The organism is Streptomyces sp. LUP30, assembly GCF_001746365.1.
Classification (GTDB): domain Bacteria; phylum Actinomycetota; class Actinomycetes; order Streptomycetales; family Streptomycetaceae; genus Streptomyces.
In genome coordinates this window covers 57,672-114,593 of sequence record NZ_MJAJ01000023.1, presented here as the reverse complement: position 1 = coordinate 114,593, position 56,922 = coordinate 57,672, and the positions used below count along the sequence as shown (strand labels likewise).

General features: G+C 70.9%; 52 protein-coding genes, 1 pseudogene and 1 riboswitch (1 of these 54 cut by a window edge). Of the genes and pseudogenes, 36 read left to right on the top strand and 17 right to left on the bottom strand.

Annotation, left to right across the window (positions count from 1 at the left end; all coding sequences use genetic code 11):
* Positions 1-69: 69 nt before the first annotated feature.
* The 4 genes from BG482_RS20580 to BG482_RS20565 all read right to left on the bottom strand — a co-directional run bounded on the left by BG482_RS20580 (position 70) and on the right by BG482_RS20565 (position 2,945).
* Positions 70-870, bottom strand: a complete 801-nt coding sequence (locus BG482_RS20580) for a serine hydrolase (RefSeq protein ID WP_256096416.1) — start codon at positions 868-870, stop codon at positions 70-72.
* A 61-nt stretch (positions 871-931) separates the two neighbouring features.
* On the bottom strand, positions 932-1,936 hold the full coding sequence (locus tag BG482_RS20575; RefSeq protein WP_079141958.1) for an HTTM domain-containing protein: 1,005 nt from the start codon (positions 1,934-1,936) through the stop codon (positions 932-934).
* Entirely contained in the window at positions 1,933-2,592 is a 660-nt protein-coding gene (locus BG482_RS20570) for a DUF5819 family protein (protein WP_069770529.1), read from the bottom strand. Before BG482_RS20570 ends, BG482_RS20575 begins: the two co-directional genes overlap by 4 nt.
* The gene (locus BG482_RS20565) at positions 2,589-2,945 is read right to left on the bottom strand and encodes a hypothetical protein (RefSeq protein ID WP_141746645.1); all 357 of its coding nucleotides are present in this window, start codon (positions 2,943-2,945) and stop codon (positions 2,589-2,591) included. The genes BG482_RS20570 and BG482_RS20565 overlap by 4 nt, the downstream gene beginning before the upstream one ends.
* A 423-nt stretch (positions 2,946-3,368) precedes the next feature.
* Between BG482_RS20565 and BG482_RS20560 the strand changes: the two genes are divergently transcribed.
* Entirely contained in the window at positions 3,369-4,817 is a 1,449-nt protein-coding gene (locus tag BG482_RS20560; protein WP_069770546.1) for an NAD(P)/FAD-dependent oxidoreductase, read from the top strand.
* Between the two features lie 527 nt (positions 4,818-5,344).
* Here the strand turns inward: BG482_RS20560 and BG482_RS20555 are convergent.
* Positions 5,345-7,204, bottom strand: coding sequence for an ABC transporter ATP-binding protein (locus BG482_RS20555; RefSeq protein ID WP_069770527.1), 1,860 nt, complete (start codon positions 7,202-7,204; stop codon positions 5,345-5,347).
* On the bottom strand, positions 7,201-8,982 hold the full coding sequence (locus tag BG482_RS20550) for an ABC transporter ATP-binding protein (protein WP_069770545.1): 1,782 nt from the start codon (positions 8,980-8,982) through the stop codon (positions 7,201-7,203). The genes BG482_RS20555 and BG482_RS20550 overlap by 4 nt, the downstream gene beginning before the upstream one ends.
* 182 nt (positions 8,983-9,164) lie before the next feature.
* On the opposite strand from BG482_RS20550, the gene BG482_RS20545 reads away from it, so the two are divergent.
* Genes BG482_RS20545 through BG482_RS20530 form a run of 4 tightly spaced genes read left to right on the top strand, consistent with a single transcriptional unit; the run spans position 9,165 to position 12,738 of the window.
* The gene (locus BG482_RS20545) at positions 9,165-10,070 is read left to right on the top strand and encodes an ABC transporter ATP-binding protein (RefSeq protein ID WP_069770526.1); all 906 of its coding nucleotides are present in this window, start codon (positions 9,165-9,167) and stop codon (positions 10,068-10,070) included.
* Complete coding sequence (locus BG482_RS20540) at positions 10,067-10,801, top strand: ABC transporter permease (RefSeq protein ID WP_069770525.1); 735 nt, start codon at positions 10,067-10,069, stop codon at positions 10,799-10,801. The genes BG482_RS20545 and BG482_RS20540 overlap by 4 nt, the downstream gene beginning before the upstream one ends.
* A gap of 25 nt (positions 10,802-10,826) precedes the next feature.
* A complete protein-coding gene (locus BG482_RS20535) occupies positions 10,827-12,089 on the top strand; it encodes a sensor histidine kinase (RefSeq protein WP_069770524.1) in 1,263 nt (420 codons plus the stop codon).
* Complete coding sequence (locus BG482_RS20530; protein ID WP_069770523.1) at positions 12,082-12,738, top strand: response regulator transcription factor; 657 nt, start codon at positions 12,082-12,084, stop codon at positions 12,736-12,738. The genes BG482_RS20535 and BG482_RS20530 overlap by 8 nt, the downstream gene beginning before the upstream one ends.
* Positions 12,739-12,928: 190 nt before the next feature.
* Here the strand turns inward: BG482_RS20530 and glgX are convergent, their stop codons facing one another.
* A complete protein-coding gene (gene glgX, locus BG482_RS20525) occupies positions 12,929-15,163 on the bottom strand; it encodes a glycogen debranching protein GlgX (protein ID WP_069770522.1) in 2,235 nt (744 codons plus the stop codon).
* Between the two features lie 153 nt (positions 15,164-15,316).
* Between glgX and BG482_RS20520 the strand changes: the two genes are divergently transcribed.
* The 9 genes and pseudogenes from BG482_RS20520 to BG482_RS20475 all read left to right on the top strand — a co-directional run bounded on the left by BG482_RS20520 (position 15,317) and on the right by BG482_RS20475 (position 23,940).
* Positions 15,317-16,558 (top strand): Ig-like domain-containing protein, encoded by a 1,242-nt coding sequence (locus BG482_RS20520; protein WP_069770521.1) that lies wholly within the window; start codon positions 15,317-15,319, stop codon positions 16,556-16,558.
* Positions 16,559-16,740: 182 nt separating this feature from the next.
* Positions 16,741-17,994 (top strand): Ig-like domain-containing protein, encoded by a 1,254-nt coding sequence (locus BG482_RS20515; protein ID WP_069770520.1) that lies wholly within the window; start codon positions 16,741-16,743, stop codon positions 17,992-17,994.
* 100 nt (positions 17,995-18,094) lie between these two features.
* Positions 18,095-18,862 (top strand): enoyl-CoA hydratase/isomerase family protein, encoded by a 768-nt coding sequence (locus tag BG482_RS20510; protein WP_069770519.1) that lies wholly within the window; start codon positions 18,095-18,097, stop codon positions 18,860-18,862.
* A gap of 288 nt (positions 18,863-19,150) precedes the next feature.
* Positions 19,151-19,654, top strand: a complete 504-nt coding sequence (locus BG482_RS20505) for an ATP-binding protein (RefSeq protein WP_069770518.1) — start codon at positions 19,151-19,153, stop codon at positions 19,652-19,654.
* A gap of 82 nt (positions 19,655-19,736) precedes the next feature.
* Positions 19,737-20,559, top strand: a pseudogene (locus tag BG482_RS20500) (polysaccharide deacetylase family protein).
* Positions 20,559-21,743: a YncE family protein gene (locus tag BG482_RS20495; RefSeq protein WP_069770517.1), complete on the top strand. Its 1,185-nt coding sequence runs from the start codon at positions 20,559-20,561 to the stop codon at positions 21,741-21,743. The pseudogene BG482_RS20500 and the gene BG482_RS20495 overlap by 1 nt, the downstream one beginning before the upstream one ends.
* A 324-nt stretch (positions 21,744-22,067) precedes the next feature.
* Positions 22,068-22,280, top strand: coding sequence for an EF-hand domain-containing protein (locus BG482_RS20485; RefSeq protein WP_069770515.1), 213 nt, complete (start codon positions 22,068-22,070; stop codon positions 22,278-22,280).
* Between the two features lie 199 nt (positions 22,281-22,479).
* Complete coding sequence (locus BG482_RS20480) at positions 22,480-23,142, top strand: NADPH-dependent F420 reductase (RefSeq protein ID WP_069770514.1); 663 nt, start codon at positions 22,480-22,482, stop codon at positions 23,140-23,142.
* 195 nt (positions 23,143-23,337) lie between these two features.
* A complete protein-coding gene (locus BG482_RS20475; protein ID WP_069770513.1) occupies positions 23,338-23,940 on the top strand; it encodes a GNAT family N-acetyltransferase in 603 nt (200 codons plus the stop codon).
* Positions 23,941-23,967: 27 nt separating this feature from the next.
* Here BG482_RS20475 and BG482_RS20470 read toward each other — a convergent pair whose 3' ends face one another.
* From BG482_RS20470 to gcvT, 5 genes are all read right to left on the bottom strand, one after another.
* A complete protein-coding gene (locus tag BG482_RS20470; protein ID WP_069770544.1) occupies positions 23,968-24,570 on the bottom strand; it encodes a DUF4328 domain-containing protein in 603 nt (200 codons plus the stop codon).
* Positions 24,571-24,663: 93 nt separating this feature from the next.
* Complete coding sequence (locus BG482_RS20465; protein WP_069770512.1) at positions 24,664-26,031, bottom strand: L-serine ammonia-lyase; 1,368 nt, start codon at positions 26,029-26,031, stop codon at positions 24,664-24,666.
* Positions 26,032-26,192: 161 nt separating this feature from the next.
* The gene (glyA, locus tag BG482_RS20460; protein WP_069770511.1) at positions 26,193-27,476 is read right to left on the bottom strand and encodes a serine hydroxymethyltransferase; all 1,284 of its coding nucleotides are present in this window, start codon (positions 27,474-27,476) and stop codon (positions 26,193-26,195) included.
* Positions 27,477-27,490: 14 nt separating this feature from the next.
* A complete protein-coding gene (gene gcvH / locus BG482_RS20455) occupies positions 27,491-27,868 on the bottom strand; it encodes a glycine cleavage system protein GcvH (protein ID WP_069770510.1) in 378 nt (125 codons plus the stop codon).
* 177 nt (positions 27,869-28,045) lie between these two features.
* A complete protein-coding gene (gene gcvT, locus BG482_RS20450) occupies positions 28,046-29,173 on the bottom strand; it encodes a glycine cleavage system aminomethyltransferase GcvT (RefSeq protein ID WP_069770509.1) in 1,128 nt (375 codons plus the stop codon).
* A 179-nt stretch (positions 29,174-29,352) separates the two neighbouring features.
* Positions 29,353-29,452, bottom strand: a riboswitch (glycine riboswitch).
* Between the two features lie 177 nt (positions 29,453-29,629).
* On the opposite strand from gcvT, the gene BG482_RS20445 reads away from it, so the two are divergent.
* The 10 genes from BG482_RS20445 (at position 29,630) to BG482_RS20400 (ending at position 41,304) form a co-directional block, all read left to right on the top strand.
* On the top strand, positions 29,630-30,340 hold the full coding sequence (locus BG482_RS20445; RefSeq protein ID WP_107450651.1) for an AAA family ATPase: 711 nt from the start codon (positions 29,630-29,632) through the stop codon (positions 30,338-30,340).
* Between the two features lie 47 nt (positions 30,341-30,387).
* The gene (locus BG482_RS20440) at positions 30,388-31,182 is read left to right on the top strand and encodes an enhanced serine sensitivity protein SseB (RefSeq protein ID WP_069770507.1); all 795 of its coding nucleotides are present in this window, start codon (positions 30,388-30,390) and stop codon (positions 31,180-31,182) included.
* Positions 31,183-31,408: 226 nt separating this feature from the next.
* Positions 31,409-32,203, top strand: coding sequence for an enhanced serine sensitivity protein SseB C-terminal domain-containing protein (locus BG482_RS20435; RefSeq protein ID WP_069770506.1), 795 nt, complete (start codon positions 31,409-31,411; stop codon positions 32,201-32,203).
* A gap of 312 nt (positions 32,204-32,515) precedes the next feature.
* Complete coding sequence (locus BG482_RS20430; protein WP_069770505.1) at positions 32,516-33,523, top strand: ABC transporter permease; 1,008 nt, start codon at positions 32,516-32,518, stop codon at positions 33,521-33,523.
* A gap of 91 nt (positions 33,524-33,614) precedes the next feature.
* Entirely contained in the window at positions 33,615-35,411 is a 1,797-nt protein-coding gene (locus tag BG482_RS20425) for an ABC transporter substrate-binding protein (protein WP_069770504.1), read from the top strand.
* 142 nt (positions 35,412-35,553) lie between these two features.
* Entirely contained in the window at positions 35,554-36,552 is a 999-nt protein-coding gene (locus BG482_RS20420; RefSeq protein ID WP_069770503.1) for an ABC transporter permease, read from the top strand.
* On the top strand, positions 36,549-37,646 hold the full coding sequence (locus tag BG482_RS20415) for an ABC transporter ATP-binding protein (RefSeq protein WP_069770502.1): 1,098 nt from the start codon (positions 36,549-36,551) through the stop codon (positions 37,644-37,646). Before BG482_RS20420 ends, BG482_RS20415 begins: the two co-directional genes overlap by 4 nt.
* 17 nt (positions 37,647-37,663) lie before the next feature.
* Entirely contained in the window at positions 37,664-39,103 is a 1,440-nt protein-coding gene (locus BG482_RS20410) for a dipeptide ABC transporter ATP-binding protein (RefSeq protein WP_069770543.1), read from the top strand.
* Positions 39,104-39,199: 96 nt separating this feature from the next.
* Positions 39,200-40,591, top strand: coding sequence for a M1 family metallopeptidase (locus tag BG482_RS20405; RefSeq protein WP_069770501.1), 1,392 nt, complete (start codon positions 39,200-39,202; stop codon positions 40,589-40,591).
* Positions 40,592-40,647: 56 nt separating this feature from the next.
* Entirely contained in the window at positions 40,648-41,304 is a 657-nt protein-coding gene (locus BG482_RS20400) for a trimeric intracellular cation channel family protein (protein WP_069770500.1), read from the top strand.
* Here BG482_RS20400 and BG482_RS20395 read toward each other — a convergent pair.
* Positions 41,213-42,442, bottom strand: a complete 1,230-nt coding sequence (locus tag BG482_RS20395) for an esterase family protein (protein WP_069770499.1) — start codon at positions 42,440-42,442, stop codon at positions 41,213-41,215. The two genes, BG482_RS20400 and BG482_RS20395, sit on opposite strands and share 92 nt — an antisense overlap.
* A 141-nt stretch (positions 42,443-42,583) precedes the next feature.
* Between BG482_RS20395 and BG482_RS20390 the strand changes: the two genes are divergently transcribed.
* Positions 42,584-43,444: a thioesterase family protein gene (locus tag BG482_RS20390; protein WP_069770498.1), complete on the top strand. Its 861-nt coding sequence runs from the start codon at positions 42,584-42,586 to the stop codon at positions 43,442-43,444.
* A gap of 694 nt (positions 43,445-44,138) precedes the next feature.
* On the opposite strand, the gene BG482_RS20385 is transcribed toward BG482_RS20390, so the two are convergent.
* Entirely contained in the window at positions 44,139-44,765 is a 627-nt protein-coding gene (locus BG482_RS20385) for a TetR family transcriptional regulator (RefSeq protein WP_069770497.1), read from the bottom strand.
* A gap of 122 nt (positions 44,766-44,887) precedes the next feature.
* Here BG482_RS20385 and BG482_RS44035 point away from each other — a divergent pair, with 122 nt between their 5' ends.
* The 5 genes from BG482_RS44035 (at position 44,888) to BG482_RS20365 (ending at position 47,916) form a co-directional block, all read left to right on the top strand.
* Positions 44,888-45,052: a hypothetical protein gene (locus BG482_RS44035; protein ID WP_176741425.1), complete on the top strand. Its 165-nt coding sequence runs from the start codon at positions 44,888-44,890 to the stop codon at positions 45,050-45,052.
* A gap of 32 nt (positions 45,053-45,084) precedes the next feature.
* Positions 45,085-45,351, top strand: a complete 267-nt coding sequence (locus BG482_RS20380; RefSeq protein ID WP_069770496.1) for a DUF4190 domain-containing protein — start codon at positions 45,085-45,087, stop codon at positions 45,349-45,351.
* A gap of 59 nt (positions 45,352-45,410) precedes the next feature.
* Complete coding sequence (locus tag BG482_RS20375; protein ID WP_069770495.1) at positions 45,411-46,574, top strand: cysteine desulfurase family protein; 1,164 nt, start codon at positions 45,411-45,413, stop codon at positions 46,572-46,574.
* Between the two features lie 142 nt (positions 46,575-46,716).
* On the top strand, positions 46,717-47,376 hold the full coding sequence (locus BG482_RS20370) for a glyoxalase (protein ID WP_069770542.1): 660 nt from the start codon (positions 46,717-46,719) through the stop codon (positions 47,374-47,376).
* 54 nt (positions 47,377-47,430) lie between these two features.
* The gene (locus tag BG482_RS20365) at positions 47,431-47,916 is read left to right on the top strand and encodes an iron chaperone (RefSeq protein ID WP_069770494.1); all 486 of its coding nucleotides are present in this window, start codon (positions 47,431-47,433) and stop codon (positions 47,914-47,916) included.
* 47 nt (positions 47,917-47,963) lie between these two features.
* Here BG482_RS20365 and BG482_RS20360 read toward each other — a convergent pair whose 3' ends face one another.
* Positions 47,964-48,623, bottom strand: coding sequence for an N-acetylmuramoyl-L-alanine amidase (locus tag BG482_RS20360; RefSeq protein ID WP_069770493.1), 660 nt, complete (start codon positions 48,621-48,623; stop codon positions 47,964-47,966).
* Between the two features lie 83 nt (positions 48,624-48,706).
* Between BG482_RS20360 and mnmA the strand changes: the two genes are divergently transcribed.
* The gene (gene mnmA / locus BG482_RS20355) at positions 48,707-49,837 is read left to right on the top strand and encodes a tRNA 2-thiouridine(34) synthase MnmA (protein WP_069770492.1); all 1,131 of its coding nucleotides are present in this window, start codon (positions 48,707-48,709) and stop codon (positions 49,835-49,837) included.
* 3 nt (positions 49,838-49,840) lie between these two features.
* Here mnmA and BG482_RS20350 read toward each other — a convergent pair whose 3' ends face one another.
* Positions 49,841-50,626, bottom strand: a complete 786-nt coding sequence (locus tag BG482_RS20350; RefSeq protein WP_069770491.1) for an alpha/beta fold hydrolase — start codon at positions 50,624-50,626, stop codon at positions 49,841-49,843.
* A gap of 38 nt (positions 50,627-50,664) precedes the next feature.
* A complete protein-coding gene (locus BG482_RS20345) occupies positions 50,665-51,003 on the bottom strand; it encodes a DUF427 domain-containing protein (RefSeq protein ID WP_069770490.1) in 339 nt (112 codons plus the stop codon).
* A gap of 50 nt (positions 51,004-51,053) precedes the next feature.
* On the opposite strand from BG482_RS20345, the gene BG482_RS20340 reads away from it, so the two are divergent.
* The 5 genes from BG482_RS20340 to BG482_RS20320 form a co-directional block, all read left to right on the top strand.
* Positions 51,054-51,593 (top strand): TIGR00730 family Rossman fold protein, encoded by a 540-nt coding sequence (locus BG482_RS20340; protein ID WP_069770489.1) that lies wholly within the window; start codon positions 51,054-51,056, stop codon positions 51,591-51,593.
* A gap of 18 nt (positions 51,594-51,611) precedes the next feature.
* Entirely contained in the window at positions 51,612-52,310 is a 699-nt protein-coding gene (locus BG482_RS20335) for an SDR family oxidoreductase (RefSeq protein WP_079141950.1), read from the top strand.
* 69 nt (positions 52,311-52,379) lie between these two features.
* Positions 52,380-53,381: a methionine synthase gene (locus BG482_RS20330; protein WP_069770488.1), complete on the top strand. Its 1,002-nt coding sequence runs from the start codon at positions 52,380-52,382 to the stop codon at positions 53,379-53,381.
* Positions 53,382-53,395: 14 nt separating this feature from the next.
* Positions 53,396-55,588 carry an NAD-dependent DNA ligase LigA gene (gene ligA / locus BG482_RS20325; RefSeq protein WP_069770487.1) on the top strand — a complete coding sequence of 731 codons (2,193 nt, stop codon included), beginning with the start codon at positions 53,396-53,398 and terminating at the stop codon, positions 55,586-55,588.
* A gap of 270 nt (positions 55,589-55,858) precedes the next feature.
* Positions 55,859-56,922, top strand: the start of a protein-coding gene (locus tag BG482_RS20320; RefSeq protein ID WP_069770486.1) for a bifunctional diguanylate cyclase/phosphodiesterase. Its footprint extends 1,183 nt past the window's final position; 1,064 of the gene's 2,247 nt are visible here — the first part of the coding sequence; it begins with the start codon at positions 55,859-55,861; the stop codon falls past the right edge of the window.

Genomic DNA, 56,922 nt, shown 5'->3' with positions numbered 1-56,922 from the left:
GCCATCCGCCCACGCAGACCGCCCCGCGCACCGCAGCCGTTCGATCGCAGCATCGCGGAAGCCGCTGATTCATCCGCTTTCCTTGGCCGATGCGCGAAGTTCGTCGACTCCCGCTGCATCCGTGTCCTTGACGGATCCGGAGAGGCGATGAACGACCACCCAGCGGCCGTCGGGCAACGCTCCGGCGAAGACCCTCGACTTTCGGGTGGCACCGTTGTGGTAGGTCAGCGGCATATCTCCCACCCGGCGCCAGGTGAGCGCCGGCTCACCGAGGGTCTTGTCGACGAGCAGTCCGGTGAGCAGGCCGGCGGTCGTACGCGTGCTGGCCCACATGCCACCCGCGGGCAGGACGGCTCCGGTCAAGTCCCATGGCTTCACGGGGCGGCCGAACCAGCTCGACGCCAGCAGACGCCGGTCCGCGGGTGGTCTGGCGGTCACCGCCCCTGCGGGCAAGCCGAGAGGCGCGAGCACGTGATCGCCGACCAGTTCCTCGTAGCCCTGGCCGGCAGCCGACATGAGTGCGGCGCCGAGCACGGCGTACCCGAAGTTGGAATACTCCTCGCGCTCACCCGGGCTTGCGGTGACCAAACTGTCGAGACGACCCACGAGCTGTTCGAGCTGAGTCTGCGTGAAGTCCCTGTACGGGTTGAACAGGCCCGTGTCAGGGGGCAGCCGCGGAAGGCCGGAGGTGTGGTCGGCGAGGTGTCGAAGGGTGACGCCGGTACCTGCCGGCGCGCTCAGCCACCGTTCGACCGGGTCGTCGAGGGAAACGACGCGCTTCTCGGCAAGCACGGCAAGCACGGTTCCGGTCAGGACCTTGGTGAACGATCCCAGCTCCACGTACGCGTCGGGATCATGCCCGCCGGTCACACGAGGAGCATCGAGGTGACTGCCGATGACGCAGGTGGGAGGGCGTCGCACGGGGAGCCTTTCAGTCGGCGGAAGCGGCCGCTACCGGCTCGCGGTTGTGTGCCGCACTGCTTCCCGTCCCGTCCGCCGCTGCCTTCTCCTTGCGACGTGCGTTCAGCCTTCGCGCTGCCTGCAGTGCGCGGGACAGTTCCGGCGACAGGAAGACGAGATCACACGCGATCATCGTCAATGCGAATCCGGTGAGCCCCATGAAGAATCCGATGGAGACGTGGAAACCGATGGATGCGGCAGCCGCCCATGGGCGCAGGGACCTTACCAGGACACCCATGGGGAAATAGACGAGAAAGATGACGGTTGCATAGGTGCCGAGGTACACCAACAGGTCGTTGTTGTATGCGAACTGCGAAATTCCGGGGAGTTCGAATTCCGGTACCCGCATGATGTAGAAGAGCGCGGTGCCGTCCTGCCACGCCTGCCCCTGCACCTTGTAAAGCCCGCTGACCATGTAGACCAGGCATATCTGCACCGCGATGGCGGTGACACCCAGGTTGTGCAGTGGGGCACCGGCGGCTCGAAGGGCCTTGGGCATGCGCTGTATCACCCGTTGCCCCAAAGGAGAGCGCAAGGAGAAATGATCATAGCAGTGTGTGAGAAGCAGCATCGGGACCACGAGCTGCATGAGGTTGTCGCCGCCGTCCATCAGCGCCGACTGCCGCTGGTAGAGCGACCACAGAAATATGGCGTGCACCGCCAGGACGGGACGGCCCCCGATACCCAGCGTGACAGCCAAAGCAGCGATCAGTCCGAGGTGGAACAGCACTTCGAATACGACCGGCGAGCTGCTCCACGCGTAGACACTGAAACTCCCCGAGTCCTTCAACTCGTCAAGGAAGAGGTGGTAGGGCAGCAGTGTGTCGTTTCCGGGGCCGAAGAGGTAGCGCCGGTCCCCGTACTGGCTGACGTAGAACATGAGGCCGACGAACCCCAGTAACGCACGGGTTCCCGACACACCCAGGACCGCGACAGGACGGCTGGCCCAGGTGTCGATTTTGTCCAGTAGTTTCACTGCAGATCAGCAGCTTTCTTCCATGGAAAGTCGTAGGCGTCGACCTTGTCGTGTGCGCGGGGGTTGTCCCTCTGTGACCAAGGCGGGAGAGACCGGACGTACATCCGGACCTGCACCGCTTGGAGGCTGCGACCGTCCGTGCACGCCTGAGTCATCTGGGTCAGGGCATACCTGGAGAGGTAGTTCACCGCTTGATCGCGCGTACGCTTCTCGTAGGGCAGCAGCGGAATGGGGTTCTTTTCCGGCTTCTTCGCCTTCGTCTTTTCTTTCTGCTCGCGGAGGCGCCTCAGGAGGTCGTCGGTCGAGTTGTACTGCTGGATGCCGTTGCTGACCACCCGGGACATTCGCGAGGGAAAGAATCTGTCGTTCTGGACCCTCTCGATGGTCGGGCCTGTCACGTCGTAGTACTTCGTGACCTCACCGTCGCTGCAGCGGCCCCGCGCGATGACCCCCTGGTCGACCATCACCGGATCCGGGGCGAAAAGCATCCAGTTCTGCGCGAAGTACGGCTGGAGATAGGCGTTCAGGAGTGGCGCCAATTGCACCTTGGCAGGACTCAGCGGCGTCTGAGAGAAGGCCGCAATGGAGAAGTGGGCACCCAGGAGGGCGGCACCGGCAAGCAGTACCGCCCTCTGGACGCGACGAGTCGCCGTCACCTATCGAACGCGGTCGCGGTGCTGACACTGCCGGAGATCTTGGCCGGCGCGGCGAACACCCCGCCGAGACTCAGGTTGTCCGTCAGCGCTCCCACGGCGTGGCCCACGGAAGGGCAGGCGGCCCTGGCGTGCACGGCCGCCCGGGCGGCCGCCCGGCCGACCGCGCTTGCGACAGCCTTGGGCGCAGCGGCCTCACCCTTGCTGACGGTCGCCTTCTCGGTCACCGGCGCCACAGGCGTGGCCTGGGCCGAGCCCTGCATGGTCAGTGCAAGGCACGTACCCGCGACAGCGGCACCGATGACGGCACCGACAGTTCGCTTCTGCATCGTTCCCCATTTCGTTTTGTCGGTCATTGCCCACAGCCCTCACGGTTCCCGGATCCCGTCGGCGCCTCCGGATGAGAGCGCCACTGATCACCGGAGATTTCCCCCGCGTACAGGGCTGAAGTCAGCTGCGCAGCAACTGGTCGGAGCAAACAAATCCCAACATCTAGAAAGTCAGGACCTTTGGTCGTGTTCGCTCCTGACGGTTAACTTAGCGTGCCCATGATCACGGGACAAGTGATTTTTATGAGACCCCTGTGACTGAAAAGTGACGCAAGAATCGGCCGCTTCCGGATATCCGGGGCGAAAGGAGCAAACACGTCCGACATCGCACCTTGCCGGACACGATGGCGTTTCGTGTTTGCTTTGTTGCGTATTGAGTGAGCCGTCTGGTAGGTCTGCGTCGGTCGACCCTGGGGGCGGCGCTTGCCAACGGAAGGGAAACAGTCGGTGATGAAGGCGGACGTCGCGATCGTGGGGACGGGTCCGAACGGGCTGGCGGCCGCAGTCGTCATGGCTCGCGCTGGATTGCATGTGCAACTTTTCGAAGGTCACCGCGAGATCGGTGGCGGCCTGCGGACCACGTCACTGTTCGACGCTGACATCACGCACGACGTATGCGCGGCCGTTCACCCCATGGCAGCCGCGTCGCGGTTCTTCCGAGAGTTCGATCTGGCCTCGCGTGGGGTGCGACTACGTCTCCCTGAGATCAGTTACGCCCACCCGCTGCCCGACGGCACAGCCGCCCTGGCTCACCATGACCTGGAGGCGACCTGTGCTCGGCTGGGGGCGGACGGCGACTCCTGGCGGCGCATGATGACTCCCCTGCTGGGGCGCAGCTCCGACGTGGTCGACCTCGCCCTTTCCCACCAGCGCGCCATTCCGCAGGACCTGCTCGTCGCAGCCAGGTTCGCCGCGCGGACTCTCACGCTCGGCACCCGGCTGGGAAGTCGCACTCTGACAACCGAAGCCGGCAAGGCCCTGCTGACCGGTGTCGCGGCACACGCTGTGGGACGACTTCCAAGTCTTGCGTCCGGCGCGATCGCACTGCTGCTGGGGCACCTTGCCCACGGCAGCGGCTGGCCCCTTCCAGAAGGCGGCAGCAGCCGCATCGCCGAAGCCCTGGCCGCGGACATCGCCGCGCACGGTGGCACATTCCACACCGGATGCAAGATCGATGATCTGAGGCAACTACAGGGATCGAAGGTGGTGTTGTTCGACACCTCCCCGAAAGGTCTTCTCCGGGCCGCCGGCGACTTGCTCCCCGCCCGTTACGCCCGCCACCTCTCCCGCTTTCGCCACGGCCCCGGGGCCGCCAAGGTGGACTTCCTCGTCAACGCTCCCATCCCCTGGAAGGATCCTGACGTAGGCCTGGCGGGCACCGTGCACCTCGGTGGGACGCAGGCGCAGATACGTCACCAAGAAGGCCTCACCGCCGCGGGTGCGGCCGCACCGGAGCCGTTCGTCCTGGTCGTCGACCCTGCCGTGACGGACCCCACTCGGGCCCGGGACGGAAAGCGGCCGGTGTGGGCCTACGCCCACGTGCCGAACGGGAGCTCCCAGGACCCCGTGCCCATGGTGCAGGCGCGTATCGAACAGTACGCGCCCGGCTTCACGGAAACCGTCGTCGCCAGCCGCGGGATCAGCGCCCGCGACTACGAGGCCTACAACCCCAACTACGTCGGCGGTGACATCAACGGCGGTGCTGTGACCCTGAAGCAGAGCGTTCTCCGCCCGGCCCCCCGGGTGAACCCCTACCGCACGCCGCTCCGCGGCGTGTACCTGTGCTCCGCATCCACACCGCCGGGACCTGGCGTACACGGGATGTCCGGTTACCTGGCCGCCCGTTCCGCACTGAAGTACGAATTCGGCATTCACACCACACCAATCCTTGCCCCCTGACCAGATCGTCCGTCCATGAGGTGGCGGGCGCGACGGGCCGCCGAGGTCCCTCGTGCACAGGCTGCGCGGCCTGGGCGCGTCGCTCGCTTGGCCAGGTCCGGAGCCACACGACCGTGGACCGGACTTACGTTAATGTGCGAGCCATGACAGCTGATGAACGTGAAAAACCACGCACGGAGCACGAGTTAGCGGCGTCTCCCTGGAGCTGGGGGGGCCTGGGCCCCATCGGCGGCGTCCTCTTGATGCTCTCCGGACTCGGTCTGCTCCTGTGGGCGTTCCTGGGCCGGACGAGTTCCAGCCCTTCACTGATCTACCAGGCTGCGAAGGTCGTGGCGATCGGCCTGGTGATCACCGGTACCACTCTGGTGGCACGCCGACGCGACTCGTCGCGACGCCCCGACGCAGAGACAGAGCCTCCTCCACGATCGTGATCGGTGAGGTGCTGTGGGCGCTGGAGGGAGTTCTCCGTACGGCGTCGTCTTCGCGAACGCCCAGTTCGCGGGTCGCGGATCCTGCAGCCGGTCGGGTCAGGCCAGGCTGTCGCGCCAGGCGCGGTGCAGGTCCGCGAAGCGGCCCGCGCCGGCGACGAGTTCGGCCGGAGCCCCGTCCTCGACGATCCGGCCCCGCTCCATGACGAGTACCCGGTCGGCGATCTCCACCGTGGACAGCCGGTGCGCGATCACCACCGCCGTGCGGCCCCTCAGCACCGTCGCCATCGCCGCCTGCACGGCCCGCTCGCCCGGCACGTCGAGCGAGCTGGTCGCCTCGTCGAGGATCAGCACCGCCGGATCCGCGAGCAACGCCCTTGCGAATGCCACGAGTTGGCGCTGCCCGGCGGAGATGCGCCCGCCGCGTTTGCGGACGTCCGTGTCGTAGCCGTCCGGCAGGGCGCTGACGAACTCGTGCGCGCCGATCGCCTTCGCCGCCCGCTCGACGTCCTCACGGGACGCGTCCGGCCGGCCGATGGCGATGTTCTCGGCGACCGTCCCGGAGAACAGGAACGCCTCCTGCGTCACCATCACCACCCCGCGCCGCAGTTCGGGCACGGACAGCTCGCGCAGGTCGACCCCGTCCAGCAGCACCCGTCCCCGGGAGGGGTCGTAGAAACGGGCGAGCAGCTTGGCCAGCGTGGACTTTCCGGCGCCGGTGGAGCCCACCACGGCGACCGTCTGCCCGGCGGGGAGGACCAGGTCGAAGCGGGGAAGGACCTCGCCGCCCGTGCGGTAGCCGAAGGAGACCCCGTCGAAGACGACCTCGCGGCCGGGCAGGCCGCCTTCCGGCGCGGGCAGTTCCTTCGGCGCCGACGGCTCCGGCACGGTCGGCGTCTGCGCGAGCAGGCCCGCGATCTTCTCCAGCGAGGCGGCGGCCGACTGGTAGGAGTTGAGGAACATGCCGAGCCGGTCGATCGGGTCGTACAGCCGCCGCAGGTACAGCACCGCCGCCGCCAGCACGCCCAGTTCCAGTGAGCCGTCCGCGACCCGGGTGGCGCCCCACAGCACGATCAGCGCGACCGCGGCGTTGGCGACCAGCCGCGACCCGACGACGTACCGGGCCATCTCCAGCAGCGCATCGCCGTTGCTGCGCTCGTGCCGGTGGTTCAGGACCCGGAAACCGGCCTCGTTGACCGCCTCGCGGCGGAAGGCGCGCACCGGCCGGATCCCGTTCATCGTCTCCACGAACTTCACGATCACGGCCGCGATCGCGGTGGACCGGGCCGTGAACACCCGGCCCGCGCGCCGCTGGTAGATCCGGACCAGAAGGTACAGCGGCACGAACGACGCGACCGCGACGGCGCCCAGGCCCAGGTCCAGCCAGAGCAGCATCGCGGAGATGAACAGGAAGGACAGCACCACCGAGACGAGCTCCTGCAGACCCTCCTCGAGGAGCTCGCGCAGGGCCTCCACGTCGCTGGTGGAGCGGGAGATGAGCCGGCCCGAGGTGTAGCGCTCGTGGAAGTCCAGGCTCAGCGCCTGTGCGTGCCGGAAGATCCGGCCGCGCAGGTCGAGCAGCACGTCCTGGCTGACGCGGGCGGAGGCGATCAGGAAGGCGTACTGCAGCGCGCCGGAGGCCAGGGCGCACAGCAGGTAGCCGACGCCCACCGCGACCAGCGGCCCGTGGTCGTCCGACCGCCACGCGGGCACGGCCCGGTCGATGGCGTACGCCACCAGGAGCGGACCCGCCTGCACGGCGGCCTGCTGGAGCAGCAGCAGGAGCGTGGTGAGGGCGACGCGTCCCCGCAGCGGGGCCAGCAGGGAGCGCAGCAGCAGGCCGGTGGCGCCGGGCGGGGTGGGCAGGACGTCCTTGTCGAAGGGGTCCTCCACGGCCTTCGGGCGCGCTTGTCCCGGCGCGCCGTCGGTCGTGGGGGAGGAGGTGGCGGGGGCGGTCATCGGTCGTCCTCCTGGCGGCCGGTTCCTGACATGAGGTGGGCGTACTCGGCGTTGTCGCGCAGCAGTTCGTGGTGGGTGCCCACGGCGGCGACACGGCCGCCGGACAGCAGGGCCACCCGGTCGGCGAGGAGCACGGTGGACGGGCGGTGGGCGACGATCAGCGCGGTGGTGTCGGCGAGGACCTGCCGCAGCGCGGCCTCCACGGCGGCCTCGGTGTGCACGTCCAGCGCGGAGAGCGGGTCGTCGAGGACGAGGAACCGCGGCCGGCCGACCACGGCTCTGGCCAGCGCGAGCCGTTGCCGCTGCCCGCCGGAGAGACTGAGCCCCTGTTCGCCGACCTGGGTGTCGGCGCCCTGCGGAAGCGCGTGCACGAACTCCGCCTGCGCCACGGCCAGCGCCCGCTCCAGCTCGACGGCGCCCGCCCGGTCGTCGGCGCCCATCAGGACGTTCTCCCCGACGCTCGCGGAGAACAGGGTGGGCTCCTCGAACGCGACGGCGACCCGCGCGCGGAGTTCCTCGCGGGGCAGCGTGGCGACGTCCTCGCCGTCGAGGGTGATACGCCCGGCCGTCACCTCGTGCAGTCGGGGGACGAGGGCCGTGAGGGTGGTCTTGCCGCTGCCGGTCGCCCCGACCAGGGCCATCGACTCCCCGGGGCGGACGTGCAGGTCGACGCCGTCGAGGGTGGGCCGGGAGCCGGGGTCGGCGTCCGGGTAGCGGAAGACGACGCCGTCGAAGCGCAGTCCGGCGTCGGGCGACGGCTCCGACCGCACCACGCAGTCCCGTTCCGGCTCCTCGTCCATCACCTCGAAGTACCGCTCGGTCGCCGTCGCCGCCTCCTGGCTCATCGCGAGCAGGAAGCCGATCGAGTCGACGGGCCAGCGCAGCGCGAGCGCGGTGGACAGGAAGGCGACCAGGGTGCCGGCGGACAGCTCCCCGTCCGCGACCTGCACGGCCCCCAGCACCAGCGCGGCGCCGATGGCCAGTTCGGGCAGCGTCACGATGACCGCCCAGATCGTGGCCAGCAGCCGGGCCTTGCGCAGCTCCGTGCCGCGCAGCGTCGACGTCAGCTCCCTGAACGCCCGCGCCTGCGTGCGGTGCCGGCCGAACCCCTTGATGATCCGGATACCGAGGACGCTCTCCTCGACCACCGTCGTCAGATCCCCGACCTGGTCCTGCGCGCGGCGCGCCTCGACCGCGTACCGGCGCTCGAAGTACACGCACATCACGACGACGGGGATGGCCGGCCCGAGGATGACCAGCCCGAGCCGCCAGTCCTGCAGCAGCATGATGACGACGCCGACGACGATCGTCACCGAGTTGACCAGCAGAAACGTCAGCGGGAAGGCGAGGAACATCCGGACCAGCCCGAGGTCGGCCGTCGCCCGCGAGAGCAGCTGGCCCGACGCCCACCGGTCGTGGAACGCCACCGGCAGCCGCTGCAGCCGCCCGTACAGCTCGGCCCGCATCTCCGCCTCGACGTGCGCCAGCGGACGCGCCACCAGCCGGCGCCGCAATCCGAACAGCAGCGCCTCGGCGAAGCCGAGCAGCAGCAGGAAGAGCGCGCCGAGCCAGACCCCGGCCGTGTCCCGGTCCGCCACCGGGCCGTCCACCATCCACTTCAGGACCAGCGGGATCACCAGCCCCGTACAGGAGGCCAGCACGGCGACGAAGGCGGCCGTGAACAGCCGCAGCCGTACGGAGCGGACGTACGGCCACAGCCGCAGCAGCGACCGTACGGCGGAGCGGTCGGGGACGGTGGTTGCACGTGTCTCGGCCATCACCGCGAGCCTACGGACCGGCACCGACATCGCCCACCGAGTTTCGGCCCGACCGGGCTCGGTCGCAGGTCCTACGACCTGCGTGTTCGACGGGTCGTACCCGGGCATCCACCGATCGGCTGATGCCCGTTCGAGCGAGCCGGCCGATGTGCGGACGCCGCCCCGGCCGCGACGCTGATGCCATGTCCGTCATCGAAGTCACCGACCTGCGCAAGACGTACGACGGCCGAGCGGTCGTCGACGGCGTCTCCTTCACCGTGGAGGAAGGCGAGATCTTCGGCATCCTCGGCCCGAACGGCGCCGGCAAGACCACCACCGTCGAGTGCGTCGAGGGCCTGCGCGCGCCCGACGCGGGCCGGGTGCGGGTCGCCGGGCTGGACCCGGTCGCCGACCACGAGAAGGTCGCCCGGGTGCTCGGCGCCCAGCTCCAGCAGAGCGAACTGCAGCCGAAGCTCACCGTCCGCGAGGCGCTGGAGCTGTACGCCTCCTTCCACCCCCGGCCGCTCGACTGGGCCCCGCTCGCCGAACGCCTCGGCCTGACCACGAAGCTGACCACGCGGTTCGCCCGGCTGTCCGGCGGCCAGAAGCAGCGCCTGTTCATCGCGCTCGCGCTGATCGGGGACCCGCGGATCGTCGTCCTGGACGAGCTGACCACCGGCCTCGACCCGCGGGCCCGCCGGGACACCTGGGAGCTCATCGAGGACGTGCGGGCCGGCGGGGTGAGCGTCCTGCTCGTCACCCACTTCATGGAGGAGGCCCAGCGGCTCTGCGACCGGATCGCGGTGATCGACAAGGGCCGGGTGGCCGCCCTGGACACCCCCGCGGGCCTGATCCGGCGCTCGGCGGGAGCCACGGTCATCAGCTTCACCCCCTCCGCCCCGCTGGACGACCGCGAACTGGGCGCGCTGCCCGAACTGGCCTCGGTCGAGCACAGGGAGGGCCGCGTCACCCTGGCGGGCACCGACGCCACCGTCAACGCCGTCATCACCCTCCTCGCCCGCCACCGCGTCACCGCCCACCAGTTGCGCGTCGTGGACGCCACGCTCGACGACGCGTTCCTCGACCTGACGAAGGAGACCGTGTCATGAGCACCGCCGTCCTGAGGACCGAGGTCCGCCTGTTCCGGCGCGAGCCCGGCACCCTCTTCTGGATCCTGCTGTTCCCGAGCCTGCTGCTGGTGATCCTCGGCTCCATCCCGTCCTTCAGACAGCCGAGCGACGACCTCGGCGGTCTGCGCACCGTCGACGTCTACGTGCCGGTGGCCGTGCTGCTCGGGCTGATCGTCGGCGGCCTGCAGTCGATGCCGCAGACCCTGACCGGATATCGCGAGCGCGGCATCCTGCGCCGGATGGCCGTCACGCCGGTCCGGCCGTCCGCCCTGCTGTCCGCGCAGATGCTGGTGTACGGCGGGGCGTCCCTGGCGTCGGCGCTGCTGGTCCTCGCGATCGGGCGGCTCGGCTTCGACGTGCGCCTGCCCGGCCGGCCCGTCGGATACGCCCTCGCCCTGCTGGGGGCCGTCCTGGTCGCACTCGCGCTCGGGTCGGTGGTGTCGGCGCTGTCCCGTACGACGAAGATCGCGGGGGCGATCGGCTCCGCGGTGTTCTTCCCCTCGATGTTCTGCGCCGGCGTGTGGGCGCCGGTGCAGACCATGCCCCACACCCTCGCCCGCATCGTGGGCTGCACCCCCTTCGGGGCGGCCGCGCAGGCCCTGAACCAGGCGGCGGCCGGTCACTGGCCCGGCTGGAGCCACCTCGGCGTCCTCGCGATGTGGATCCTGCTGCTGACGGGCGCCGCCTCGCGCTGGTTCCGCTGGGAATAGGCGCGGGGCCGTGCAGACTGGTGAGATGACCGCGGCGGACCGCCAGATCGAACGGCGCTGGGAACAACTGCACACCTGGGGGCCCTACGGGCTGCTCGGCATCGGCGTCGTCCTCGCGCTCGCCTCCTCCCCCGAGATCGACCGTTCCATCCAGTGGTACACCGCCTGGGACCTGATCGGCGCCGCGATCGCCCTCCAGGTGGGCTGGCAGCACCTCCGGTCCGGGCGTCCCGACCGCGGCCGGACCCCGTCGCGGGCCGGGACGTTCTACTACGTCGTCCGCTGGGCCCTCGCGTTCGCGCTCACCTGGATCGACCCGTTCTTCGCGTTCTACGCCGCCACCGGCTACATGGACGCCGACGAACTGCTCCCCGTCAGGTGCCAGCGGCTCGGGCTGCTGGCGAGCGCGGTCACCGTGGCCGGTGCGCAGGCCGGCGGGCTGCCGCTGCACGGCACGGTCCAGTGGATCCTCTTCGCCGGGCTCTTGGCCGCCAACTCCGGTCTGCAGCTGGTGGTGGCCCACGTCATGGGCCAGGAGGCGCAGCGCAACCGCGAGCGCACCGCGACCATCACCGAACTGGAGCACACCAACACGGCGTTGCAGCTGGCCCTCGACGAGAACGCCGCCCTGCACGCCCAGCTCCTGCTCCAGGCGCGTGAGGCGGGCGTCGCCGACGAGCGCCGCCGCCTCGCCGCCGAGATCCACGACACCATCGCCCAGGGGCTGACCGGCATCATCGCCCAGCTCCAGGTCGTCGCGAACGCCCCCGACCTGGACGTCGCCCGTACCCACCTCGAGCGCGCCAGCGACCTGGCCCGGCACAGCCTGGGCGAGGCCCGCCGCTCCGTGCACAACCTGGCCCCGGTGGCCCTGGAGCACGACGGACTGCCCGAGGCACTGAAGAAGACGGTCGCCGAATGGGGTGAACGGACGGGCGTGCGGGCCGAGTTCACCGTCACCGGAACCGCGGAACAGCTCCACGACGAAGTCGCCGCCACTCTGCTGCGCCTCGCCCAGGAGGCCCTGTCGAACGCGGCCCGGCACGCCCGTGCCTCCCGCGTCGGCGTCACCCTCTCCTTCCTGGGGGACGAGGTCCTCCTCGACATCCGCGACGACGGCCGGGGCTTCGACCCGCGGGCGGTGCGCCGGCGCACCCGGACCGGGGGCTTCGGCCTCGACGGCATGCGGGCCCGCGCCGAACGCGTCGCGGGCGCCCTGACCGTGGAATCCGCCCCGGGCCAGGGCACGGCGCTGTCGGCTCACGTACCGTTGATCCGCCATGAGTGACGAACCCCTGATCACCCTGCTGATCGTGGACGACCATCCCGTCGTGCGGGACGGCCTGCGCGGCATGTTCGAGTCGGCCCCCGGGTTCCGGGTCGTCGGCGAGGCGGCGAACGGCGTCGAGGCGCTGTCGGCCGCCGCGACGGGCGACCCGGACGTGATCCTGATGGACCTTCGGATGCCGGGCGGCGGAGGGGTGGACGCCATCCGCGAGCTGACCCGCCGCCGGGCGCGGGCGAAGATCCTCGTCCTGACCACGTACGACACCGACTCCGACACGCTTCCCGCCATCGAGGCGGGCGCGACGGGCTACCTCCTCAAGGACGCCCCTCGCGACGAGCTCTTCACGGCGGTCCGCGCGGCCGCGGAGGGCCGCACCGTGCTGTCCCCGGCCGTCGCCACCCGCCTGGTCAGCGCGGTCCGCGCCCCCCGGACCCCCGCCGCCGAGCCGCTCTCCGCGCGGGAGCGCGAGGTCCTCGCCCTGGTGGCCCGGGGCACGTCCAACCGTGAGATCGCCCGCGAGCTCTTCATCAGCGAAGCCACCGTGAAGACCCATCTCACCCATCTGTACGCCAAGCTGGGCGTCAACGACCGCGCGGCAGCCGTCGCGGCGGCCTATGAGCGGGGGATCCTGGGGCGGACCGGAGGCTGAGCGGGGGAGCGGCCGGCGCGGTGAGCCGGGACGCGGCGCGGCGGACCGGCTCCGGACGGCGGACGGCGCCGCGGCGACACCGAAGGGCGCGCGCGGGAACACCGTCTCGGCCCACCGCCGGGGCGTGTCGGGCCGCCGCCGGCGCGTCTCGGCCCGTCAGCGGCACCACCGGCACCCCCGGCGGCGCGTCTCAGCCCACCACCCGCAGCAGCAGCACCGCCCGCCCCGGCACCGTCACCGCCGTCCCCGCCGGCAGCGTCACCCCCGGCGCCTCCTTCTGCTCCTCGTGGGAGGTGTCGACGACCACCTCGTACCGCTCCGCCCACGGCGGCCCCGGCAGGACGAAGTCCACCGGCCGGTCTCCGGCGTGCAGGACGGCGAGGAAGCTGTCGTCGGTGATCGGGGCGCCCCGCTCGTCCCGGCCGGGGATGTCCCGCCCCGACAGGTACATCCCCAGGGTCGCCGCGGGCGCGTACCAGTCCCCCTCCGTCATCTCCGTGCCCCGCTCCGTGAACCACGCCAGGTCCCGCAGCCCGTCCGCCGAGTGCGCCCGGCCGGAGAAGAAGGCGCGGCGGCGCAGCACCGGGTGGCGGTGGCGCAGCGCGATCAGCCGGGAGGTGAGGTCGAACAGCGCCCGCCAGGCCGGGTCCTCCAGCAGCCCCCAGTCCACCCAGCTGATCTCGTTGTCCTGGCAGTAGGCGTTGTTGTTGCCCCGCTGGGTCCGCCCCAGCTCGTCGCCCGCGACCAGCATCGGCACGCCCGTGGACAGCAGCAGTGTCGTGAGCAGGTTGCGCAACTGCCGTCGCCGCAGCTCCAGTACGCGTTCGTCGGCCGTCTCGCCCTCGGCGCCGCCGTTCCAGGAGCGGTTGTCGTTGGTGCCGTCCCGGTTGCCCTCGCCGTTGGCCTCGTTGTGCTTGCGCTCGTAGGACACCAGGTCACGCAGGGTGAAACCGTCGTGGGCGGTCACGAAGTTGACCGACGCGTACGGCCGCCTGCCGCCCCAGGCGTACAAATCGCTCGACCCCGACAGCCGGTAGCCCATCTCCCGCACGTCCGGCAGCGCGTGCCGCCAGAAGTCGCGCACGGTGTCGCGGTAGCGGTCGTTCCACTCCGTCCACAACGGGGGGAAGGCGCCGACCTGATAGCCGCCCGAGCCCACGTCCCACGGCTCCGCGATGAGCTTCACCCGGCGCAGCACCGGGTCCTGCGCGATCACCGCGAGGAACGGGGACAGCATGTCGACGTCGTGCATGGAGCGGGCCAGCGCCGCCGCCAGGTCGAAACGGAAGCCGTCGACGCCCATCTCCGTCACCCAGTAGCGCAGCGAGTCGGTGATCAGCCGCAGGACGTGCGGCTGGACCACGTGCAGGGTGTTCCCGCAGCCCGTGTAGTCGGCGTAACGCCGGGCGTCGGACTGCAGACGGTAGTAACCGCGGTTGTCGACGCCCTTCAGCGACAGGGTGGGACCGAACTCGCCCGCCTCCGCCGTGTGGTTGTAGACGACGTCGAGGATCACCTCGATCCCGGCCGCGTGCAGTGCGCGCACCATCCGCTTGAACTCGCCGACCTGCTGCCCCGTCGTCCCGGCGGCCGAGTAGGCGGCGTGCGGGGCGAAGTAGCCGATCGAGTTGTAGCCCCAGTAGTTCTTCAGGCCGCGGCGCAGCAGATGGTCCTCGTGCGCGAACTGGTGGACGGGCAGCAGCTCGACCGCCGTCACGCCCAGCTTCACCAGGTGGTCCACGGCCGCCGGGTGGGCCAGCCCGGCATAGGTGCCGCGCAGTTCCTCGGGGATCTCCGGGTGCCGCCGGGTGAAGCCGCGCACATGCAGTTCGTAGATCACCGAGTCCGCCCACGGGGTCTTCGGGCGGCGGTCGTCGGCCCAGTCGTCGTCGTCGTGCACGACGACGCCCTTGGGGACGTGGGGCGCGGAGTCCCGTTCGTCGCGCACGGTGTCGGCGACCTGCTGCTGGGGCCAGTCGCGGACGTGCCCGTAGACCTCCGGGGGCAGCGCGAACTCGCCGTCCACCGCACGGGCGTAGGGGTCGAGCAGCAGCTTCGCCGGGTTCCAGCGGCCGCCGGTCCACGGATCCCAGCGGCCGTGCACCCGGTAGCCGTACCGCTGGCCCGGCATGATCCCGGGCACGAAGCCGTGCCAGATCTCGTGGGTGAGCTCGGTCAGCCGGGCGCGGGTCTCGCGTCCGGCCTCGTCGAACAGACACAGGTCGACCGCCTCCGCCCCGCCCGCCCACAGGGCGAAGTTGGCGCCCGCGACCCCGTCCGGGCCGACTCTGCACCGGGCGCCCAGGGGCGTCGGCGCACCCGGCCACACGGGTGGGCCCGGCACCTTGCGCGGCGCACCGTTCACGACGGTGGCCGGCGTGGCGCGCTGGGCCGCCACCGCCTCCTGCTCGGCTGCGCTGGACACCGTTCAGCCTCCCGCGGCTCGTGGAACGACGTGGGAAAAGAGCGCGCGGTGTCCCGGCCGCGGCGCCCCGTCGTGTCGTCCTCCCCCCATTCCTGCCCAGAGCGGCCCTCGCACTCACGTTTCCCCGGGGCGTGCCCGGTCGTTGGGCACGCCGTGAGGCACGTACATGGGCGCGCACGGCGCGCGGGGGTCGCACTGGCCGCCGTACTGACATGGGCAGGACTACTGGCCGGGGCCGCCGGCTGCAGCGGCGGCGAGAGCCGGAGCGGACTCGACCGGATGCTCGGCAAACCGCCGGCCCCCGAGGACGTCATCCGCGTCACCCCGCAGGACGGCGCCAAGGGCGTGCGGCCCGGGGAGCGCCTGCGGGTGCGGGTGCCCGACGGGCGGCTGGAGTCGGTGAAGGTCGTCAGATCGCAGGACGCCGAGGAGACGGAGGTGAAGGGCAGGATCGCCGCGGACGGCCTGAGCTGGCGGCCGGACGACGACCGTCTCGGTCTCGCCGCCCGCTACACCGTGGACGTCGTCGCCCTGGACGGCGACGGCGACCGCTCGGCCCGCCACACCACGTTCACCACGTTCGTCCCCGACAAGCGCTTCATCGGCTACGTCACCCCCGAGGACCGCTCCGTCGTCGGCACCGGGATGATCGTCTCGCTGGAGTTCAGCCGCGAGATCGAGGACCGTGCGGCCGTCGAGCGCGCCGTCCGGGTCACGGCGCAGCCGGCGGTCGAGGTCCGGCCGCACTGGTTCGGCTCCGCCCGGCTCGACTTCCGTCCCGAGGAGTACTGGAAGCCCGGCACCCGGGTCACGGTCGCGCTGGGGCTGCGGGACGTCGAAGGGGCGCCCGGCGTCTACGGGCTGCAGGAGAGGTCGTTCTCGTTCACCGTCGGCCGCAGCCAGGTGTCGCTGGTCGACGCGGCGAAGCACACCATGCAGGTGCGGCGCGACGGGGAGTTGTTGGCCACCGTGCCGATCACGGCCGGGGCGCCGAAGAACACCACGTACAACGGCAAGATGGTGGTGAGCGAGATGCTGGAGCTGACCCGGATGAACGGCGCCACGGTCGGCTTCAGGAAGGCCGACGGCAAGGGCGAGTACGACATCCCGGACGTGCCGCACGCCATGCGTCTGACCAGCTCCGGCACCTTCCTGCACGGCAACTACTGGGCGGACGACGTCTTCGGCCGTGCCAACGTCAGTCACGGCTGCGTCGGCCTCAGGGACGTCAAGGGCGGCGCCTCGGACACGCCTGCGGGGTGGTTCTTCGACCGCAGCCTGATCGGGGACGTCATCGAGGTCGTCCACAGCAAGGACAAGCAGGTCGCCCCCGACAACGGCCTGGGCGGCTGGAACATGACCTGGAAGGAGTGGACGGCCGCCCCCGTGGACTGACCCGCGGGAAGTCCCCGCCCTCCGGGGGCAACCTTCCCCGCCTTCCCATGGTCCAAGTTGGGACTGAACGGTGACATTTTCGGCCCGTCCAGGCCGCTGACCTTGTGGTTAATATGCGGCGAACGCGGGGGACGCGTCGCTGTGCGGCCCGGGGAGGGCCCGGGGGAGTGGGGAGAACGACTTTGAACGTGCGACCGATACCGGGGGCGTCGGTTGGGGGGCGCTCACGCGGCCGCAACAGGCGGCTGGCGTTGATCGCCGGCGGAATGCTGCTCGCCGTCACGGCGTGCGGCGGCGGCGGTGACGGCTCCGGCTCCGGATCCGACGGGAAGTCAGGCGGTGACAAGGGCGCGACGACCGCCGCGGAGAGCAAGCAGTCGGAGGCGGTCGTCACCGTCGCCCCGAAGACCGGCGCCAAGGACGTCGACACCAGCGGTGTTCTGAAGGTCACCGCGGCCAAGGGCAAGCTGACCGAGGTGACCGTCAAGGACACCAAGGGCAGGAAGATCGAGGGCACGATCTCGGCCGACGGCGCCGGCTGGACGCCCGCCACCCATCTGGCCGCGTCCACCGCGTACCAGGTGCACGCGGTCGCCAAGGACGCCGCGGGCCGGACGGCCGCCGAGGACTCGTCCTTCACCACGCTGAGCCCGCAGAACACCTTCATCGGCAACTTCACGCCCGAGGACGGCTCGACGGTCGGCGTCGGCATGCCGTTCTCGGTCAACTTCACGCGCGGCATCACCAAGCCGGACGACGTCGAGAAGGCCATCAAGATCACGACCGTGCCGGCCGTCGAGGTCGAGGGCCACTGGTTCGGCAACGACCGCCTCGACTTCCGTCCCGAGAAGTACTGGAAGGCCGGTACCAAGGTGACGGTCCAGATGAACCTGGACGGCGTCGAGGGCCGCAAGGGCGTCTACGGCAAGCAGTCCAAGACCGTCTCCTTCACCATCGGCCGCGACCAGGTGTCCGTGGTGGACGCCAAGAAGCACACGATGAAGGTCACGCAGAACGGCAAGGTCGTCAGGACCATCGCGGTCACCACCGGCAAGCAGGGCTACGCGACCTGGAACGGCCAGATGGTCATGAGCGAGAAGTTCACCGTGACCAGGATGAACGGCGACACCGTCGGCTACAACGGCGAGTACGACATCAAGGACGTCCCGCACGCCATCCGGCTGACCAACTCCGGCACCTTCGTGCACGGCAACTACTGGGGCGGCGACGCCTTCGGCAACTACAACGCCAGCCACGGCTGCATAGGCCTGCGCGACGTCCGCGGGGGGTACGACAGCTCCGTCGCGGCCGCGTGGTTCTTCAACCACTCGATCGTCGGAGACGTGGTGGTCGTGAAGAACTCCACCGACCCGACCGTCGACCCCGCCAACGGCCTCAACGGCTGGAACATCCCCTGGGCGGAGTGGAAGAAGTAGGGCGGACGACGCCTCGAGGGCGCACGCTCTCCTCGACGGGCCCGGTGCTGTGACCTACGGCACCGGGCCCGTCGTCGTTAGTGGTGGTTAACCTGCTGGCATGACCGTGAATCTCGAAGTCGCCGAAGGCGTCGGCACACTCCGCCTCGACCGCCCGCCCATGAACGCGCTGGACGTGGCCACCCAGGACCGTCTCAAGGAGCTCGCCGAGGAGGCCGCCCGGCGTGACGACGTCCGCGCGGTCGTCGTGTACGGCGGCGAGAAGGTGTTCGCGGCGGGCGCGGACATCAAGGAGATGCAGGCGATGGACCACACCGCGATGGTGCTGCGCTCCCGCGCCCTGCAGGACTCCTTCACGGCCGTCGCCCGCATCCCCAAGCCGGTCGTGGCGGCCGTCACCGGGTACGCGCTGGGCGGCGGCTGCGAACTCGCGCTGTGCGCGGACTTCCGGATCGCGGGCGACAACGCGAAGCTGGGCCAGCCGGAGATCCAGCTCGGGCTGATCCCCGGCGCGGGCGGCACCCAGCGGCTCGCCCGGCTGATCGGCCCCTCGAAGGCGAAGGACCTGATCTTCACGGGCCGCATGGTGCGGGCCGACGAGGCGCTGGCCCTCGGCCTGGTGGACCGGGTCGTCCCGGCCGCCGACGTGTACACCGAGGCGCACGCCTGGGCCGCCAGGCTGGCGCAGGGGCCGGCGATCGCCCTGCGGGCCGCCAAGGAGTCGATCGACACCGGTCTGGAGACGGACATCGAGACGGGCCTGGCGGTCGAACGCAATTGGTTCGCGGGTCTGTTCGCCACCCCCGACCGCGAGACCGGCATGCGCAGCTTCGTGGAGGACGGCCCGGGCAAGGCCAAGTTCCTGTGAGCAGTGTCTCCTTTCAAGTCGCGGGAATCGCTTGCAATTGACGAGGCGTCTCATCCGCGTCCCCCGAAGGGGCGGTTTATGGGAACCTTAAGGCGACCTTAAGACTGTCTTGGCGGGGGTGATCACCGATCACCCCCGCACGGGCCGTCCTCGCAGGTCGGCGCCGGTGCATCGCCGGTCGCCCTGCCTGCGGCATATGCCTCCCGCCTGGTGGGGAGGGCTCGCGTCCGGGGGGCGTATTCCGGCGGAACGGCCCCCGCGGGGTCGGCGGGCGGCCATGATGGGGGCATGGCGGGGCTGGAGGGCATCGAACAGCCGCGGGGACAGAGCCGTGCGACCGCGGCGCGCTGGTCGCCTGCGGTCGAGGACGAACGGGCGCTCAAGGCGCTGGAGTTGTTCGGGAACCCCACGGAGGGCGAGGTCTCGCTCCCGTCCCGCCCCGAGTCCGCCGCCACCGCGCGCCGACTGGCTCAGGTCGTCGTCCTGCGCCAGTGGGGACTGACCCCCAAGATGACCGAGGACGCGGTCCTGCTCGTCTCCGAACTCGTCGGCAACGCCGTACGGCACACCGGCGCCCGTGTCTTCGGCCTCCGGATGCGGCGGCGGCGCGGCTGGATCCGCGTCGAGGTCCGCGACCCGTCACGGGGTCTGCCCTGTCTGATGCCGGTTCAGGAGCTCGACGTCAGCGGCCGGGGCCTCTTCCTCGTCGACAAGCTGTCCGACCGCTGGGGCGTCGACCTGCTGCCCCGGGGGAAGACGACCTGGTTCGAGATGCGGGTCGCCGACCGGTAGGGGCCCGCGCGGGCAAGGAACGGGTAAGGCGCCGGGCGGCAGGCTGCGTCAATGGCCCGAATTATCGGATATCGCCCCTTAAATGGGGTGGGTGACCACATCCGACCGTCGTTCCGCGCTGCGGGCGGGCGCCGGGCTCGTCGCCGGAGGCGCGATCGCGGCCGCGTGCTCGCCCTCCGGGGCCTCCTCCGGCGCCGTCGCCGCCCGCGACACCCCCGCGTCCGCGTCGACCTCGCTCGCGCCGACCGCGCCCGGGAAGGCGGCCCGGCCGCCTCGTGGCGCCCTCGCCGCGCGCCTTCCCCCGGCAGCCCGTCCAGATCGCGCACGGTCCCCGCGACCGGCCCCGCGTCGCCCTCACCTTCCACGGCCAGGGTGACCCCGCCGTCGCCCGCGCCCTGCTCGACGAGGCCGAACGGCACGGCGCCCGGGTCACCGTGCTGGCCGTCGGGACCTGGCTCGACGAACACCCCGACGTCGCCCGCCGGATCCTCGACGGCGGCCACGACCTCGGCAACCACACCCAGCGCCACCTCGACGTCAACGCGATGTCCGAGGCCGAGGCGACGGCCGAGATCGCCGGGTGCGCCGAGCGGCTGCGCAGGCTCACCGGGTCCATCGGCACCTGGTTCCGCCCCTCCCGCGCCGCCCGCGCCTCCCCGCTCGTCGAGCGGCTGGCCCGACGCGCCGGGTACCCGCACGTCCTCTCCTACGACGTCGACTCCCTCGACTTCACCTCGCCCGGCGCCTCCGCCGTCGCCCGCAACGTCCTCGGCGAGATCCGCAACGGGTCCGTCGTGAGCCTGCACTTCGGTCACGCGGACACGGTCGCCGCCCTCCCCGTCCTGCTGGACGAACTCGCCCGCCGCCGCCTGCGCGCGGTCACTGCCACGGAGCTGATCGGCTGATGCATCCGAACCTCGTGAAACGCACCCTGCTCACCGGCGCCGCACTCGCCGTCCTCGCCGCCTGCGGCGCCGGGGCCAAGGACGGCCCGGACGGCGCCACCAGGGCCGCGGTCCCCGCGCCTGCGAAGAAGGCCGTGAAGAAGCCGGTCGTCGACGGGCTGCCCGGCATGCCGCCCGTGCTGGACCCGAAGGACGTCTACGCCGCCGACCGCCCGAACCGGCTCTCCCCGGTGGTCCGCGACTTCCCCTCCCGGGTCTACGTCCCCAACACCGAGTCCGACACCGTCTCCGTCATCGACCCGCAGACGTACCAGGTGATCGACACCCTCCGGGTGGGGCGGCAGCCGCAGCACGTCGTGCCCTCCTGGGACCTGAAGACGCTGTGGGTCAACAACGACCGGGGCAACACCCTCACTCCCATCGACCCCAGGACCGGCAAGACCGGCAAGTCGGTCGAGGTGCACGACCCGTACAACCTCTACTTCACACCCGACGGCAAGTACGCCGTCGTCATGGCGTCCCTCGACCGCGAGCTCGTCTTCCGCGACCCGCACACCATGAAGCGCATCAAGACCGAACCGGTCACCTGCTACGGCGTCAACCACGCCGACTTCTCGCTGGACGGGAGGTACTTCATCGTGTCCTGCGAGTTCAGCGGAGAGCTGCTCAAGGTCGACACCGAGAAGATGAAGGTCGTCGGACAGCAGAAGCTGCCGTTCCATGGCGCGATGCCGCAGGACGTCAAGGTCTCGCCCGACGGGAAGCGTTTCTATGTCGCGGACATGAAGGCCGACGGGATGTGGATCGTCGACGGCGACACGTTCGGCACGCCACGGTTCCTGCACACCGGCAAGGGCTGCCACGGGCTGTACGTCAGCCGCGACTCGCACGAGATGTACGTGTCCAACCGCGGCGAGGGCACCGTCTCCGTCTTCGACTTCCGCGCCGACGCCCTCACCAAGAAGTGGAGCCTCCCGCAGGGCGGCAGCCCCGACATGGGCGGCGTCTCGGCGGACGGCAAGGTCCTGTGGCTGTCGGGCCGGTACAACTCCGAGGTGTACGCCATCGACACCGGCACCGGACGCCAGCTCGCCCGCATCAAGGTCGGCAGCGGACCGCACGGCCTCGCCGTCTACCCCCAGCCCGGCCGCTACTCCCTCGGCCACACGGGCGTCTTCCGCTAGGTGTGGCGGCCCGCCGCCCCCTGAGTCGTCACCCGGTCCCGCCCCCGGCGGCCCGGAGGCCGAGCGCGTCCGCGCGACCGCTCGGCGACGCCGACCGGGCCGTCGCCCCGGAGCGTCCGACGGCCGCCGCCGACGAACGCGTGGCCCGTTACCGGGTGTTGTCCTTCCTCGTCGCCGGTCACGGCTGTCCGCGGAGCCATGACGAGGAGTTCTCCTGGGTGGTCGCCGCGCTGCGCACTCCACGGGGCCGTTAATCTGACCTGCGTCAGTAGGACAGCAAGACAGCACGTATGACCGCAAGGCATCGTCAAGAGGGGCGGATCGGTGGCCGACATCGAAGAGGCGCGCAAGCAGTTCCAGCGGATCGACACGGACGGTGACGGCTACATCACCGCGGCCGAGTTCAAGACCGCGCTGGCCCAGGGGGGCGACTGGAACGTCACGGAGTCGGTGGCCGAGGTCATCATCAAGAGCCGTGACCTCAACGGCGACAAGGTTCTGTCGTTCGACGAGTTCTGGGCTCACCTCGACAAGTGAGCCGGGCTGAGCCGGGCTGAGCCGGGCTGAGCTGAAGGGGGGGCGCCGCCTGTGCGGCGCCCCCCTTCCCGTCCGAAGGCCGCCGCACGGGAGCGGAATAGTTCCGCGGAGTGCGAGGTTGACGCCGTCCAGACGCATGCATGTGCATTGATACGGATCGCTCATCGACCTCGGATCGCATCGGAAGGCAGGACCTGTCATGAAGATCGGCATCATCGGCGCGGGCAACATCGGCGGCAACCTCACCCGGCGTCTCACCGCCCTCGGCCACGACGTCGCGGTCGCGAACTCCCGTGGCCCGCAGACGCTCACGGACCTCGCGAAGGAGACGGGGGCGACCCCCGTCGCCGTCGGGGAAGCGGCACGCGACGCCGAGATCGTGGTGGTCACGGTCCCGCTGAAGGCGGTCCCGAACCTGCCGTCCGGCGTCCTGGACGGGGCGGCCGACGGCGTGGTCGTCATCGACACCAACAACTACTACCCGCAGCAGCGCGACGGCCGGATCGCGGCGATCGAGGACGAGGGCCTCACCGAGAGCCGCTGGGTCGAGCGCGGGCTCGGCCACCCCGTGATCAAGGCCTTCAACGGCACCTACGCCCAGGACATCCTGGACCGCCCGCTGCCGGCCGGCGACCCCGGCCGCATCGCGCTGCCGGTCGCCGGCGACGACGAGGCGGCGAAGGCGAAGGTGCGCGCCCTGATCGACGAGCTCGGCTTCGACACCGTCGACGCGGGCGGCATCGACGACTCCTGGCGCCAGCAGCCCGACACCCCCGTCTACGGCCTGCAGGCCGGGGTCGAGGCGGTCACCAAGGCGCTGGCGGAGGCGAGCCCGCAGCGTCCGGCGGCGTTCCGCGGCTAGCCGGACGACGTTCAGGGGGACGGGGGCGGCCCGTCGGGCGACTCGACCGCGATCGGGTCCCCGGGCCGCACCACGCCCCCGCCGGGCGCGACGCTCATGATCCCGGACCGGAACGCCGGACGGCGTCCGGGCCGCGTCCGACGAACTGTCCCGCCATGATGGGGTGTCAATCCTATGAACGGGGGAGCTGCGCCCATGAATTTCGCGATCTCCCAGCCGGTGACGACCGATCGGCTGGTTCTGCGTCTGTTCACGGTGGACGACGTCGACGCCGTGCACGCGTATCAGGGACTGCCCGAAGTGGCCAGGTTCCTCTACCGGCCGCCGCGCGACCGCGCCCGCTGCGCCGAGGTCGTCGAGCGCATCGCACAGGGCACCCACTGGAAGGAGGACGGCGACAACCTCACGCTGGCGGTGTGCCGCCGCGACACCCCGGGGGTGATCGGCGAGGTGCAGGTCACCCTGTCGAGCGCGTACGCCAGGCAGGCGGAGATCGGGTGGGTCCTCCATCCGGACCACGGGGGCCGGGGCTATGCCGCGGAAGCGTCCCTCGCCCTGCGCGACGTGGCCTTTCACCAGCTCGGCGTGCACCGGCTGTTCGCCCGGGTCGACGTCGACAACACGGCCTCCGTGCGGATCTGCGAGCGGCTGTCGATGCGCCGTGAAGCGCATCTGATCGAGAACGACCGCGACGACCGCGGCTGGGGCAGCGAGTACGTGTACGCGGTGCTCGCCCGGGAGGTCGCCCCCGCCGGGACCGATCAGGACGGCGCCGGGCCCGGCGAGTCACCTCGCTGAGGGGAGTGCACCGGGGAGGTGCCTGTCTCAGGTCCGGGCGGGAGGGGCGACCGGGACGCCGGCGCCGAGCGCGGCGCTCTGCAACGTCGTGACGCGCTCGATGACGAGCCCCAGCAGCACGGCCGCCGCGATCATGAACGTCTCCGCCACCACGAGGAAGGCCATCGACCCCGGGGCCACCCGACTCCCCGCCACGAGCACCACCGCGTGCGCGATCCAGGCGGCCCACCACAGGTTCACCAGGGTCGTGTCCCGCTTCCGCCCCCACGACGCGGAGCTCGCGCTTCCGATGTCCAGGACGAGCCGGCGCGGGACGAAGAAGTTGACCACCGGTATGAACCACGCGCCGATCGTCCATCCCCGACCCGGGACCGGGGCCCCGGGGGACAACTCCTGGGCGTTGCCCCGGGACCGGGCGAGCCACACGAGGAACAGCGCGACCGCAAGGGTCATCAGATAGACGAAGATCATGGAGACGAAGCCCGACCTGTGCAGGGACGCATCCGTGGGGCGCAGGTGGTGATCCCGGACGGCCGCCGCGCGGAAGGCGTCCGCCACGGCCGCCGCCGCTGTCGCCCCCTGTGCGGAGCGGGCAAGGATCCAGGGAGCTCTACGGGCGGTGCCTGTCATCGTCTTCGGCCTGTCTCGGAGGCGTGCGCGGCCCGGCGGACGCCTGAGCGGAGTGATCATAGGGCTGCCCGCTCCACCTGCGTCCGGACGGGCCTAGCACTCGATGATGTTCACCGCCAGCCCGCCGCGGGCCGTCTCCTTGTACTTGACGCTCATGTCGGCGCCCGTTTCCTTCATCGTCTTGATGACCTTGTCCAGGGACACCTTGTGCGAGCCGTCGCCGCGCATAGCCATGCGGGCCGCCGTGACCGCCTTCACCGCGGCCATGCCGTTGCGCTCGATGCACGGGATCTGGACCAGGCCGCCGACCGGGTCGCAGGTGAGGCCGAGGTTGTGCTCCATGCCGATCTCGGCCGCGTTCTCGACCTGCTCGGGGGAGCCGCCGAGGACCTCGGCCAGTGCGCCCGCCGCCATGGAGCAGGCCGAGCCGACCTCGCCCTGGCATCCGACCTCGGCGCCCGAGATGGACGCGTTCTCCTTGAACAGCATGCCGATCGCGCCGGCCGCGAGGAGGAAGCGGACCACGCCGTCCTCGTCCGCGCCGGGCACGAAGTTCATGTAGTAGTGCAGGACCGCGGGGATGATGCCGGCCGCGCCGTTCGTGGGGGCCGTCACCACCCGGCCGCCGGCCGCGTTCTCCTCGTTGACCGCCATCGCGTACAGCGTGATCCACTCCATCGAGTGGGCCAACGCGTCGCCCTCCGCGCGCAGTTGACGGGCCGTCATGGCGGCGCGGCGGCGCACCCGCAGACCGCCCGGCAGGATGCCCTCCTGGGACATGCCACGGGACACACAGGACTGCATCACGCGCCAGATCTCCAGCAGCCCGGCCCGGATCTCGTCCTCCGTGCGCCAGGCGCGCTCGTTCTCCAGCATCAGGGAGGAGATCGACAGGCCGGTCTCCTGCGTCAGGCGCAGCAGCTCGTCGCCGGTGCGGAAGGGGTACTTCAGCACCGTGTCGTCGAGCTTGATGCGGTCCTCGCCGACCGCGTCCTCGTCCACGACGAACCCGCCGCCGACCGAGTAGTACGTCTTGGACAGCAGTTCCGCGCCCGAGGCGTCGTGGGCCCACACCGTCATGCCGTTGGCGTGGTAGGGCAGGGCCTTGCGGCGGTGCAGCACCAGGTCGTCGCCGAAGGAGAACGGGATCTCGTGGCTGCCCAGCAGCCGCAGCCGCGAGGACTGCCTGATCTGCTCGACCCGGTCGTCGGCTCCCGCGACGTCCACGGTGCGGGGGGAGGAGCCCTCCAGACCGAGCAGGACCGCTTTGGGGGTGCCGTGGCCGTGGCCGGTGGCGCCGAGCGAACCGTACAGCTCGCAGCGGACCGACGCGGTGGCCTCCAGCAGGCCCTCATTGCGCAGGCGCCGCGCGAACATCCGCGCCGCGCGCATCGGGCCGACCGTGTGGGAGCTGGACGGGCCGATGCCGATCGAGAACAGGTCGAAGACCGAGATGGCCACGGGTACTCCTCAAGACGGGGGTGGTGGGGCGCCCGCACCCGGACGGGGGTGCCGGATGCCGGACGCCGGTTCACGAGGACGGGCGCCCCACCGGGGACGTGCTCGTCCAGGACGGATCAGGACGGGTTCACAGCCTGATCAGGCCTGGTTTCAGGACCTGATCAGGACTTGTTCAGGCCGGGGTACAGCGGGTGCTTGTCGGCCAGGGCCGTGACCCGGGCCTTCAGCTCCGCACGGTCGGCCTCCGCGAAGGGCGAGGGCGCCGTCAGCGTCCGCGCGATCACGTCCGCGACCTCCGCGAAGTCCTCGGCGGTGAAGCCGCGGGTCGCCAGGGCCGGCGTGCCGATCCGCAGTCCCGAGGTGACCATCGGAGGCCGCGGGTCGTTCGGGACCGCGTTGCGGTTGACGGTGATGCCGACCTCGTGGAGACGGTCCTCGGCCTGCTGCCCGTCGAGCTCCGACTCGCGCAGGTCGACCAGGAGCAGATGCACGTCCGTGCCGCCGGACAGGACGTTCACACCCGCCTTGCGCGTGTCGTCGGCCGTCAGACGCTCGGCGAGGATCCGCGCACCGTCCACTGTACGGCGCTGGCGCTCCTTGAAGTCCTCCGAGGCCGCGACCTTGAAGGACACCGCCTTGGCGGCGATCACATGCTCCAGCGGGCCGCCCTGGAAGCCGGGGAAGACGGACGAGTTCAGCTTCTTCGCGAACTCCTTCTTCGCGAGGATGACACCGCCCCGGGGGCCGCCCAGCGTCTTGTGGGTGGTGGAGGTGACGACGTCGGCGTACTCGACCGGGTTCGGGTGCAGACCCGCCGCGACCAGGCCCGCGAAGTGCGCCATGTCCACCCACAGGTACGCCTCGACCTCGTCGGCGATCCTGCGGAACTCGGCGAAGTCCAGCTGCCTCGGGTACGCCGACCAGCCCGCGATGATCACCTTGGGTCGGTGCTCCTTGGCGAGCTTCTCGACCTCGGCCATGTCGACCAGGCCGGTCGCGGAGTCCACGTGGTAGGCGACCACGTCGAACTGCTTGCCGGAGAAGTTCAGCCGCATCCCGTGGGTCAGGTGGCCGCCGTGCGCCAGGTCGAGACCGAGGATGGTGTCGCCGGGCTGGGCCAGCGCGAACAGGGCGGCCTGGTTGGCGGACGCCCCCGAGTGCGGCTGCACGTTGGCGTACTCGGCGCCGAACAGTTCCTTGATCCGGTCGATCGCGATCTGCTCGGCGACGTCCACGTGCTCGCAGCCGCCGTAGTAGCGGCGGCCCGGGTAGCCCTCGGCGTACTTGTTGGTCAGGACCGAGCCCTGCGCCTCCATGACGGCGAGCGGAGCGAAGTTCTCCGAGGCGATCATCTCGAGCGTGGACTGCTGGCGGTTCAGCTCGGCGTCGACCGCGGCGGCGATCTCCGGGTCGAGCTCGTGCAGGGGCGTGTTCAGGACGGACATGCGTCTACGACTCCTCAGCCGGCGGTGTAGGCGGTGTACTCGTCGGCGGTGAGCAGGTCGCCCGGCTCGTCCGTGACGCGTACCTTGAACAGCCACCCGCCCTCGAAGGGGGCGGAGTTCACCAGCGCCGGGTCGTCGACGACGTCCTGGTTGACCTCGGTGATCTCACCGGTGACCGGGGCGTACAGCTCGCTGACCGACTTCGTGGACTCCAGTTCGCCGCAGGAATCGCCCGCGGTCACCGCGTCACCGACCTCCGGGAGCTGGACGAAGACCACGTCGCCGAGCGCGTTGGCCGCGTGCTCCGTGATGCCGACCGTCGAGACGCCGTCCTCGACGACCGACAGCCACTCGTGCTCCTTGCTGTAGCGCAGCTGCTGGGGGTTGCTCATGGCCTGAATTCTCCTGTACGCGGGGGAGTGCTGATGAAGGGGGACGGCTGAAGACGTGCGTGAGCAGCGAGAATGTGCGCAGTCTCACGCATCGTGGTCTCACGGATCGCTGTCTCATGCGTCGCAGTCTCACGCATGGGCGCAGTCTCACGCATGGGCGCGGGGCGCGCCCGGCGTCTACTTCTGACGCCGGTAGAACGGCAGCGCCACGACCTCGTACGGCTCGTGCGCCCCGCGGATGTCCACGCCGACGCCCGGGGTCCCCGGCGCCGCGTGGGCCGCGTCGACGTACGCCATCGCGATCGGCTTGCCGAGGGTGGGGGAGGGGGCGCCGGAGGTGACCTCGCCGATCACCTCGCCGCCGGCGACGACCGCGTACCCGGCGCGCGGGACGCGACGTCCCTCGGCGACCAGGCCGACCAGGACGCGCGGCGGCTTCTCCTCGGCCCGGACGGCCGCCGCGGCGAGCGCCTCGCGGCCCACGAAGTCGCCGTCCTTCTGGAACTTCACCACGCGGCCGAGCCCGGCGTCGAACGGGGTGAGGGAGGTGCTCAGCTCGTGCCCGTACAGCGGCATGCCCGCTTCCAGGCGCAGCGTGTCCCGGCAGGACAGCCCGCAGGGGACCAGTCCGACGCCCTCGCCGGCCTCGGTCAGCGCCTGCCACAGCTCGACGGCGTGCTCCGGCTTCACGAACAGCTCGAAGCCGTCCTCGCCGGTGTAGCCGGTGCGCGCGATGAGCGCGGGGACGCCGGCGACGGCGCCGGGCAGACCGGCGTAGTACTTCAGGCCGTCGAGATCGGCGTCGGTCAGCGACTTCAGGATGCCGGGGGACTGCGGGCCCTGGACGGCGATCAGCGCGTAGGCGTCCCGGTCGTCGCGGACCTCGGCGTCGAAGTCCGCGGAACGTTCCACGAGCGCGTCGAGCACGACCTGGGCGTTGGAGGCGTTGGCGACGACCATGTACTCGCTCTCGGCGAGCCGGTAGACGATCAGATCGTCCAGGATGCCGCCGTCGGCCCGGCAGATCATGGTGTAGCGGGCGCGGCCCGTGCCCACCGCCGCGAGGTCGCCGACCAGCGCGAAGTTCAGGAGCTCGGACGCCTGCGGGCCGCTCACCGTGATCTCGCCCATGTGCGAGAGGTCGAAGAGCCCGGCACGCGTGCGGACGGCGTTGTGCTCGTCGCGCTCGGAGCCGTAGCGCAGGGGCATGTCCCAGCCGGCGAAGTCGGTCATCGTCGCGCCGAGCGAGCGATGCAGGGCGTCGAGCGCGGTGCGGCGCACGGCCGTGGATTCGGTACTGCTCATCGGTCGGTCGTCTCCCAGGGCAATGGGGTCCCCCCGCGCGAGCGGATCCGGGCGTGGGGGATGGCGAGGTCGTTCCTCCCCATCTGTCATCGGAACCTGAGAGGTTCGCCATGATCGCGAAGATCGTGACTTGCACCGTGGGTGGAGCCGCCCGGGGGCGACCCGCTTTTCAGATGTGCCTCGCCCGCGCGGTAACGGGGCCTGAGAGATTCAAGGGAGGGACTTGCTCCTTCGGCGCCCCAGCGAAGCTGCTGCTGAGGACTCTCCCGCGCGGATTCAAACGGCCGGTATGCAGTTGGCGCGGCCATCATCGCACGGCTCGCCCCGATCGCGGCAGGCCGTATCTGTAACCGGCTTGTGTCGGTACGCGCACGAAAACGCGAGGCACCGCGCATTACCTTCTCTTTACGCTTGGCGGGGATGAGGAACACCTGACCCCAGGGGAGGACGATCACGGTGAACAGGACGACGAGCACGGCGAGGACCACGGCGTTCGCGACCGGCGCGGGGGTCGCGCTGCCCGCCCAGCCCGGCCCCCGGGCCCGTGCGGCGTGCGGCCCGCGGCCCGCGCCCGTCGTCCGCGACCTGCGCGAACGAGCCGGCCGCAGCCCGCACGGCCTGCTCTTCGGCCCCCGTGACCTGGTCGTGGTGACGGGTCTGCCCGGCAGCGGCAAGTCCACGCTGATGCAGCGGACCGTGGCCGGCGTCCGCATCGACTCCCAGGACACCCGCGACCGCTGGGACGCCCGTATGCCCCGCCTCCTGCCCTACGCCCTCTACCGCCCCTTCGTGCGGCTCTCCCACTACGCCGGACTGCGCCGCGCCCTGCGCGGCGGCGAGGGCGTCGTCGTGCACGACTGCGGTACGCAGACCTGGGTCCGCGTCTGGCTGGCGCGCGCGGCCCGCCGCCGGGGCGGCACGCTCCATCTGATCCTCCTCGACGTCGGCCCGGCGACGGCGCGGGAGGGCCAGCGCGAGCGCGGCCGGGGCGTGTCGCGCTACGCCTTCCTGCGGCACCGCCGCGCGGCGGCCCGGCTGCTGCGCTCGGTGGAGTCGGGGCGACTGCCCGAGGGATGCGGTGCGGCGGTCCTCCTCGACCGGTCCGCGGCCGACGTCCTGCGGCGGATCGGCTTCGCGGGCCGAACCGACCCCCTCGGCACCCGCTAGCCTTTCAGCCACAGCAGAGTGAGCGGTTCTCAGCAGGCGGTAGGCAGATGGATTTCCCCCCGGCAGACTTCCCGACGGATTTCCCGGCGCAGGCGCACCACCATTCGCACGGCGGATGGCCCGGCAACGAGCTGGAGGAGGTGCTCTCCGTCTCCCTCGGCGTGCCGGAAGCCGGCGGCCGGATCGTGGAGGTGCTCGGCCGCAGCTTCGTCTGGGTGCCGCTGCCCAGCGGCGGCGGCCCGCACAGCGGCGCTCTCGACCTGCCCACGCTGGAGCTCGAAGGCCAGGTGTACGTGCCGGTCTTCAGCTCCGAGGAGCAGTTCCGCCAGGTCGCCGGCGCGCACATGTCGTTCACGGTCGCCCCGGCCGTGGAGTTCGCCCGGGGGCTGCCCCCGCAGGTCGGCATCCTGGTCAACCCGGACGGCGTGGTCGGCGTCCCGCTGCCTCCGCCGGCCGTGGCCGAGCTGTGCCGGGCGGGCCGCACCGCCCTGGACGGTCCGGCGAGCGGCGGCCGGGTCCGCCTCTACGAGCCCGACTGGCAGGACGACCCCGTCGACTTCCTGGCCGCGGCCTCCGCGGAGTTCGAGGCGGTCGGCGTGGTCCGCACGGCCCGCCGCTGCCTGGCCGTGATCGAGACCGCGGACCCGGTGATGTTCGTCGGCGTGGAGCTCTCCCAGTGGGAGGGCGACCTGCGCGCCCTGCCGCTGGAGGCCCTGGGCCGGGCGCTGGGCGCGACGTCGGCGCCCTGGCCCGTCAACCTGGTGCTGCTGGACGTGGCCCAGGACCCGGTGGGGGAGTGGATGAAGGAGCGGGTGCGCCCCTTCTACACGCGGCTGCACTAGCCCGTCGCGCGGGCCGACGGCGAGGCCGGGAGCACGGGCCGACGGCGGCCCCGGCGCACGGGCGGAAGGCGGCCTCGGGGGCGCGCGGCCGCGGCCGCCGGCGGCTCCTCCACGGGGCCGCCCGGTCACAAACGAACCGCACCCGCCAACGCGCCACGCCCCCCGACCCCTTGGGCGCTTAAGCTGGACTCCGACGCGGGGCAACACAGAAGAAGGGGCGGTACAGGTGAGCGCCAGCGGCATCGCGACCGGTCAGGTCGAGCACATGCTGCGCCAGGTCACGCCCGGGCGCTACGACGCCTACGAGGCGCTCCTGCGCGCGCTCGCGACCCCCTCCTCCGGCCAGGTCTGGATGCTGCTGTGGCACGGCCAGGCCGGCTCCCCGGACGCGCAGTACGGGAACATGGAGGTCGACGGCCACGGCTACGCGCCGTGCGTGACCTCCGCCCAGGAGCTCAGCGCCAGCGGCTGGAACAGGTCGTACGAGGTCATCGACGGACTGGACGCGGCCCGCACGCTCTACCCCGACCACTACGGCCTCTGGCTGAACCCGCACGCCCCCGGCGGCGGCATGGGCATCCCCTGGCTCGATCTGCGCCGTATCGCCACCGGTCTGGAGCGCCAGCCGGCCGGCCCGCTGCGGATGTCCGAGCCCGGCATCGAGATCCCGCAGTTCTACGCCCTGCTCGCGCAGAACGCCCACCGCACCCCGGTGGTCCGCGCGTTGCGCCGGGCCTGGGTGCAGCCCGCCCTGGGCGCGCCCTACCTGGCGCTCGGGCTGGACGTGTACGAGACCTCCCCGCCGGCCGTGGACGCCGTCCGGGCGATGATGCAGCAGTCCATCGGCGCGGTTCCCGACGGACTGCCGGTCTCGACGGTCGCCATGACCGACGAGTACGACCCCGTCGTGATGTGGATGCGGGCCAACGCGCGGCCCTTCTACGACCGTGAGGCGCACGCCGCCGCCCCCGCGCAGGCTCCCGCGGGCGGCTACGGATTTCCGCCCACCGGACGCTACTGAGTCGTTCGTCGCTCCTGCCGCGCTGCAGGAGTCGGACTTCTTCGCGCGTAGATAACGGCGATAAGTGATAGACGCGCCCAATGTGTCCGGATAAGTCCCCGTCCGGGGGGCGTTACCCGCCGTCCGGATAACGGAACCCCTCTACCCGCATCACGTTTACGCATCCATTCACTGCCAAGTCTGGCAACAGATCGCCAAAGCGTTGAAGACTCCCGCTCCAGGGGACTTATCCCCTGCGTATTACGGACTGATCACGCCGCTACAGCGGCAAGTGCGGGCCGGCTACCGCCGGTTGAGAGGGGTCCCTGCCAGATGACGGCACCATTGCACGAGCCGACCGCGGAAGCGGCCCCGAGCGCGGCCGAGGAAGCGGCGGTCGCCGTTGGCGACGCCAAGGCCGTTCAGGGCCGTTCCCTGGGCCGGATCGCCTGGGAGCGCCTCAAGCGGGACAAGCTCGCCCTCACGGGCGGAATCGTGGTGCTCCTCCTCGTGGTGGTGGCGCTGCTCGCGCCCGTCATCACGAGCCTCCTCGGGCAGGACCCGAACGAGTACCACGAGAACCTCATCGACCCGCTGTTCAGCACGCCCACGGGCTCGTTGGGCGGCATCAGCGGCGACCACCTGCTCGGCGTCGAGCCGGTCAACGGCCGCGACATCTTCGCCCGCATCCTCTACGGGGCCCGGATCTCGCTGCTGGTCGGCTTCCTGTCCGCCGTGGTGGCCGTGATCATCGGAACGGTGCTCGGCATCCTCGCCGGCTTCTTCGGCGGCTGGGTCGACTCCGCCATCAGCCGGGTGATGGACGGTCTGCTCGCCTTCCCGCAGCTGCTGTTCATCATCGCCCTGGTCTCCGTCATGCCGAGCAACATGCTGGGGCTGTCCGGTTCCAACGTGCGCGTCTTCGTGATGATCCTCGTGATCGGCTTCTTCGGCTGGCCCTACATCGGACGCGTGGTGCGCGGCCAGACGCTCTCGCTGCGCGAACGCGAGTACGTCGAGGCCGCACGGTCGCTGGGCGCCGGTCGGCTGTACATCCTGTTCAAGGAACTGCTGCCCAACCTGGTCGCCCCGATCGTCGTGTACACGACGATGATGATCCCCACCAACATCCTCACCGAGGCCGCGCTCAGCTTCCTGGGCGTCGGCGTCAAGCCGCCCACCGCCTCGTGGGGACAGATGCTCTCGAGCGCGATCGACTACTACGAGTCGGACCCGATGTACATGGTGGTCCCCGGTGTGGCGATCTTCATCACCGTGCTGGCCTTCAACCTCTTCGGCGACGGCGTCCGGGACGCGCTGGACCCGAAGGCCTCCCGCTGAACCGCCGAACAGCGACAACGCCGAACCACGGCGCCCCAACCGTCCCGTGGCCTCACACGGGGGCTCTCATCTATCCGGAGGATCCGAGATCGTGACTACCCAACGCACCTCAGGGCGGCGGAAGCAGGCACTTGCCGCTGCCGCCGCGGTCGCCGCGCTGCTGACCACGGCGGCGTGCGGCGGTGGCGGAGACGACGACAAGGGCTCGAGCACCGGTGCCGCCGGCTTCGACGCCGCGAACAACAAGGTCGCCCAGGCCTCCGCCGCCAAGAAGGGCGGCACGCTGAAGTTCGGTGCCGCGCAGGACGCCGACTCGTGGGACACCACGCGTGGCTACTACGGCATGATGTGGAACTTCGCCCGCTACTACAGCCGTCAGCTGGTCACGAACAAGGCCGAGCCGGGCGCGGCGGGCGCCGAGATCACTCCGGACCTCGCCACCGCGACCGCGAAGGTCACGGACGGCGGCAAGACGTACACGTACACCCTGCGTGACGGCGTCACGTGGGAGGACGGCAAGCCGATCACGTCGAAGGACGTGAAGTACGGCATCGAGCGCGTGTGGGCGCAGGACGTGCTGTCCGGCGGTCCGACGTACCTTAAGGACGTCCTCGACCCGAAGGGCGAGTACAAGGGCCCCTACAAGGACACGTCCGCGGACAAGCTGGGTCTGAAGGCGATCGACACGCCGGACGACAAGACCATCGTCTTCCACCTCCCGCAGGCCAACTCGGACTTCGAGGAGATGCTGGCCCTGGTCTCGGCCTCGCCGGTCCGCCAGGACATGGACACCAAGGCCAAGTACGGCCTGAAGCCGTTCTCCTCGGGTCCGTACAAGTTCGACTCGTACAGCCCGGGCAAGGACCTCAAGCTGGTCCGCAACACCTCCTGGAAGCAGGCCTCGGACCCGCTCCGCAAGGCCTACCCGGACGAGATCACCATCAAGTTCTTCTCGGACGCCAACCAGCTCGACCAGCGTCTGCTCAACGGTGACCTGGACCTCGACCTGAACCAGACCGGCATGTCGCCGCAGGGCCGCACCACCGCCCTGAAGCAGCACAAGGCCAACCTGGACAACCCGGTCTCCGGCTACGTCCGTTACGCGGTCTTCCCGCAGAGCGTGAAGCCGTTCGACAACATCGAGTGCCGCAAGGCCGTCATCCTCGGCGCCGACCACGTGTCGCTGCAGACCGCGCGCGGCGGCCCGGTCGCCGGTGGCGACATCGGCACCAACATGCTGCCGCCGTCCGTCCCGGGCGCCGAGGGTCAGAAGTACGACCCGTACAAGCTCGCCGGCGACAACAAGAACGGCAACGCGGCCGACGCCAAGGCGGCCCTGAAGGCGTGCGGTCAGCCGAACGGCTTCAAGACCACCATCGCGGTCCGCAACAACAAGCCGGTCGAGGTGGCCACCGCCCAGTCGCTGCAGGCGTCGCTGAAGAAGATCGGCATCACCGCCGAGATCGACCAGTACGACGGCTCGCAGACCGCCGGCATCATCGGCAGCCCCTCGAACGTGCAGAAGAAGGGCTACGGCATCATCATCATGGGCTGGGGTCCGGACTTCCCGTCCGTCCAGGGCTTCGGTCTGCCGCTGTGGGACAGCAAGTACATCTCGCAGAGCGGTAACAACAACTACGCGCTCATCAAGGACAAGGCCATCGACGGCCTGTTCAACTCGTACGTCACCACCCTGGACGACGCCGGCAAGACCAAGATCGCCACGGAGATCAACCACAAGGTGATGGAGGGCGCGTACTACCTGCCCTTCGTCTTCGAGCGGTTCATCAACTGGCGCTCGGACAACCTGGCGAACGTCTACACCACCGACGGTTACAGCGGTCAGTACGACTTCGTGAACCTCGGTCTGAAGAACCCGAAGAAGTAGTCCCGGCACACCCGCCGAACGGCACGAAAGGCAGGTGAAGGCCGGCGCGGCGTGATCGCGGGTCATCTGGGGGCACCTCCCACGTCCACAAGACAGTGGAGGAGCCCGCGGGTGGCCCGCGGTCCGCAGCGGGCCGAGAGCTGTGCTCGCTTACCTCATCAGGCGGTTGTTCGCCGCCGCAGTGATGCTCGTGGTCATCGTCATGGTGGTCTTCGGCATCTTCTTCCTCATCCCCAAGTGGGCCGGCGTCGACATCGCCTTGAGCTTCGTGGGCAAGCAGGCCGACCCGGCCGCAGTCGAGGGCGTGCGCGAGAAGCTGGGTCTGGGCGACCCGATCTACGCGCAGGTCTGGGAGTTCTTCAAGGGGATCTTCGCCGGACGCACCTACACGGGCGGCGGCGACAGCATCCACTGTGCCGCTCCCTGCTTCGGCTACTCCTTCCGCAGCGAGCAGGCCGTCTGGCCGGTGCTGACCGACCGCTTCCCGGTGACGCTCGCGCTCGCGCTCGGCGCCGCCGTGCTGTGGCTGATCATCGGCGTCTCGGCGGGTGTGCTCTCCGCGCTCAAGCGGGGCAGCCTCTGGGACCGCGGCGCGATGGTGATCGCGCTCTCGGGCGTCTCCCTCCCGATCTACTTCACCGGCATGGTCGCGCTGTCGATCTTCGTGTACGGACTCGACCTGTTCGACGGGCAGTTCGTACCCCTGGAGACCAGTTTCAGCGGCTGGTTCGGCGGCATGATCCTGCCGTGGGTCACCCTCGCCTTCCTCTACGCGGCGATGTATGCGCGCATCACCCGGGCGACCATGCTGGAGATCCTCGGCGAGGACTACATCCGCACCGCCCGCGCCAAGGGCCTCAAGGAGAAGACGGTCATCGGCAAGCACGCCATGCGCTCCACGATGACCCCGCTGCTGACCATGCTCGGAATGGACCTGGGCGCCCTGATCGGCGGCGCCATCCTGACCGAGACGGCGTTCAGCCTCCCCGGCCTCGGCCAGGCGGTGCTCAACGCCATCAAGAACCAGGACCTGCCCATCATCCTGGGCGTCACCCTGATCACTTCTCTCGCGGTGCTCGTCGCCAACCTCGTGGTGGACATCCTGTATGCCGTGATCGACCCCCGAGTGAGGCTCTCGTGACCGAACTGAGCAAGAGCGGAGCGGCCGTGGGCGAGCCCACCCCCGCTTCGCCCGCGCCGACGTCCTTCCTCGAAGTGCGCGACCTCAAGGTGCACTTCCCGACCGACGACGGCCTGGTCAAGTCCGTCGACGGGCTCAGCTTCCAGCTGGAGAAGGGCAAGACCCTCGGCATCGTGGGCGAGTCCGGCTCCGGCAAGTCCGTGACCTCGCTGGGCATCATGGGCCTGCACACCGCCGGCCAGTACGGCAAGCGCAAGGCCCAGATCTCCGGCGAGATCTGGCTGGACGGCACCGAGCTGCTGTCCGCCGACCCGGACCACGTGCGCAAGCTCCGCGGCCGCGAGATGGCGATGATCTTCCAGGATCCGCTGTCGGCGCTGCACCCGTACTACACGATCGGCCAGCAGATCGTGGAGGCGTACCGGATCCACCACCCCGTCGACAAGAAGACCGCCAAGCGCCGTGCGGTCGAGATGCTCGACCGGGTGGGCATCCCGCAGCCGGACAAGCGCGTGGACAGCTACCCGCACGAGTTCTCCGGCGGTATGCGCCAGCGCGCGATGATCGCGATGTCGCTGGTCAACAACCCCGAGCTGCTGATCGCGGACGAGCCGACGACCGCCCTGGACGTGACCGTCCAGGCGCAGATCCTCGACCTCATCCGCGACCTGCAGAAGGAGTTCGGCTCCGCGGTCATCGTCATCACCCACGACCTGGGCGTCGTCGCCGAACTCGCCGACGACATCCTGGTGATGTACGGCGGCCGCTGCGTCGAGCGGGGGCCGGCCGAGGAGGTCTTCTACGAGCCCCGGCACCCCTACACCTGGGGACTGCTCGGCTCGATGCCGCGACTGGACCGCGACCAGCAGGAACGGCTGATCCCGGTCAAGGGCTCCCCGCCCTCGCTGATCAACATCCCGTCCGGCTGCGCCTTCAACCCGCGCTGCCCGTACGCGGACCTCCCGAAGGACAACGTCACCCGCACCGTCCGGCCCGAGCTGGCCGAGGTCGGCAGCCGGCACTGGGCCGCCTGCCACCTGGGCAAGGAGCAGCGGGAGCGTATCTGGACCGAAGAGATTGCGCCGAAGCTGTGAGTGACGACGAGAAAGCGGTGACGATTCCCGCGCAGGCCGACGGCCCGAAGGCGGAGGGCGCGACCCTCACCAAGGGCGCCGCTCCCGGCGAGGTCCTGCTGAAGGTGACCGGGCTGCAGAAGCACTTCCCCATCAAGAAGGGCCTGCTCCAGCGGCAGGTCGGGGCGGTGCACGCGGTCGACGGCATCGACTTCGAGGTCCGCTCCGGCGAAACCCTCGGCGTCGTGGGCGAGTCCGGCTGCGGCAAGTCCACGATGGGCCGGCTGATCACCCGGCTGCTCGAACCGACCGGCGGCAAGGTCGAGTTCCAGGGCAAGGACATCACGCACCTCGGCGTCAACGGCATGCGTCCGCTGCGCCGCGACGTGCAGATGATCTTCCAGGACCCGTACTCGTCGCTGAACCCGCGGCACACCATCGGCACGATCGTCGGCGCTCCCTTCAAGCTCCAGGGCGTCGAGCCCGAGGGCGGCATCAAGAAGGAGGTGCAGCGGCTGCTGTCGGTCGTGGGGCTCAACCCCGAGCACTACAACCGCTACCCGCACGAGTTCTCCGGCGGCCAGCGCCAGCGCATCGGCATCGCCCGCGCACTCGCGCTGAACCCGAAGCTGGTCGTGGCCGACGAGCCGGTCTCGGCGCTGGACGTGTCGATCCAGGCCCAGGTCGTGAACCTGCTCGACGACCTCCAGCAGGAGCTCGGCCTCACGTACGTGATCATCGCGCACGACCTCTCGGTCGTGCGGCACGTCTCGGACCGCATCGCGGTGATGTACCTCGGCAAGATCGTCGAGCTCGCCGACCGCGACCTGCTCTACAAGTCGCCGATGCACCCGTACACCAAGGCGCTGATGTCGGCGGTGCCGATCCCGGACCCGCGGCGCAAGAACGCCAAGAGCGAGCGGATCCTGCTCAAGGGCGACGTGCCCTCGCCGATCTCCCCGCCGAGCGGCTGCCGGTTCCACACCCGGTGCTGGAAGGCGACGCAGATCTGCAAGACCACCGAGCCGGTCCTCGTCGAGCTGCGGACCGGTCAGCAGGTCGCCTGCCACCACCCGGAGAACTTCGAGGACCAGGCCCCGCAGGACACCGTCCTGCTGACCGCCGCGAAGGAGGCGGCGGAGCTGGTGGCCGACGAGGTGCTCGCGGAGTCGGCGGAGACGTCGGCGGCGCTGGCGGCCGAGGCGGCTTCCGAGTCCGTCGCGGCAGCCGAGCCCACCGAGGTCGAGGCAGCGGAGGTCGTGGAGCCGGCCGAGGTCGCGAAGGCGGAGGTCGTCGCACCGGCCGAGGTCCAGGCAGCGGAGGTCGTGGAGCCGGCCGAGGTCGCGAAGGCGGAGGTCGTCGCACCGGCCGAGGTCCAGGCAGCGGAGGTCGTGGAGCCGGCCGAGGTCGCGAAGGCCGAGTCCGCCGAGGTGGCCGACGTCCCCGAGACCGAAGGCCAGGAGTCAACTGACAAGTAGGGCATGACGAGTTAGTAAAGTCATGTACATGCCTTAACGGGAGAGTGCAGAGTCGTCCGCGTCCGGTACCACGGCACGCGCTCGAAGGGACGACACATGGCACTCTCCCGTTCGGCACGTTGGGGGGCCCTCGCGACAGCGGCGGCCTCCTTCCTCGTCATCGCCGCCTCCTCCGCCCCCACCCCGGGCGCCGACGGAATCGGCGACGCCTACTTCCCGCAGCTCGGCAACGGCGGCTTCGACGCCCGCCATTACGACCTCGCCCTCGCCTACGACCCCGGCACCGACCGCCTCGACGGCCGTACGACGATCACCGCCCGCGCCACCCAGAGCCTGTCGTCCTTCGACCTGGACCTGCAGAAGCTGGAGGTCTCCCGGGTCGAAGTGGACGGCAGAAAGGCGCAGTTCACCCGCACGGGCGACGAGATCCGGATCACCCCGCGCGGAGCGATCCGCAAGGGGCGGACCTTCGAGGTGTCCGTCACCTACGGCGGCGTCCCCGAGCCTCTCAGCGGCCCCATCGTCTTCGGATCCGCCTACGGCTGGATGAAGACGGCCGACGGCGTGTTCGTGGCCTGCGAGCCCAACGCCGCCTCCACCTGGTTCCCGTCCAGCGACCACCCCTCCGACAAGGCCGCCTACGACATCCGGATCAAGGCGCCCCGGGGCCTGACCGCGGTCTCCAACGGCCGGCTGGTCTCGACGTACGACAAGGGCGCCTCGACGTACACCCACTGGCGCGAGACGAAGCCGATGGCCACGTATCTCGCGACCGCCACCATCGGGAAGTTCGACGTGCGGACCGGGACGACGCCCGGCGGCACCCCGATCTACGTCGCGATCGACCCGGTGCTCGCGAACAGCAACAGCGTGGATGTGTACGCCGTCACCGCCGCGGCCACCGACTACTGGTCGAAGGTCTTCGGGCCGTATCCCTTCGAGGAGACCGGCGCGATCGTCGACGACATGCCGCAGGCCGGCTTCTCCCTGGAGGTGCAGTCCAAGCCGGCGTACTCGGCCGTCCGCAGCGAGTCCACCATCGTGCACGAGCTGGCTCACCAGTGGTTCGGCGACTCCGTGTCGGTGGCCCACTGGAAGGACATCTGGCTCAACGAGGGCTTCGCCACCTACGCCCAGTGGCTGTGGGCCGAGCACCAGGGCACCCGCTCGGCGCACGACTCCTTCCTGGCCGGCTACAACGCCCGCCCCGCCGGCAACGCCTTCTGGCAGACGGCCGTCGGCGACCCCCAGCGCGACACCATGTTCGCCTCCGCGGTCTACCAGCGCGGCGCGATGACCCTCCAGGTCCTGCGCGAGCGGATCGGCGACAAGGCCTTCTTCGCACTGCTGCCCGCCTGGACCAGACTGCACCGCTACGGCAACGCGGAGACCGGCGACTTCATCCGCCTCGCCGAGAAGGTCTCCGGGCGACAGCTCGACGACCTCTTCCAGACCTGGCTCTTCACTCCGGGAAAACCGTCCCTGTGAAGCCGGCCCGCCTTGTAATGTAAGGCCAAGGGTTCGTGCTGGGTGAGAATATAGGGGTGCTCCAGCAAATCTTCAGCCCCTCCGTCCAGCACACGCTCGACCTGATCGGCATTTTCGTCTTCGCCATCTCGGGCGCGCTGCTCGCCGTCCGCAAGAACTTCGACGTGTTCGGCATCGCCATGCTCGCCGAGGTCACCGCGCTGGGCGGCGGCGTGTTCCGGGACCTGGTGATCGGGGCGGTGCCCCCGGCCGCCTTCACCGATCTGGGGTACTTCCTCACGCCGCTGCTCGCCGCCCTGCTGGTCGTCTTCCTGCATCCGCAGGTGGAGCGCATCCAGCTGGGCGTCAACGTCTTCGACGCGGCGGGCCTCGGCCTGTTCTGCGTCACGGGGACGACGAAGGCGTACGCCTACGGGCTGAACCTGACCGCGTCGGCGGCCCTGGGGATCGCGACAGCTGTCGGCGGCGGCGTGCTGCGCGACGTGCTGGCCAACGAGGTGCCCTCGCTGCTGCGCTGGGACCGCGATCTCTACGCGGTCCCAGCGATGGCCGGCGCCGCCATGGTGGCGCTGTGCATCCGCTACGACATGCTCACCCCGCTGGCCAGCGGGGTGGCCGCGGTCACCGCTTTCGTCCTTCGGTTGCTCGCGATGCGGTTCCACTGGCGAGCTCCGCGTGCTTGGAACCGCCGCTCGACGGTGCGTGAGGAGTAGACGTCCCGGCGATCGCGTGCTGGCCCATCTGCGTCGTCAGCCAGCGGAACGCCGGCACCACCTGCGGCCGCCACAGCTCCATGGTGTGCCCGCCCGCGTTGGACGGGATGTACACGACGCGCACGGTCGTCGGCGCCTTCGCCTCCCGCCGCAGGGCCATGGCCGCCTCGTAACCGTCGTGCGGCTGGCCCGAGAGGTACAGCGCCACCGACGGCGGGACGGCGGCCTTGCCCAGCAGCAGGTACGGGTTGTTCGCCCGGCGCAGCGCCGAGTCCTGCGCGGCGAGGGAGTTGTGCTCGATGATCGGGTCGTTGTACCCGGACAGGCTCACCGCAGCCCGGTAGCGGTTGGGGTGGGCCACCGCGAGCTTGGTCGCGCAGTGGCCTCCCGCCGAGTACCCGGCCACCGCCCACCCCTTGGGCGCCGGCAGGACCCGGAAGTTGTCCGTGACCATCTTCGGGACGTCGATGCTGAGCCAGCTGTCGGCGTTGACGGTGCCGGCGACGTTGGCGCAACCGGTGTCCACGCCGGGCAGCAGGGTGGTCCGCGGGGCGACCAGGATGAACGGCGCGATCTTGCCCTCGCGCATCAGCGGGGCGAGTTGCTCGTGCACGTGCAGCGTCCCGTACCAGGATTTGGCGGAGCCCGGGTAGCCCGGCAGCAGCTCCACGACGGGGAACGCAAGGTGCTTGTAGGCCGGCTCGTTGTACTGCGGGGGCAGCCAGACGTAGACCTCGGCGTTCACGCCGGAGACCCGGCCCTGCACCTGGGTGACACGCACACCGCCGGCCGCGTGCATCGCCGCGCCGTTCACCGGGGTGAACTTCTGTCTCACCTTGGGCAGTCTGTCCAGCGCGATGCCGCCGGTGCCGTCGGCCCCCAGGTCGGCGGCCTGCTGCACATGGGTGCCGGTGCCCAGGAGGTCGTCCCAGGTGTCGTACAGGTTGTTGGCGTTGTTGACCAGAACGAAGACCAGGCTCACGGCCGTGGTCTGGGCGAACAGCAGCATCATGATCCGGGCCGCGGCGCGCAGGACCCGCGGTCCGCGCAGTCGCGACCACAGCAGCAGCGGCAGCACGACGGCGACGGCGGACAGCGCGATCAGGGTGTAGAGGAACGGAGTCCCGGTGAGGCTCATGCCTTAGCAGAGGGAAAACGAGGCGTCGAGGTTACGGACGAGTTCGGACACTTACCAAGAAATTGCAGTAGCGGGTCCGGAACGTAATGTACGACACGAAAAAAGCTACCGCTTAGTAATCAAGTGTTGTACCGTGCAGCCATGGCAGAAGCACCTATGGCGACGGCCCGGCAGGCCACCATCGGAGACAGTGAGTTCGACCGGGACACCGCGCTCACCCGGCGCGCCCCCGGTGTCTACGACATCGACCTGTCGGCCGGCTGGACGATCATCAGCGCCGTGAACGGCGGCTATCTCCTCGCGGTCCTCGGGCGCGCGCTCTCGGACGCCCTGCCGCACGGCGACCCGTTCACGATCTCGGCGCATTACCTGACCGCCTCCCAGCCGGGCCCGGCGGTCGTCCGCACGGACGTGATCCGCACCGGCCGCACCCTGTCCACCGGCCAGGCCTCGCTCCTGCAGTACGACGAGCAGGGCGACGAGGTCGAGCGGATCCGCGTCCTCGCCTCCTACGGCGACCTGGACTCCCTGCCCGACGACGTGCGCACGACCGCGAAGCCGCCCGCGATCCCGCCGATCGACCAGTGCTTCGGCGCCGAGGACGGACCGGCGCCGGTCGACGGCAGTTCCGCCATCACGGACCGCCTGATGCTCAAGCTCGACCCGTCCACCCTCGGCTGGGCGCTCGGGCGGCCCTCGGGCAAGGGCGAGATGCGCGCCTGGTTCGGCCTGAAGGACGGCCGCGACCCCGACCCGCTCTCCCTCCTCCTCGCCGTGGACGCCCTGCCGCCCACCGCCTTCGAGATCGGTCTGCGCGGCTGGGTCCCCACCGTCGAGCTGACGGTCCACGTCCGCTGCCGTCCCGCCCCGGGCCCGCTGCGCGTGTCCATCGCCACCCGCAACCTCGCCGGCGGCTTCCTGGAGGAGGACGCCGAGGTCTGGGACAGCGCGGACCGGCTGGTCGCGCAGTCGCGGCAGCTGGCCCGGGCCAGACTCGGCTGACCGGTTCGCGGGACGAGGCCGCCGACCTTCCTCGGTCGGGACGCGCTCTGCCTCATCGACAGGCGGCGGACAGGAGGGCCTCAAGGTGGCCCCAGGCGCCGCTGGTTGAGTTTCGGCTTCAGGTTCTCCTCGTCTTCCCTGGAGCTGTCCCTCATGAAGCGTGCGCTGATGCCCGTCCGTCTCGTCCCCGCGGTGGCGCTGCTGGCGCTCTCGCCCCTCGCCCTGGCGGCCTGCGGCTCGGGCGACTCCTCTTCCTCCTCCGGCGGCGCCTCCTCTCAGCAGTCCTGTCAGCCGGCTTCGGGCAACGCCTCGGGCATGCCAAGTGGCGCGCCGTCGGGGGCTCCGTCCGGAGCGCCGACCGGTGCGGCGCCCTCGGGCCGGCCGACGGGCATGCCGGCAGGAACGTCTGCAGAAGCGCCGACGGGAGCGCCGACGGGCATGCCGACCGGTGCGGCGGGCGGCGGCCGGGGTGGCCCTCAGGGCGGCCCGGGTGGGGGCTCGGGCGGGGGCTGCGGAAACCCCGGCGGCGGAGCGGGGATGCAGGCCCGGCAGGGCTGACCGGCGGTCCGTCGACGGGGCGGCGCACTCGGAAACGGGTGCGCCGCTCGTGCGTCCGCCCTGGGGGCTGCGCGGGGGGCCGGGCGCGCGGTGGGTGGGACGGGGTGGGACGGCTCCCGGTCGGGCCGACCGGGTCTCACTCCAGCCAGTGGTGACGGCCGATGCTGATGAGCCGCATCTGACGGGTGGCCAGCCGGCTGACCCGCTCCCGGTCCTCCGGTGAGGCCTCCAGCGCCTCCAGGAAGAGCGAGGCCGTGATGAGCATCTGGTCGACGTAGAGATGCGAGAGCATCAGCAGGTCGTCGTCGCTCCAGCCCTCCGCCTCGGCGTCCTTGGCCAGTTCGGCCTTCACCTCGTCGGCGAACCGGCCCAGTTGGTCCCGGATCGCCTCCCGCACCGGCTGGACCCCGCCATGTCGCTCCCGGGCGATGAAACGTACGTGTGGGGGGTACGCGTTCACGTGACCGGCTATCAACTCGACAGCGCGCCTGATGCGTTCGCCGCTGGAATCGGCGGACGTCACCGTGGTCCGGATCATCGGGTGCAGGCTGCCCAGCGCCTCCTCGACCAGGGCCACGCCGAGATCCGCGGTGGAGCGGAAGTGGCGGTAGAAGGCGGTCGGGGCGACCCCGACGGCGCGGGTGACCTCGCGCAGTCCCAGGCTGCTCAGGCTCTGCTCCTCCAGCAGCGCCAACGCCGCGTCCATGAGCGCCTGCCGGGTCTTCTGCTTCTGGGCCTGCCGAACGCCGAGGGTGTGACTCATGTCATCCAGTTAACAACTGTTCTCCGGAATTGAAAAGCCGGGAGACGCGCTAGACTCAAGAGTCAGTGAACAAGTGTAACTACAACTGTTCACCCAAACTTTACGGAGGGGGATCCGATCCCATGCTGTTCCTCGTCGCCGCACTGCTTCTGCTGGGCGTCGTCATGGGCACCGTCGCCCACGCGCCGCTCGCCTTCACCGTCGTCGCCGCCACCGTGATCGCCGCCTGGCTCGGCATCTTCGCGCTCCGCGAGCGCCACGGCCGCCGGCACACCTCGACCCGCTGACCGCCCCGCCCATCGACAGGAGTCGACCGACCATGCAGCTCACCGCACCGGCCACCCGCCGCACCGGAGTCCGCGACGCAGACGGCATGGCCGTCGCGTCCTTCATCCTGGGCCTGCTGGGCCTGCTCGTCCTCAACGTCTTCCTCGGCCCGATCGCCATCGTCCTGGCGGCGGCGGCCCTCTGGCGCGGGACGGCCCGCCGCGGCCGCGCCTACCTCGGCCTCGCGCTGGGCGTCGCCGACCTGCTGGTCCTGGTGGCGTTCATGCAGGCGGACTCGACGATCTCCTGGAGCTTCTGACCGCCGCGGCCACCTGGCAGCGAGGCGCGCCGCCCGGCCCCCGTAGAATCGGGGCCACCATGGCATACCTCGACCACGCCGCGACCACGCCGATGCTTCCCGAGGCGGTCGAGGCACTCACCGCGCACCTGGGCGTCACCGGCAACGCCTCCTCCCTGCACGCGGCCGGCAGGCAGGCCCGCCGCACGGTCGAGGAAGCCCGTGAGACGCTCGCCGAAGCGCTCGGCGCCCGCCCGAGCGAGGTCGTCCTCACCTCCGGCGGCACCGAGGCCGACAACCTCGCGGTCAAGGGCCTGTACTGGTCCCGGCGCGACGCGGACCCGGCCCGCACCCGTGTCCTGGCCAGCCCCGTCGAGCACCACGCGGTCCTCGACGCCGTGCACTGGCTCGGCGAGCACGAGGGCGCAACGATCGAGTACCTGCCGGTCGACTCCTACGGGCGGGTCCACCCCGACGCCCTGCGCGAGGCCGTCGCACGCAATCCCCACGACGTGGCGCTGGCCACCGTCATGTGGGCGAACAACGAGATCGGCACGATCCTGCCGGTCCGCGAACTGGCAGACGTCGCGGCCGAGTTCGGCATCCCCCTGCATGCCGACGCCGTCCAGGCCTTCGGTCAGGTCCCCGTCGACTTCGCCGCCTCCGGCCTCGCCGCGATGACGGTCTCCGGACACAAGATCGGCGGCCCCTACGGCATCGGGGCCCTCCTCCTGGGCCGCGAGCACACCCCCGTGCCCGTCCTGCACGGCGGAGGCCAGGAGCGCCATGTCCGCTCCGGAACCCTCGACGTCCCCGCGATCGCCGCCTTCGCGGTCGCCGGCCGCCTCGCCGCCGAACAGCGCGAGTGGTTCGCCCGCGAGATCGGCGCCCTGCGCGACGGCTTGATCGACGCGGTCCGTACGGCCGTCCCGGACGCGCTCCTCGGCGGCGACCCCATCGACCGGCTGCCGGCCAACGCCCACTTCACCTTCCCGGGCTGCGAGGGCGACTCCCTGCTCCTGCTGCTCGACGCGCAGGGCATCGAGTGTTCCACCGGCTCGGCCTGCACCGCGGGCGTCGCCCAGCCCAGCCATGTCCTGCTCGCCACCGGCGTCGCCCCGGACCTGGCCCGCGGCACCCTGCGCTTCTCGCTCGGCCACACCTCCACGGAGGCCGACGTCGAGGCGGTCGCCAAGGCCATCGGCCCGGCGGTGGAGCGGGCCCGGGCGGCCGGGCTCACCTGACCGGCCGACGCTCGCCGCCCCACGCTCACGTCCCGGCGTCGTGGGGGCGAAGGCCGGTATGCCGCGTGCGTGGCCGGCGAGCGACGAGACCGGTCAGGAATGGAGAAGCCCCGGCCACCGCTCAGCCCCTAGCGTGGAGGGCATGGCAACCACCGCACCCACCGCAGCCCGCACGAACCTCGCGTCCGTCACCCTTGAGGTGGCCGACCCCGAGGCCGCCCGCCGCTTCTACGGCGCCTTCGGCGTGGACACGTACGTACGTCTGCGCCCGGCCGAGGGACACTCGACCGGATTTCGCGGCTTCACCCTCGCGCTCACGGTGTCCGGCCCGGCCACCGTCGACGGCTTCGTGGCCGCCGCCGTGGAGGCGGGCGCCACGGTGCTGAAGCCCGCCGCGAAATCGCTGTGGGGTTACGGCGGTGTCGTCCAGGCCCCGGACGGGACGATCTGGAAGATCGCGACCTCGGCGAAGAAGGACACCGGCCCGGCCACCCGCGAGATCGACGAGGTCGTCCTGCTGCTCGGTGTCGAGGACGTGAAGGCCACCAAGCAGTTCTACGTGAGCCGGGGCCTGACCGTGGCCAAGAGCTTCGGCGGCAAGTACGCCGAGTTCGCCCCCGGTCAGTCCAGCCCGGTCAAGCTGGCCCTGTACAAGCGCGGCGCGCTGGCCAAGGACCTCGGTGTTCCCGCCGACGGCACCGGCTCGCACCGCATCGTGCTCGGCGGCGCCGCGGACGCCTTCACCGACCCCGACGGATTCGCCTGGGAGACCGCCGCGCCGTCCGCCCCCGCACAGTCCTGACTCCCGGCCCGGCACTCCGCACCACCCCCCGCCTTCTTCGAGAGGAAACCTGCCATGCCGTCCACGTCGTCGTCCGTCGAGAACTCCGGCCCGGCCGCCGAGAAGTACGAGGGGTTCACCGCCGAGGAGCGGGCCGCGATGAAGGAGCACGCACGCGAGCAGAAGAAGACGGCGGCGCGGCGTGGTTCCTCCCGGGCGGAGAAGGAGGCGGCGGCGGAGCAGGACGTCCTCGCGAAGATCGCCGAGATGCCGGAAGCGGACCGGGTCCTCGCCGAGCGGATCCACGAGATCGTCAAGGCCGTCGCTCCCGGACTCTCGCCCAAGCTCTGGTACGGGATGCCCGCGTACGCCAGGGACGGCAAGGTCGTCTGCCACTTCCAGAGCGCGGAGAAGTTCAGGTCGCGGTACGCCACGCTCGGCTTCAGCGACCAGGCGGAGCTCGACGAGGGCGCGATGTGGCCCACCGCCTTCGCCCTGAAGGAGCTGACCGCGGCCGACGAACAGCTCATCGGCGCCCTCGTGAAGAGAGCGGTGGGCTGAGGCCCGCGGGAGCCCTCCGCCCAGCCCGCCTCGGCCGGATGCGGTCCTCAGGCGGTCTTGGCGTGCGCCTGTGCGACGAGCCTCAGATACCGGTCCCAGTCCCAGTGCTCGCCGGGATCGGTGTGATCCGTGCCCGGCACCTCCACGTGTCCGATGATGTGCTCGCGGTCCACGGGTATGCCGTACCGCCGGCAGACCGCGGCGGTCAGCCGGGCCGACGCCGCATACATCGCGTCGGTGAAGTCCTTGGGCCGGTCCACGAAGCCCTCGTGCTCGATGCCGACGCTGCGCTCGTTGTAGGAGCGGTTGCCCGCGTGGTAGGCGACGTCGAGCTCGCGGACCATCTGCGTGACGCGTCCGTCCTTGCCGACGATGTAGTGCGCGGCCGCCCGGTGCCCGGGGTCCTCGAACGCCTTCACCGCGCTGCCGAGGTCGCCCTGGGTGACATGGACGACCACCATGTCGATCCCGTAGTCGTCCGGCCGGTCCGCCCAGCGGAAGTTCGCCTCCGACGCCGCCACCCATCGCGCGCCCCGGAAGTCCACCGCGCCTTCCACCCGCGCTCTGCGCACGCCGGGCAGCCGCCAGTACAGCCGCGACAGCTCGTCACGCGCCAGCAGACCGGTGCCGACGGCGGCCGCGGCCCCGCCGATCAGCAGGGCACGCCGCCCGATCCGCCGGTCGGAGTCGCTCTTCCCGTCCCCCATGTCCGTGCCCTTCCTCGCCCCTCGTGATCGTCAACGGATACTCGCGGGCTGCGGTTCCCGGTGACCCGTACCCTGGAAGGGTTATGACTGAGACCTCGCCACGCCCCCGCCCCCTTCGCGTTCTCGCCGCCATGTCCGGCGGCGTGGATTCCGCCGTCGCCGCCGCCCGCGCCGCCGAAGCCGGCCACGACGTGACCGGCGTCCACCTCGCGCTCTCCGCGAACCCGCAGTCGTTCCGCACGGGCGCACGGGGCTGTTGCACCATCGAGGACTCCCGCGACGCCCGCCGCGCCGCCGATGTCATCGGCATCCCGTTCTATGTGTGGGACCTCGCCGACCGCTTCCGCGAGGACGTCGTCGAGGACTTCGTCGCCGAGTACGAGGCCGGCCGCACCCCCAACCCCTGTCTGCGCTGCAACGAGAAGATCAAGTTCGCCGCGCTGCTCGACAAGGCCCTCGCGCTGGGCTTCGACGCGGTGTGCACCGGCCACTACGCGAAGGTGGTCGTCGGCGAGGACGGCGTCCGGGAACTGCACCGCGCCTCCGACATGGCCAAGGACCAGTCCTACGTCCTCGGCGTCCTGGACGACCGGCAGCTCGCCCACGCCCTCTTCCCGCTCGGCGACACGGTGACGACGAAGGACGAGATCCGCGCGGAGGCCGAGCGCCGCGGGTTGGCGGTCGCCAAGAAGCCCGACTCCCACGACATCTGCTTCATCGCCGACGGCGACACCCAGGGCTTCCTCGCGAACCGGCTGGGCCGCTCGGAGGGCGACATCGTCGACGAGTCCGGCACGAAGGTCGGCACCCACGAGGGCGCGTACGGCTTCACCATCGGCCAGCGCAAGGGCCTGCGCATCGGCACCCCGGCGCCCGACGGCAAGCCGCGCTACGTCCTGGACATCTCCCCGGTGGACAACACGGTGACCGTGGGCCCGGCCGCCGCCCTGGACGTGACCGCGCTGACGGCGATCAGGCCCCGCTGGTGCGGCGCCGCCCCGGCCGGCCCCGGCGTCTACACGGCCCAGTTGCGCGCCCACGGCGGCGAGACCGAGGTGACCGCCGAACTGGTCGACGGCCACCTGGAGGTCGCCTTCGCCGAGCCGGTCCGGGGCGTGGCCCCCGGCCAGGCGATCGTGCTGTACGACGGCACCCGCGTGGTGGGCTCGGCCACGATCGCGTCCACGGTGCGGGCGGGCGCCCCGGTCGCCTGAGCGTCAGTCCCGGCCGTCGAAGAACTCCGCCAGCACCGGCGCGAGGACGGCCGGGTCGACCATGTGGGTCTGGCCCTCCAGCGTCCGGTACGCGCCGTCCGGGACCGCGTCCGCGACGGTGCGCACGGCATCGCGCAGCCAGGGCGGACCGGCCTCGCCCGCGACGGCCAGCACCGGCACGCGGACCGACGCCAGCCGCTCCCTCGGCGGCCGCCCGTCGCCCATGACGGCGTCGTCGTAGGCGAGGGTGGGAGCGACGGCCTCCATCCCCGCCCACATGGGCGACCGGCGAGCCCCCTGGATCATCTCCTCGGCCAGCCCCGTCAGGCGCAGGAACAGCTCGACCGCGTCGCCGCGCCGGTCCTGCGCGAGCGCCTCGGTGAGGTTCGCGGTGTACTCGGCGCGCCCCCGCGCGGCCTCGTCGTCGAGGGCGAACGGCGTCTCGTAGACGGCCACCCGGCTCACCGGCAGCCCGGCGGCCGCCGCCTCCAGCGCCAGGGCGCCGCCCGACGAGACGCCGTACAGCGCGGCCTCGCCGCCCACCGCGTCGATGAGCGAGGCCAGGTCCTCGACCTCGCGCTCCACCGCGTACGGCGCGGTGTCACCGCTCTCGCCGCGGCCCCGGCGGTCGTAGCGGACGGCGGTGAAGCGGTCCGCGAGCAGGCCGGCCAGGGGCGTCATGGTGCCGCCCGTGGACATCGCTCCGCTCACCAGGATGACCGCGGGGCCCCGGCCGGTGCTCTCGTACGCGAGTTCGGTGCCGTCGCGGGAAACAGTCTTCTTGTCCATGCTCATGCAGACTGCCGCACGGCACCGCACTCATCGGCCTACGACACCTCCGTCGGCACGACTTCCACTTCGTAGAAGCAGAGATGGTCCTTGATCTCGGCGACGTCCTCCTTCGGGTCGGGGTAGGCCCAGACGAGGTCCGCCGCGTCCGGGAGCGACCAGTAGGACGCCGTTCCCTTGAAGGGGCAGTGCGTATGGGTGTCGGAGGGGGTCAGCAGGTCGAGCCGTACGTCCTCGGCGGGGATGTAGTACCGCACGGGACAGCCGGTCTCGCGCAGCGCGAGCGCCCGGTCGGTCTCGGCCAGCACCTGGTCCTTGTGGACGACCCTGATGCGCCGGTCGTCCCGCTCGATCGTGATCGTGTGTCCGTTGGCCATACCGGAACAGCACGCGCGGGCCCCCGGTTCTTCCCGCGTACCGTGGCCGCATGCGTATCTGCGTCTTCCTCTCCGCCGCCGACCTCGACGACCGCTACACCGGCCCCGCGCGCGAGTTCGCCGAACTCCTCGGCAAGGGCGGCCACACCCTGGTGTGGGGCGGTTCCGACGTCGGCCTGATGAAGGTGGTCGCCGACGGCGTGCAGGAGGCCGGCGGGCGGCTGTGCGGGGTGTCGGTGGGCTTCCTCGCGGCCACCGCGCGGGCCGGGGCCGACGAGATGGTGATCGCGGCCGACCTCGCCGAGCGAAAGCGGCTGCTGCTGGAGAAGTCCGACGCCGTGGTGATCATGGTGGGCGGCACCGGCACCCTCGACGAGGCGACCGAGATCCTGGAGCTGAAGAAGCACGGACACACCGACAAGCCGGTCGTGCTGCTGAACACCGCGGGCTTCTACGACGGCCTCAAGGAGCAGTTCCGGCGCATGGAGGACGAGGGCTTCCTGCCCCTCCCCCTCACCGACCTGGTGTTCTTCGCGGAGGAGGCGGTCGGGGCGCTGGCCTACCTGGAGGAGAGCCAGGGCGTCGAGTGACCCGTCGGTGATGCGAGCATGGCGGGCATGGCTACTCATGTGATCACCGGAGCGGGCTCCGGCATCGGCGCGGCCGTCGCCCGCCGTCTGCACGCGCGCGGGGACGAACTCGTCCTGCACGCGCGCGACGCGGGCCGCGCGAAGGAGCTGGCGGCCCTGTTCCCCGGCGCACGGACGCTCGTCGGCGATCTGGCCGACCCCGACAAGCTGAGCTGGGCCTTCTCCCACCAGACGCTCCCCGGCCGGGTGGACTCCCTGGTCCACGTCGCCGGAGTGGTCGACCTCGGTCCGGTCGGCGACCTGACCCCGAAGACCTGGCGCCACCAGCTCAACGTCAACCTGATCGCCCCCGCCGAGCTGACCCGGCACTTCCTGCCCCAACTGCGCGCCGCCCGCGGCCACGTGCTCTTCGTGAACTCCGGGGCGGGCCTGCGGGCGAGCGCCGAATGGTCCGCCTACGCCGCCTCCAAGCACGGCCTGAAGGCCCTCGCGGACTCGCTGCGCCAGGAGGAGCACGGCAACGGCGTCCGCGTCACCTCCGTCTACCCCGGCCGCACCGCCAGCCCCATGCAGGCCAAGGTCCACCAGCAGGAGGGCAAGGAGTACGACCCCGCGGAGTGGATCGACCCCGAGTCGGTGGCGACGACGATCCTCATGGCGCTCGACCTGCCGAGGGACGCGGAGGTCAACGACCTGACGGTGCGCCCGGGGAGCTGAGGCCGGCGTCGCGGACGAGGGCCGGCTCCGGGGGAGGGCCGCGCCCGCCCGGCTACGTAGGCTTCACCTGTGAACGCACACTTCAGTTTTGGTCCCGCCACCGGTGTCGGCTCCCTGCCGGGCGGTGACGCCCGCGAAGCCGCCAAGGCCGCCACCGGGTCCTTCGAGGACTTCCCGTTCCTCGCCGAGCTGCCGGCCCGCGGCCCCGGCGCGGACATGATCGGCCGTACCGCGGGGATGCTCGTCGAGCTGTACGCGCGCGTGGAGCCCAGCGGGTGGCGGATCGGCGACCGGCCGGGCCGGGACACCAAGCGGGCCCGGTCCTGGCTGGGCGAGGACCTGGACGCGCTGGAGGAGTTCACCCAGGGCTACGAGGGCCAGGTGAAGGTGCAGGCCGTCGGGCCGTGGACCCTTGCCGCCGCACTGGAGCTGAAGAACGGTCAGTCGGTGCTCTCCGACCACGGAGCCCGCCGCGACCTCGCCGGTTCCCTCGGCGAGGGCCTGCGCCTGCACCTCGAGGAGGTGCGGCGGCGTCTGCCGGGCGCCCAGGTCGTGCTTCAGCTCGACGAACCGTCCCTCACCGCCGTCCTGCGCGGTGAGGTGCGCACCGCCAGCGGCTACCACACCCACCGGGCCGTCGACCGGCAGCTCGTGGAGGCCGCGCTCCGGGACGTCATGGGGGTGCACGACGACGGGCCCGTCGTGGTCCACTCGTGCGCACCGGACGTCCCTTTCGCCCTCTTGCGCCGGGCGGGGGCGGCGGCGGTCTCCTTCGACTTCTCGCTTCTCACCGAGCGTGACGACGACACGATCGGTGAAGCGGTCGAGGCGGGAACCCGGCTCTTCGTCGGTGTCGTGCCCGGCGCGGACGCCCCATTGTCAGACCCTGCCGGTAGCGTCAGGGGTGTCAGGACGTTGTGGCGCAGGCTGGGGCTGCGACCGGGGCTGCTCGCGGAGGCGGTCACCCTCACGCCGTCGTGCGGACTCGCGGGGGCCTCTCCGGCGTACGCCCGCCAGGCCCTCGCCCACTGCGTCCGGGCGGCGAGATCCCTCGCGGACAACCCAGAGTAACGGGAGGACAAACGGTGGCCGGCGACAGGCAAGCGGAGACGACGGTGCCCTCGGAGGCACGGGAGCAGCACGCGCAGCTCGCTGAGCAGATCGAGGAGCACCGCTTCCGGTACTACGTGAAGGACGCTCCCGTCATCAGCGACGCGGAGTTCGACCGGCTCCTGCGCGCGCTGGAGGCGCTGGAGGAGCGGTACGCCGAGCTGCGCACGCCCGACTCGCCGACCCAGAAGGTCGCGGGCGCGTACGCGACGGAGTTCACGGCCGTGCAGCACCGCGAGCGGATGCTCTCGCTGGACAACGCCTTCGACGACCTGGAGCTCGCCGCCTGGGCCGAACGCGTCCACAAGGACGTCGGCTCCCTGCCCCACCACTTCCTGTGCGAGCTCAAGGTCGACGGCCTGGCGGTCAACCTCACGTACGAGAACGGCCGGCTCACGCGCGCGGCGACCCGCGGCGACGGCCGCACGGGCGAGGACATCACGCCCAACGTGCGCACCATCGCGGAGATCCCCGAGCGCCTCATGGGCGACGGGGTCCCGTCCCTGGTGGAGATCCGCGGCGAGGTCTACTTCCCGATGGAGAAGTTCGAGGAGCTCAACGCCCGGCTGGTCGAGGCCGGCGACAAGCCCTTCGCCAATCCGCGCAACGCGGCGGCCGGTTCCCTGCGCCAGAAGGATCCGCGCGTCACGGCGTCCCGTCCGCTGCACATGGTCGTGCACGGCATCGGCGCGCTGGAGGGCTACGAGGGCCTCGGGCGTCTCTCCGAGGCCTACGACCTGCTCAAGACCTGGGGGCTGCCCACCTCCCGGCACAACAAGGTGGTCGACGACCTCGACGGCGTACGGGAGTTCATCGCCTACTTCGGCGAGAACCGGCACTCGGTGGAGCACGAGATCGACGGCGTGGTCGTCAAACTCGACGAGATCCGGCTCCAGGGCCGGCTCGGTTCCACGGCCCGCGCGCCCCGGTGGGCGATCGCCTACAAGTACGCGCCGGAGGAGGTCAACACCCGGCTCGTCGACATCAAGGTGGGCGTCGGCCGCACCGGCCGTGTCACGCCGTACGCCCAGGTCGAGCCGGTGACGGTGGCCGGCTCCGAGGTCGAGTTCGCCACCCTGCACAACCAGGACGTCGTCAAGGCCAAGGGGGTCCTGATCGGCGACACCGTGGTGCTGCGCAAGGCCGGTGACGTGATCCCGGAGATCCTCGGGCCGGTGGCGGACCTGCGCGACGGCACCGAGCGCGCGTTCGTGATGCCGTCCGAGTGCCCCGAGTGCGGCACACCGCTGCGGCCGATGAAGGAGGGCGACGTCGACCTGCGCTGCCCCAACGCCCGCACCTGCCCCGCCCAGTTGCGCGAGCGCCTGTTCTACCTGGCCGGCCGCAAGGCACTGGACATCGACCACTTCGGGTACGTGGCCGCGGCCGCTCTCACCAAGCCGCTGGAGCCGGAGACCCCCCCGCTGGCCGACGAGGGCGACCTGTTCGACCTCACCATCGACCGGCTGCTGCCCATCAAGGCGTATGTGCTCGACCAGGACAGCGGACTGCCCAAGCGGGATCCGAAGACCGGCGAGGAGAAGATCGCCACGGTCTTCGCCAACCAGCAGGGCGAGCCCAAGAAGAACGCGCTCGCCATGCTCGACACCATCGCCGCCGCCAAGGAGCGCCCCCTGGCGCGCGTCCTCACCGGCCTGTCGATCCGTCACGTCGGACCGGTCGCGGCGGAGGCGCTGGCCCGTGAATTCCGCTCGATCGAGCGCATCGAGCGGGCCACCGAGGAGGAGCTGGCGGCCACCGACGGGGTCGGCGCCATCATCGCCGCCTCCCTCAAGGAGTGGTTCGCCGAGGAGTGGCACCAGGAGATCCTGCGCAAGTGGAAGGCGGCCGGCGTCCGCATGGAGGAGGAGGGCTCCGCCGAGGACGAAGGGCCGCGCCCCCTCGAAGGGCTCACGGTCGTCGTCACGGGCACCCTCGAGCACTTCACCCGGGACGGCGCCAAGGACGCCCTGCAGAGCCGCGGAGCGAAGGTCACCGGTTCGGTCTCGAAGAAGACGTCTTTCGTCGTTGTGGGTGACAGCCCCGGATCGAAGTACGACAAGGCGATGCAGCTCAAGGTTCCGGTTCTGAACGAGGACGGCTTCACCGTCCTGCTGGAACACGGTCCCGAGGCGGCTTCCGAAGCGGCCCTGCCCATCGAGGAGTAGCGCGCGGCGGCGGTTGAAGGCCACCCGATCGGCGCATACCAGATGCATACGGGTGGCCGGGGCGCATTCGGGCAACCGTCGACGACCGCTGCCCGTGGAAGCCTTCTGCGGCCTACTGTTGAGACGTGCGCCTGCCGTGCCCAGCTGCGGTCGGGGCGCCCTTCTGCTCCTGGCGGGCAGAAGGAAGGGTTTTCCAACGCGGCGCCGCCCGGGGATCGTCGGGCAACGGGCCGCGTGGCGTGGGCACCGCCGGCTGTGAGAGGGACGGGAATGGAACCGACCGAGAGCGCCGCCCCGGGCGAGGCGGTGCGCCGACGCCGGGTCGCCGGCGTCTGGTGGGGGAGCTGGTGGACGGAGCGCTCCGAAGGACGTCCGGGGGCGGAGGCGTACGTACCGCACACCGAGCCGCACTCCACCCTGGACGCGCGTGCCTCCGTCCAGCCGCCTCCCGGTCTGCCCGGCGGCGCCGCGTCCGACCGGCATCTGTCCTGGCCCGCACTGCCCGCGACCGTCGTCGGAGCGGCCGCCTTCGCCCTCGGCGCGGGGTTCTACCGCGCCTTCACCGACGGCCATGCGCTCTTCCCGTCCGGTGAGGCCGGCTGGGCGCTGGCCGTCCTGGCCGGCGTCGTCGTCGGACATCTCGTCCTGCTCGGCCGCGCCCGCTGGTGGGGCGGCACCGGCTCCGGCGCCGCCCTCACCCTCGCCGTGCTGCTGCTGTACGGGTGGGTGCCCGCCGGCCTGGTCAGCCTCACCGTCGTCGTGCTGGTCGGCATAGCCCGGCGCCACCGCTGGCGGCAGGGCGTCCTGCACGGCGCGGTGGACATCCTCGGCATCGGCGCGGGCGCGCTCCTGCTGGCCGCCTGCGGGCGGATACCGTCCGTGGAGCGCCCCTGGGCCCCCGGCACCTGGACGCTCTACACCGCTCCCCAGGTCATGCTGGTGGCCGTCGCCTACCTCGCCGTCACCCGCGTCCTGCTCTGGTATCTCCACGCCCCCCGCGTCGGCGGACTGCCCACCGTCGCCCGCACCGCCCTGGTCAGACAGGGCCTGGTGGCGGTCGCCCTGCTGGGCATCGCCCCGCTGATCTGCGTGGTGGCCCTGGCCAAGCCCGTACTGCTGCCGCTGTTCGCGATCCCGCTCATCGCCCTCGACTCCACCCTGTGGATAGCGCGCGCCCGCGCCGAGGAGCAGCTGCGCGACCCGCTCACCGGGCTGCCCAACCGTCAGTGGCTGCTGGAGCGCATCTGGACCGCCCTGGACGACGCCGAACGCATCGGCGCCCGGGCCGCACTGATGCTGATCGACCTCGACCGCTTCCGCTCCGTCAACGACAC

What these genes read in the sequence shown, in the direction of transcription:
- BG482_RS20340 (WP_069770489.1), top strand. Translation starts at nt 51,054, where the DNA reads ATGCGTATCTGCGTCTTCCTCTCCGCCGCCGACCTCGACGACCGCTAC.
- BG482_RS20535 (WP_069770524.1), top strand. Translation starts at nt 10,827, where the DNA reads ATGACCGCGGCGGACCGCCAGATCGAACGGCGCTGGGAACAACTGCAC.
- BG482_RS20560 (WP_069770546.1), top strand. Translation starts at nt 3,369, where the DNA reads ATGAAGGCGGACGTCGCGATCGTGGGGACGGGTCCGAACGGGCTGGCG.
- BG482_RS20395 (WP_069770499.1), bottom strand. Translation starts at nt 42,442, where the DNA reads ATGAGCCTCACCGGGACTCCGTTCCTCTACACCCTGATCGCGCTGTCC.
- BG482_RS20545 (WP_069770526.1), top strand. Translation starts at nt 9,165, where the DNA reads ATGTCCGTCATCGAAGTCACCGACCTGCGCAAGACGTACGACGGCCGA.
- BG482_RS20370 (WP_069770542.1), top strand. Translation starts at nt 46,717, where the DNA reads ATGGCAACCACCGCACCCACCGCAGCCCGCACGAACCTCGCGTCCGTC.
- BG482_RS20375 (WP_069770495.1), top strand. Translation starts at nt 45,411, where the DNA reads ATGGCATACCTCGACCACGCCGCGACCACGCCGATGCTTCCCGAGGCG.
- gcvH (WP_069770510.1), bottom strand. Translation starts at nt 27,868, where the DNA reads ATGAGCAACCCCCAGCAGCTGCGCTACAGCAAGGAGCACGAGTGGCTG.
- BG482_RS20530 (WP_069770523.1), top strand. Translation starts at nt 12,082, where the DNA reads ATGAGTGACGAACCCCTGATCACCCTGCTGATCGTGGACGACCATCCC.
- BG482_RS20380 (WP_069770496.1), top strand. Translation starts at nt 45,085, where the DNA reads ATGCAGCTCACCGCACCGGCCACCCGCCGCACCGGAGTCCGCGACGCA.
- BG482_RS20360 (WP_069770493.1), bottom strand. Translation starts at nt 48,623, where the DNA reads ATGGGGGACGGGAAGAGCGACTCCGACCGGCGGATCGGGCGGCGTGCC.
- BG482_RS20430 (WP_069770505.1), top strand. Translation starts at nt 32,516, where the DNA reads ATGACGGCACCATTGCACGAGCCGACCGCGGAAGCGGCCCCGAGCGCG.
- glyA (WP_069770511.1), bottom strand. Translation starts at nt 27,476, where the DNA reads ATGTCCGTCCTGAACACGCCCCTGCACGAGCTCGACCCGGAGATCGCC.
- BG482_RS20440 (WP_069770507.1), top strand. Translation starts at nt 30,388, where the DNA reads ATGGATTTCCCCCCGGCAGACTTCCCGACGGATTTCCCGGCGCAGGCG.
- BG482_RS20550 (WP_069770545.1), bottom strand. Translation starts at nt 8,982, where the DNA reads ATGGCCGAGACACGTGCAACCACCGTCCCCGACCGCTCCGCCGTACGG.
- BG482_RS20475 (WP_069770513.1), top strand. Translation starts at nt 23,338, where the DNA reads ATGAATTTCGCGATCTCCCAGCCGGTGACGACCGATCGGCTGGTTCTG.
- BG482_RS20480 (WP_069770514.1), top strand. Translation starts at nt 22,480, where the DNA reads ATGAAGATCGGCATCATCGGCGCGGGCAACATCGGCGGCAACCTCACC.
- BG482_RS20390 (WP_069770498.1), top strand. Translation starts at nt 42,584, where the DNA reads ATGGCAGAAGCACCTATGGCGACGGCCCGGCAGGCCACCATCGGAGAC.
- BG482_RS20365 (WP_069770494.1), top strand. Translation starts at nt 47,431, where the DNA reads ATGCCGTCCACGTCGTCGTCCGTCGAGAACTCCGGCCCGGCCGCCGAG.
- BG482_RS20385 (WP_069770497.1), bottom strand. Translation starts at nt 44,765, where the DNA reads ATGAGTCACACCCTCGGCGTTCGGCAGGCCCAGAAGCAGAAGACCCGG.
- BG482_RS20335 (WP_079141950.1), top strand. Translation starts at nt 51,612, where the DNA reads ATGGCGGGCATGGCTACTCATGTGATCACCGGAGCGGGCTCCGGCATC.
- BG482_RS20405 (WP_069770501.1), top strand. Translation starts at nt 39,200, where the DNA reads ATGGCACTCTCCCGTTCGGCACGTTGGGGGGCCCTCGCGACAGCGGCG.
- BG482_RS20505 (WP_069770518.1), top strand. Translation starts at nt 19,151, where the DNA reads ATGGCGGGGCTGGAGGGCATCGAACAGCCGCGGGGACAGAGCCGTGCG.
- BG482_RS20510 (WP_069770519.1), top strand. Translation starts at nt 18,095, where the DNA reads ATGACCGTGAATCTCGAAGTCGCCGAAGGCGTCGGCACACTCCGCCTC.
- BG482_RS20555 (WP_069770527.1), bottom strand. Translation starts at nt 7,204, where the DNA reads ATGACCGCCCCCGCCACCTCCTCCCCCACGACCGACGGCGCGCCGGGA.
- BG482_RS20470 (WP_069770544.1), bottom strand. Translation starts at nt 24,570, where the DNA reads ATGACAGGCACCGCCCGTAGAGCTCCCTGGATCCTTGCCCGCTCCGCA.
- BG482_RS20565 (WP_141746645.1), bottom strand. Translation starts at nt 2,945, where the DNA reads ATGACCGACAAAACGAAATGGGGAACGATGCAGAAGCGAACTGTCGGT.
- BG482_RS44035 (WP_176741425.1), top strand. Translation starts at nt 44,888, where the DNA reads ATGCTGTTCCTCGTCGCCGCACTGCTTCTGCTGGGCGTCGTCATGGGC.
- mnmA (WP_069770492.1), top strand. Translation starts at nt 48,707, where the DNA reads ATGACTGAGACCTCGCCACGCCCCCGCCCCCTTCGCGTTCTCGCCGCC.
- BG482_RS20540 (WP_069770525.1), top strand. Translation starts at nt 10,067, where the DNA reads ATGAGCACCGCCGTCCTGAGGACCGAGGTCCGCCTGTTCCGGCGCGAG.
- BG482_RS20350 (WP_069770491.1), bottom strand. Translation starts at nt 50,626, where the DNA reads ATGGACAAGAAGACTGTTTCCCGCGACGGCACCGAACTCGCGTACGAG.
- gcvT (WP_069770509.1), bottom strand. Translation starts at nt 29,173, where the DNA reads ATGAGCAGTACCGAATCCACGGCCGTGCGCCGCACCGCGCTCGACGCC.
- BG482_RS20495 (WP_069770517.1), top strand. Translation starts at nt 20,559, where the DNA reads ATGCATCCGAACCTCGTGAAACGCACCCTGCTCACCGGCGCCGCACTC.
- BG482_RS20345 (WP_069770490.1), bottom strand. Translation starts at nt 51,003, where the DNA reads ATGGCCAACGGACACACGATCACGATCGAGCGGGACGACCGGCGCATC.